Origin of the sequence: Citrobacter sp. Colony219, assembly GCF_019382635.1 — a bacterium.
GTDB lineage: Bacteria > Pseudomonadota > Gammaproteobacteria > Enterobacterales > Enterobacteriaceae > Citrobacter > Citrobacter youngae.
This window is the reverse complement of record NZ_CP080033.1, coordinates 4,531,915-4,585,034: the sequence shown is the minus strand read 5'-3', so window position 1 is coordinate 4,585,034 and position 53,120 is coordinate 4,531,915. Positions and strand designations below refer to the sequence as shown.

75 protein-coding genes and 1 rRNA gene (2 of these 76 only partly in view) are annotated in these 53,120 nt (G+C 51.3%); 59 read left to right on the top strand and 17 right to left on the bottom strand.

Annotated elements, in window-relative coordinates; genetic code table 11:
* Nucleotides 1-4, bottom strand: the start of a protein-coding gene (gene nirD / locus JTI85_RS20425; protein WP_199954715.1) for a nitrite reductase small subunit NirD. The gene continues 323 nt to the left of window position 1, outside the view; only the first 4 of its 327 coding nucleotides appear in the window; the start codon lies at nt 2-4; the stop codon falls past the left edge of the window.
* A complete protein-coding gene (nirB, locus tag JTI85_RS20420; RefSeq protein ID WP_061068724.1) occupies nt 1-2,544 on the bottom strand; it encodes an NADPH-nitrite reductase large subunit in 2,544 nt (847 codons plus the stop codon). The genes nirD and nirB overlap by 4 nt, the downstream gene beginning before the upstream one ends.
* 271 nt (nt 2,545-2,815) lie before the next feature.
* On the bottom strand, nt 2,816-3,997 hold the full coding sequence (gene tsgA / locus JTI85_RS20415) for an MFS transporter TsgA (protein ID WP_048213538.1): 1,182 nt from the start codon (nt 3,995-3,997) through the stop codon (nt 2,816-2,818).
* Between the two features lie 264 nt (nt 3,998-4,261).
* On the opposite strand from tsgA, the gene ppiA reads away from it, so the two are divergent.
* The 5 genes from ppiA to JTI85_RS20390 all read left to right on the top strand — a co-directional run bounded on the left by ppiA (nt 4,262) and on the right by JTI85_RS20390 (nt 7,598).
* Entirely contained in the window at nt 4,262-4,834 is a 573-nt protein-coding gene (ppiA, locus tag JTI85_RS20410) for a peptidylprolyl isomerase A (protein ID WP_003023595.1), read from the top strand.
* Between the two features lie 106 nt (nt 4,835-4,940).
* Nucleotides 4,941-5,108 (top strand): YhfG family protein, encoded by a 168-nt coding sequence (locus tag JTI85_RS20405; RefSeq protein WP_071887396.1) that lies wholly within the window; start codon nt 4,941-4,943, stop codon nt 5,106-5,108.
* On the top strand, nt 5,098-5,700 hold the full coding sequence (locus JTI85_RS20400; protein ID WP_061068723.1) for a putative adenosine monophosphate-protein transferase Fic: 603 nt from the start codon (nt 5,098-5,100) through the stop codon (nt 5,698-5,700). Before JTI85_RS20405 ends, JTI85_RS20400 begins: the two co-directional genes overlap by 11 nt.
* A gap of 31 nt (nt 5,701-5,731) precedes the next feature.
* A complete protein-coding gene (gene pabA / locus JTI85_RS20395; protein ID WP_116360431.1) occupies nt 5,732-6,295 on the top strand; it encodes an aminodeoxychorismate synthase component 2 in 564 nt (187 codons plus the stop codon).
* An 85-nt stretch (nt 6,296-6,380) separates the two neighbouring features.
* Nucleotides 6,381-7,598, top strand: a complete 1,218-nt coding sequence (locus JTI85_RS20390; RefSeq protein ID WP_219351946.1) for an aspartate aminotransferase family protein — start codon at nt 6,381-6,383, stop codon at nt 7,596-7,598.
* A 94-nt stretch (nt 7,599-7,692) separates the two neighbouring features.
* Here JTI85_RS20390 and JTI85_RS20385 read toward each other — a convergent pair whose 3' ends face one another.
* Nucleotides 7,693-9,780: a YccS/YhfK family putative transporter gene (locus JTI85_RS20385; RefSeq protein ID WP_101743238.1), complete on the bottom strand. Its 2,088-nt coding sequence runs from the start codon at nt 9,778-9,780 to the stop codon at nt 7,693-7,695.
* A gap of 51 nt (nt 9,781-9,831) precedes the next feature.
* Complete coding sequence (crp, locus tag JTI85_RS20380) at nt 9,832-10,464, bottom strand: cAMP-activated global transcriptional regulator CRP (protein WP_000242758.1); 633 nt, start codon at nt 10,462-10,464, stop codon at nt 9,832-9,834.
* A 306-nt stretch (nt 10,465-10,770) separates the two neighbouring features.
* On the opposite strand from crp, the gene JTI85_RS20375 reads away from it, so the two are divergent.
* Nucleotides 10,771-11,175, top strand: coding sequence for an OsmC family protein (locus tag JTI85_RS20375; RefSeq protein WP_043018552.1), 405 nt, complete (start codon nt 10,771-10,773; stop codon nt 11,173-11,175).
* A 98-nt stretch (nt 11,176-11,273) separates the two neighbouring features.
* Here the strand turns inward: JTI85_RS20375 and JTI85_RS20370 are convergent, their stop codons facing one another.
* The 4 genes from JTI85_RS20370 to JTI85_RS20355 all read right to left on the bottom strand — a co-directional run bounded on the left by JTI85_RS20370 (nt 11,274) and on the right by JTI85_RS20355 (nt 15,417).
* A complete protein-coding gene (locus JTI85_RS20370) occupies nt 11,274-12,143 on the bottom strand; it encodes a phosphoribulokinase (protein WP_048213534.1) in 870 nt (289 codons plus the stop codon).
* A gap of 53 nt (nt 12,144-12,196) precedes the next feature.
* Nucleotides 12,197-12,415: a YheU family protein gene (locus tag JTI85_RS20365; RefSeq protein WP_003023615.1), complete on the bottom strand. Its 219-nt coding sequence runs from the start codon at nt 12,413-12,415 to the stop codon at nt 12,197-12,199.
* Nucleotides 12,412-13,434 carry a hydrolase gene (locus JTI85_RS20360; RefSeq protein WP_219351945.1) on the bottom strand — a complete coding sequence of 341 codons (1,023 nt, stop codon included), beginning with the start codon at nt 13,432-13,434 and terminating at the stop codon, nt 12,412-12,414. Before JTI85_RS20360 ends, JTI85_RS20365 begins: the two co-directional genes overlap by 4 nt.
* Before the next feature lie 81 nt (nt 13,435-13,515).
* Entirely contained in the window at nt 13,516-15,417 is a 1,902-nt protein-coding gene (locus JTI85_RS20355; protein ID WP_048213531.1) for an ABC transporter ATP-binding protein, read from the bottom strand.
* A gap of 132 nt (nt 15,418-15,549) precedes the next feature.
* Between JTI85_RS20355 and kefG the strand changes: the two genes are divergently transcribed.
* The 4 genes from kefG to slyD all read left to right on the top strand — a co-directional run bounded on the left by kefG (nt 15,550) and on the right by slyD (nt 18,816).
* Nucleotides 15,550-16,101, top strand: coding sequence for a glutathione-regulated potassium-efflux system ancillary protein KefG (gene kefG / locus JTI85_RS20350; RefSeq protein ID WP_048213530.1), 552 nt, complete (start codon nt 15,550-15,552; stop codon nt 16,099-16,101).
* On the top strand, nt 16,101-17,906 hold the full coding sequence (gene kefB / locus JTI85_RS20345) for a glutathione-regulated potassium-efflux system protein KefB (RefSeq protein WP_048213529.1): 1,806 nt from the start codon (nt 16,101-16,103) through the stop codon (nt 17,904-17,906). The genes kefG and kefB overlap by 1 nt, the downstream gene beginning before the upstream one ends.
* Before the next feature lie 9 nt (nt 17,907-17,915).
* Entirely contained in the window at nt 17,916-18,116 is a 201-nt protein-coding gene (locus JTI85_RS20340; RefSeq protein WP_048213528.1) for a YheV family putative zinc ribbon protein, read from the top strand.
* A 94-nt stretch (nt 18,117-18,210) separates the two neighbouring features.
* Nucleotides 18,211-18,816 (top strand): peptidylprolyl isomerase, encoded by a 606-nt coding sequence (gene slyD / locus JTI85_RS20335; protein WP_003023634.1) that lies wholly within the window; start codon nt 18,211-18,213, stop codon nt 18,814-18,816.
* Between the two features lie 198 nt (nt 18,817-19,014).
* On the opposite strand, the gene JTI85_RS20330 is transcribed toward slyD, so the two are convergent.
* Nucleotides 19,015-19,233 carry a protein SlyX gene (locus JTI85_RS20330; protein WP_003023639.1) on the bottom strand — a complete coding sequence of 73 codons (219 nt, stop codon included), beginning with the start codon at nt 19,231-19,233 and terminating at the stop codon, nt 19,015-19,017.
* A 232-nt stretch (nt 19,234-19,465) separates the two neighbouring features.
* Here JTI85_RS20330 and fkpA point away from each other — a divergent pair, with 232 nt between their 5' ends.
* The 11 genes from fkpA (at nt 19,466) to bfr (ending at nt 27,673) form a co-directional block, all read left to right on the top strand.
* Complete coding sequence (gene fkpA, locus JTI85_RS20325; protein ID WP_048213527.1) at nt 19,466-20,284, top strand: FKBP-type peptidyl-prolyl cis-trans isomerase; 819 nt, start codon at nt 19,466-19,468, stop codon at nt 20,282-20,284.
* A gap of 167 nt (nt 20,285-20,451) precedes the next feature.
* On the top strand, nt 20,452-21,174 hold the full coding sequence (locus tag JTI85_RS20320) for a transcriptional regulator (protein ID WP_003023643.1): 723 nt from the start codon (nt 20,452-20,454) through the stop codon (nt 21,172-21,174).
* Nucleotides 21,174-21,560 (top strand): sulfurtransferase complex subunit TusD, encoded by a 387-nt coding sequence (gene tusD, locus JTI85_RS20315; protein ID WP_005121677.1) that lies wholly within the window; start codon nt 21,174-21,176, stop codon nt 21,558-21,560. Before JTI85_RS20320 ends, tusD begins: the two co-directional genes overlap by 1 nt.
* Entirely contained in the window at nt 21,560-21,919 is a 360-nt protein-coding gene (tusC, locus tag JTI85_RS20310) for a sulfurtransferase complex subunit TusC (protein ID WP_048213526.1), read from the top strand. The genes tusD and tusC overlap by 1 nt, the downstream gene beginning before the upstream one ends.
* A 7-nt stretch (nt 21,920-21,926) precedes the next feature.
* The gene (tusB, locus tag JTI85_RS20305; RefSeq protein WP_008786292.1) at nt 21,927-22,214 is read left to right on the top strand and encodes a sulfurtransferase complex subunit TusB; all 288 of its coding nucleotides are present in this window, start codon (nt 21,927-21,929) and stop codon (nt 22,212-22,214) included.
* Nucleotides 22,215-22,339: 125 nt separating this feature from the next.
* The gene (gene rpsL / locus JTI85_RS20300; protein ID WP_003023654.1) at nt 22,340-22,714 is read left to right on the top strand and encodes a 30S ribosomal protein S12; all 375 of its coding nucleotides are present in this window, start codon (nt 22,340-22,342) and stop codon (nt 22,712-22,714) included.
* A 95-nt stretch (nt 22,715-22,809) separates the two neighbouring features.
* Entirely contained in the window at nt 22,810-23,280 is a 471-nt protein-coding gene (gene rpsG, locus JTI85_RS20295; RefSeq protein WP_003023657.1) for a 30S ribosomal protein S7, read from the top strand.
* Nucleotides 23,281-23,376: 96 nt separating this feature from the next.
* Nucleotides 23,377-25,491 (top strand): elongation factor G, encoded by a 2,115-nt coding sequence (gene fusA, locus JTI85_RS20290; RefSeq protein WP_003023659.1) that lies wholly within the window; start codon nt 23,377-23,379, stop codon nt 25,489-25,491.
* 69 nt (nt 25,492-25,560) lie between these two features.
* Entirely contained in the window at nt 25,561-26,745 is a 1,185-nt protein-coding gene (gene tuf / locus JTI85_RS20285; RefSeq protein WP_003031109.1) for an elongation factor Tu, read from the top strand.
* Nucleotides 26,746-26,930: 185 nt separating this feature from the next.
* Entirely contained in the window at nt 26,931-27,125 is a 195-nt protein-coding gene (gene bfd / locus JTI85_RS20280; protein WP_003031111.1) for a bacterioferritin-associated ferredoxin, read from the top strand.
* Nucleotides 27,126-27,196: 71 nt separating this feature from the next.
* Nucleotides 27,197-27,673 (top strand): bacterioferritin, encoded by a 477-nt coding sequence (bfr, locus tag JTI85_RS20275; RefSeq protein WP_040232010.1) that lies wholly within the window; start codon nt 27,197-27,199, stop codon nt 27,671-27,673.
* Here bfr and JTI85_RS20270 read toward each other — a convergent pair.
* Complete coding sequence (locus tag JTI85_RS20270) at nt 27,670-28,137, bottom strand: A24 family peptidase (protein WP_048213524.1); 468 nt, start codon at nt 28,135-28,137, stop codon at nt 27,670-27,672. The two genes, bfr and JTI85_RS20270, sit on opposite strands and share 4 nt — an antisense overlap.
* A 380-nt stretch (nt 28,138-28,517) precedes the next feature.
* Here JTI85_RS20270 and rpsJ point away from each other — a divergent pair, with 380 nt between their 5' ends.
* The 31 genes from rpsJ to arfA all read left to right on the top strand — a co-directional run bounded on the left by rpsJ (nt 28,518) and on the right by arfA (nt 43,355).
* Nucleotides 28,518-28,829, top strand: a complete 312-nt coding sequence (rpsJ, locus tag JTI85_RS20265; protein ID WP_001181005.1) for a 30S ribosomal protein S10 — start codon at nt 28,518-28,520, stop codon at nt 28,827-28,829.
* A 32-nt stretch (nt 28,830-28,861) separates the two neighbouring features.
* Nucleotides 28,862-29,491 (top strand): 50S ribosomal protein L3, encoded by a 630-nt coding sequence (gene rplC, locus JTI85_RS20260; RefSeq protein ID WP_003031117.1) that lies wholly within the window; start codon nt 28,862-28,864, stop codon nt 29,489-29,491.
* A gap of 10 nt (nt 29,492-29,501) precedes the next feature.
* Entirely contained in the window at nt 29,502-30,107 is a 606-nt protein-coding gene (gene rplD / locus JTI85_RS20255; protein WP_003031119.1) for a 50S ribosomal protein L4, read from the top strand.
* Entirely contained in the window at nt 30,104-30,406 is a 303-nt protein-coding gene (rplW, locus tag JTI85_RS20250) for a 50S ribosomal protein L23 (protein ID WP_000617546.1), read from the top strand. The genes rplD and rplW overlap by 4 nt, the downstream gene beginning before the upstream one ends.
* Before the next feature lie 17 nt (nt 30,407-30,423).
* Nucleotides 30,424-31,245, top strand: coding sequence for a 50S ribosomal protein L2 (gene rplB / locus JTI85_RS20245; protein WP_000301869.1), 822 nt, complete (start codon nt 30,424-30,426; stop codon nt 31,243-31,245).
* Between the two features lie 16 nt (nt 31,246-31,261).
* Nucleotides 31,262-31,540 carry a 30S ribosomal protein S19 gene (rpsS, locus tag JTI85_RS20240; RefSeq protein WP_001138115.1) on the top strand — a complete coding sequence of 93 codons (279 nt, stop codon included), beginning with the start codon at nt 31,262-31,264 and terminating at the stop codon, nt 31,538-31,540.
* A 14-nt stretch (nt 31,541-31,554) separates the two neighbouring features.
* Complete coding sequence (gene rplV, locus JTI85_RS20235) at nt 31,555-31,887, top strand: 50S ribosomal protein L22 (RefSeq protein WP_000448832.1); 333 nt, start codon at nt 31,555-31,557, stop codon at nt 31,885-31,887.
* A gap of 17 nt (nt 31,888-31,904) precedes the next feature.
* Nucleotides 31,905-32,606 carry a 30S ribosomal protein S3 gene (rpsC, locus tag JTI85_RS20230; protein WP_000529945.1) on the top strand — a complete coding sequence of 234 codons (702 nt, stop codon included), beginning with the start codon at nt 31,905-31,907 and terminating at the stop codon, nt 32,604-32,606.
* Nucleotides 32,607-32,618: 12 nt separating this feature from the next.
* Nucleotides 32,619-33,029 (top strand): 50S ribosomal protein L16, encoded by a 411-nt coding sequence (gene rplP, locus JTI85_RS20225; protein WP_000941208.1) that lies wholly within the window; start codon nt 32,619-32,621, stop codon nt 33,027-33,029.
* Nucleotides 33,029-33,220 carry a 50S ribosomal protein L29 gene (gene rpmC / locus JTI85_RS20220; protein WP_000644742.1) on the top strand — a complete coding sequence of 64 codons (192 nt, stop codon included), beginning with the start codon at nt 33,029-33,031 and terminating at the stop codon, nt 33,218-33,220. Before rplP ends, rpmC begins: the two co-directional genes overlap by 1 nt.
* Nucleotides 33,220-33,474, top strand: coding sequence for a 30S ribosomal protein S17 (gene rpsQ / locus JTI85_RS20215; protein ID WP_003031120.1), 255 nt, complete (start codon nt 33,220-33,222; stop codon nt 33,472-33,474). Before rpmC ends, rpsQ begins: the two co-directional genes overlap by 1 nt.
* 163 nt (nt 33,475-33,637) lie before the next feature.
* Nucleotides 33,638-34,009: a 50S ribosomal protein L14 gene (rplN, locus tag JTI85_RS20210; RefSeq protein WP_000613954.1), complete on the top strand. Its 372-nt coding sequence runs from the start codon at nt 33,638-33,640 to the stop codon at nt 34,007-34,009.
* A 10-nt stretch (nt 34,010-34,019) separates the two neighbouring features.
* A complete protein-coding gene (rplX, locus tag JTI85_RS20205) occupies nt 34,020-34,334 on the top strand; it encodes a 50S ribosomal protein L24 (RefSeq protein WP_003031122.1) in 315 nt (104 codons plus the stop codon).
* Nucleotides 34,335-34,348: 14 nt separating this feature from the next.
* A complete protein-coding gene (rplE, locus tag JTI85_RS20200; RefSeq protein WP_003031123.1) occupies nt 34,349-34,888 on the top strand; it encodes a 50S ribosomal protein L5 in 540 nt (179 codons plus the stop codon).
* Between the two features lie 14 nt (nt 34,889-34,902).
* Nucleotides 34,903-35,208 (top strand): 30S ribosomal protein S14, encoded by a 306-nt coding sequence (gene rpsN, locus JTI85_RS20195; RefSeq protein ID WP_003031125.1) that lies wholly within the window; start codon nt 34,903-34,905, stop codon nt 35,206-35,208.
* A gap of 30 nt (nt 35,209-35,238) precedes the next feature.
* Nucleotides 35,239-35,631: a 30S ribosomal protein S8 gene (gene rpsH / locus JTI85_RS20190; protein ID WP_003031127.1), complete on the top strand. Its 393-nt coding sequence runs from the start codon at nt 35,239-35,241 to the stop codon at nt 35,629-35,631.
* Between the two features lie 12 nt (nt 35,632-35,643).
* Nucleotides 35,644-36,177, top strand: coding sequence for a 50S ribosomal protein L6 (rplF, locus tag JTI85_RS20185; protein WP_048213523.1), 534 nt, complete (start codon nt 35,644-35,646; stop codon nt 36,175-36,177).
* Nucleotides 36,178-36,186: 9 nt separating this feature from the next.
* Entirely contained in the window at nt 36,187-36,540 is a 354-nt protein-coding gene (rplR, locus tag JTI85_RS20180; protein WP_000358960.1) for a 50S ribosomal protein L18, read from the top strand.
* Between the two features lie 14 nt (nt 36,541-36,554).
* Nucleotides 36,555-37,058 (top strand): 30S ribosomal protein S5, encoded by a 504-nt coding sequence (gene rpsE / locus JTI85_RS20175; protein ID WP_003031131.1) that lies wholly within the window; start codon nt 36,555-36,557, stop codon nt 37,056-37,058.
* Nucleotides 37,059-37,061: 3 nt separating this feature from the next.
* Entirely contained in the window at nt 37,062-37,241 is a 180-nt protein-coding gene (gene rpmD / locus JTI85_RS20170) for a 50S ribosomal protein L30 (RefSeq protein WP_001140434.1), read from the top strand.
* Between the two features lie 3 nt (nt 37,242-37,244).
* On the top strand, nt 37,245-37,679 hold the full coding sequence (gene rplO / locus JTI85_RS20165) for a 50S ribosomal protein L15 (RefSeq protein ID WP_003031132.1): 435 nt from the start codon (nt 37,245-37,247) through the stop codon (nt 37,677-37,679).
* A gap of 7 nt (nt 37,680-37,686) precedes the next feature.
* Nucleotides 37,687-39,018, top strand: a complete 1,332-nt coding sequence (gene secY / locus JTI85_RS20160; RefSeq protein WP_001118864.1) for a preprotein translocase subunit SecY — start codon at nt 37,687-37,689, stop codon at nt 39,016-39,018.
* Nucleotides 39,019-39,048: 30 nt separating this feature from the next.
* Nucleotides 39,049-39,165, top strand: a complete 117-nt coding sequence (rpmJ, locus tag JTI85_RS20155) for a 50S ribosomal protein L36 (protein WP_000868187.1) — start codon at nt 39,049-39,051, stop codon at nt 39,163-39,165.
* Between the two features lie 146 nt (nt 39,166-39,311).
* On the top strand, nt 39,312-39,668 hold the full coding sequence (gene rpsM, locus JTI85_RS20150) for a 30S ribosomal protein S13 (RefSeq protein WP_003031135.1): 357 nt from the start codon (nt 39,312-39,314) through the stop codon (nt 39,666-39,668).
* Nucleotides 39,669-39,684: 16 nt separating this feature from the next.
* Nucleotides 39,685-40,074, top strand: a complete 390-nt coding sequence (rpsK, locus tag JTI85_RS20145; RefSeq protein ID WP_003031137.1) for a 30S ribosomal protein S11 — start codon at nt 39,685-39,687, stop codon at nt 40,072-40,074.
* A gap of 33 nt (nt 40,075-40,107) precedes the next feature.
* A complete protein-coding gene (rpsD, locus tag JTI85_RS20140; protein WP_003031138.1) occupies nt 40,108-40,728 on the top strand; it encodes a 30S ribosomal protein S4 in 621 nt (206 codons plus the stop codon).
* Nucleotides 40,729-40,753: 25 nt separating this feature from the next.
* Complete coding sequence (rpoA, locus tag JTI85_RS20135) at nt 40,754-41,743, top strand: DNA-directed RNA polymerase subunit alpha (protein ID WP_003031139.1); 990 nt, start codon at nt 40,754-40,756, stop codon at nt 41,741-41,743.
* A gap of 40 nt (nt 41,744-41,783) precedes the next feature.
* Nucleotides 41,784-42,167 (top strand): 50S ribosomal protein L17, encoded by a 384-nt coding sequence (gene rplQ / locus JTI85_RS20130; RefSeq protein ID WP_001216370.1) that lies wholly within the window; start codon nt 41,784-41,786, stop codon nt 42,165-42,167.
* 107 nt (nt 42,168-42,274) lie between these two features.
* On the top strand, nt 42,275-42,643 hold the full coding sequence (locus JTI85_RS20125; protein WP_003845236.1) for a DUF1992 domain-containing protein: 369 nt from the start codon (nt 42,275-42,277) through the stop codon (nt 42,641-42,643).
* 10 nt (nt 42,644-42,653) lie between these two features.
* Entirely contained in the window at nt 42,654-43,079 is a 426-nt protein-coding gene (gene zntR, locus JTI85_RS20120; RefSeq protein WP_048213521.1) for a Zn(2+)-responsive transcriptional regulator, read from the top strand.
* A 57-nt stretch (nt 43,080-43,136) separates the two neighbouring features.
* Nucleotides 43,137-43,355: an alternative ribosome-rescue factor ArfA gene (gene arfA / locus JTI85_RS20115; protein WP_048213520.1), complete on the top strand. Its 219-nt coding sequence runs from the start codon at nt 43,137-43,139 to the stop codon at nt 43,353-43,355.
* On the opposite strand, the gene mscL is transcribed toward arfA, so the two are convergent.
* The 5 genes from mscL to def all read right to left on the bottom strand — a co-directional run bounded on the left by mscL (nt 43,352) and on the right by def (nt 48,119).
* Nucleotides 43,352-43,765 carry a large-conductance mechanosensitive channel protein MscL gene (gene mscL / locus JTI85_RS20110; RefSeq protein ID WP_003031152.1) on the bottom strand — a complete coding sequence of 138 codons (414 nt, stop codon included), beginning with the start codon at nt 43,763-43,765 and terminating at the stop codon, nt 43,352-43,354. The two genes, arfA and mscL, sit on opposite strands and share 4 nt — an antisense overlap.
* 141 nt (nt 43,766-43,906) lie before the next feature.
* Nucleotides 43,907-45,283, bottom strand: coding sequence for a Trk system potassium transporter TrkA (gene trkA / locus JTI85_RS20105; RefSeq protein ID WP_003031153.1), 1,377 nt, complete (start codon nt 45,281-45,283; stop codon nt 43,907-43,909).
* A gap of 21 nt (nt 45,284-45,304) precedes the next feature.
* Entirely contained in the window at nt 45,305-46,594 is a 1,290-nt protein-coding gene (gene rsmB / locus JTI85_RS20100; protein WP_219351944.1) for a 16S rRNA (cytosine(967)-C(5))-methyltransferase RsmB, read from the bottom strand.
* Between the two features lie 53 nt (nt 46,595-46,647).
* A complete protein-coding gene (gene fmt, locus JTI85_RS20095) occupies nt 46,648-47,595 on the bottom strand; it encodes a methionyl-tRNA formyltransferase (protein WP_219351943.1) in 948 nt (315 codons plus the stop codon).
* A 14-nt stretch (nt 47,596-47,609) separates the two neighbouring features.
* Nucleotides 47,610-48,119, bottom strand: coding sequence for a peptide deformylase (gene def / locus JTI85_RS20090; protein WP_040232019.1), 510 nt, complete (start codon nt 48,117-48,119; stop codon nt 47,610-47,612).
* A gap of 129 nt (nt 48,120-48,248) precedes the next feature.
* Here def and dprA point away from each other — a divergent pair, with 129 nt between their 5' ends.
* From dprA to JTI85_RS20060, 6 genes are read left to right on the top strand one after another with little or no spacing between them, the layout of a single operon-like run.
* Nucleotides 48,249-49,373: a DNA-protecting protein DprA gene (gene dprA / locus JTI85_RS20085; RefSeq protein WP_048213517.1), complete on the top strand. Its 1,125-nt coding sequence runs from the start codon at nt 48,249-48,251 to the stop codon at nt 49,371-49,373.
* The gene (gene smg / locus JTI85_RS20080; protein WP_005134083.1) at nt 49,345-49,818 is read left to right on the top strand and encodes a DUF494 family protein Smg; all 474 of its coding nucleotides are present in this window, start codon (nt 49,345-49,347) and stop codon (nt 49,816-49,818) included. The genes dprA and smg overlap by 29 nt, the downstream gene beginning before the upstream one ends.
* Nucleotides 49,819-49,844: 26 nt before the next feature.
* Nucleotides 49,845-50,387, top strand: coding sequence for a type I DNA topoisomerase (locus JTI85_RS20075; protein ID WP_048213516.1), 543 nt, complete (start codon nt 49,845-49,847; stop codon nt 50,385-50,387).
* A gap of 3 nt (nt 50,388-50,390) precedes the next feature.
* The gene (gene tsaC / locus JTI85_RS20070) at nt 50,391-50,963 is read left to right on the top strand and encodes an L-threonylcarbamoyladenylate synthase type 1 TsaC (RefSeq protein WP_048213515.1); all 573 of its coding nucleotides are present in this window, start codon (nt 50,391-50,393) and stop codon (nt 50,961-50,963) included.
* A gap of 1 nt (nt 50,964) precedes the next feature.
* Nucleotides 50,965-51,786: a shikimate dehydrogenase gene (aroE, locus tag JTI85_RS20065; RefSeq protein WP_201443180.1), complete on the top strand. Its 822-nt coding sequence runs from the start codon at nt 50,965-50,967 to the stop codon at nt 51,784-51,786.
* Complete coding sequence (locus tag JTI85_RS20060) at nt 51,783-52,040, top strand: DUF1488 domain-containing protein (RefSeq protein ID WP_172743569.1); 258 nt, start codon at nt 51,783-51,785, stop codon at nt 52,038-52,040. The genes aroE and JTI85_RS20060 overlap by 4 nt, the downstream gene beginning before the upstream one ends.
* Here the strand turns inward: JTI85_RS20060 and JTI85_RS20055 are convergent.
* Nucleotides 52,016-52,570, bottom strand: coding sequence for a gamma carbonic anhydrase family protein (locus JTI85_RS20055; RefSeq protein WP_172743571.1), 555 nt, complete (start codon nt 52,568-52,570; stop codon nt 52,016-52,018). The genes JTI85_RS20060 and JTI85_RS20055 overlap by 25 nt on opposite strands.
* 471 nt (nt 52,571-53,041) lie before the next feature.
* On the opposite strand from JTI85_RS20055, the gene JTI85_RS20050 reads away from it, so the two are divergent.
* A 16S ribosomal RNA gene (locus JTI85_RS20050) occupies nt 53,042-53,120 on the top strand (it continues 1,461 nt past the right edge of the window).

The window sequence follows — 53,120 nt, the reverse complement described above, 5'->3', positions numbered from 1 at the left end:
TCATGCGTTTTCCTCCACCAGAGTCACCGGAATACGCTCATAAGGCGTAGCCGGACGATGTTGTTCGCGCTCAGGTACAACCTGAACATTCGGATCGCGTTGATCGCTGTTGATAAAGTGTTTAAAGCGAACCTGTGCGGATGGGGTGTTAACCGTTTCTGTCCACTCACACACTACCGCTTCACGCAGACGAGCCATCTCTTCTTCCAGGTGCTGGTTCAACCCCAGTTTGTCGTCGATGATGACTGATTTCAGATACTCGATGCCGCCTTCCAGGTTATCTAACCACGGTGCAGTACGGGTCAGTTTGTCCGCAGTACGGATGTAGAACATCATAAAGCGGTCAAGGTACTTGAGCAGCGTTTCACGATCGACATCGGCCGCCAGCAGGTCTGCATGACGCGGTTTCATCCCGCCGTTACCACAAACGTACAGGTTCCAGCCTTTCTCAGTGGCGATGATACCCACGTCTTTGCCCTGAGCTTCCGCACATTCGCGGGTACAACCGGAGACGCCGAATTTCATTTTGTGCGGGGTACGAATGCCTTTGTAGCGATTTTCCAGCTCCACGCCGAAACCGACGCTATCGCCGACGCCGTAACGGCACCAGGTGCTACCTACGCAGGTTTTCGCCATACGCAGCGCTTTGGCATACGCGTGACCGGTTTCAAAACCGGCTTCAATCAGCTGACGCCAGATTTCCGGCAGGTCATCTTTCTGCGCGCCGAACAGGCCGATACGCTGAGAACCGGTAATTTTGGTGTACAGGTTAAATTCGCGCGCGATACGACCGACAGCTACCAGGCCTTCCGGGGTAATTTCACCGCCCGCAGAGCGCGGGATCACGGAGTAAGTACCGTCTTTCTGGATGTTCGCCAGGAAGTTGTCGTTGGTGTCCTGCAGCGGCGTGTGCTGTGGTTTGAGGATGTACTCATTCCAGCAGGACGCCAGCAGGGAACCGACGGTAGGTTTGCACACTTCACAGCCGTAACCTTTACCGTGTTTAGCCAGCAACTCTTCGAAAGTTTTAATGCCTTCTACGCGGATCAGGTGGAACAGTTCCTGACGTGAATACGGGAAGTGTTCACACAGGTTGTTATTCACTTCGATACCCTGTTTCGCCAGTTCGGCGTTCAGGACCTGCGTTACCAGCGGGATACAACCGCCGCAGCCGGTACCGGCTTTGGTTTCGGCTTTCAGCGCCGCAACGGTGTGACAACCTTTGTTGATAGCGGCAATCAGCATGCCTTTGGTGACGTCAAAACAGGAACAAATCTGCGCGCTGTCCGGCAGTTTATCCACGCCGATAGACGGCTTACCGCTGCCCGCGTGTGCTGGCAGAATCAGTGAGTCCGGGTTTTCTGGCAGTTCGATGGCGTTCAGCACCAGCTGTAGCAGGTTGCCGTAATCGCTGGTATCACCGACCAGAACCGCACCCAGCAGGGTTTTGTTATCTTCACTAACGATGAGGCGTTTGTAGACTTCTTTGCTTTCGTCGAGGTAAACATAGCTACGCGCTCCCGGCGTGCGAGCATGCGCGTCGCCAATACCGCCAACGTCAACGCCGAGCAGCTTCAGCTTGGCGCTCAGGTCCGCGCCTTCAAAGGCGTTTTCAGTTTCGAGAATATGGTCAACGGCAACCTGCGCCATTTTGTAGCCAGGAGCGACCAGACCATACACGCGGTTGTTCCAGCTTGCGCATTCGCCGATGGCATAGATGTCCGGGTCAGAAGTCTGGCAGGTGTCGTTAATGACGATACCGCCGCGTGGCGCGACGTCAAGGCCGCACTGGGTGGCCAGTTTGTCGCGTGGACGAATACCGGTAGAGAAGACGATGAAATCGACTTCCAGTTCGCTACCGTCGGCAAAACGCATGGTTTTGCGCGCTTCGGTGCCTTCCTGGACGATCTCTTTGGTGTTTTTGCTGGTGTGCACACGCACGCCCATGCTTTCAATTTTGCGACGTAACTGCTCGCCACCCATATGATCCAGCTGTTCAGCCATCAGCATCGGGGCGAATTCAATGACGTGAGTTTCAACGCCGAGGTTTTTCAGGGCACCGGCGGCTTCCAGACCCAGCAGGCCGCCACCGACAACGGCGCCGCGTTTGCTACGGCGCGCGCAAGATTCAATGGCGTTGAGGTCTTCAATGGTACGGTAAACGAAGCAGTCCTGGGTTTCCGAACCTTTAATCGGTGGGATCCACGGGTAAGAGCCCGTCGCCATGATCAGCTTATCGTAATAGACCGTACGACCTGCGCTGGAGTGGATTACCTTCTCCTGGCGGTTGATGGTAATTGCGCGTTCGCCCACTAACACCTTAACGCCGTGCTTCTCATAGAATCCTTCACGCACCAGAGAAAGCTCTTCGGCGGTGTGGTGGGAGAAGTAGGAAGACAGGTGTACACGGTCGTACGCTTTGCGGGGTTCTTCACAGAAGACGGTAATATCAAAATTGGCAGCGTCGGATTTATCAAGAAGATCCTCAATAAAGCGATGGCCGACCATACCATTACCGATAATAGCGAGTCTGACTTTGCTCATTTTTGCCTCGATTTCTTTTCTATTACTGCCTACCTTAACGATTCAGCAACCGCACTTATTGATACAAATCAAATTCGGCCTTATATACTCCTTAAGGGGTATGTGACTGATTTAACTGCATTTTTATAAGTTACGGAATTAACTGGCTTTTCGTGTTTGTATAAAAAGCGCACAATTTAAGGGGTTTTTGTAAGAATTGGCCTACATGACCAGTGAAAGGAAGAGGGCGCGAGAGTGTGCCGGATAGCACAGATACCATCCGGCAGTGAGATTAATGCGTGGCTGGCGCGTTATGCTGGCGATGACGCGTGACGAACCCAAGAATAAAGCACATCACGAATACGACGGCATACAAACCGTTCGCCGTCTGCAATGCCGCCAGCGGGCCGCTGTGCGCCACAATAGGACCGGTGACCACGAAGGTGAGCATAGTACCGATGGTGCCGCAGGTCAGAACGAAGTTAACCAGTTTTGGTGAGGCGACCTTCGTCTGCTGTGAGCCGAGGGTAATAATGGTGGTATAAATCGCGCTGGAGAAGAAGCCCAGCGTCAGAATGAACCACGGCATATGTTCCGGCGTGCCGGTGATGAACAGATACATCAGAACGGTGGCCAGACCTGCCAGTACGGTCAGGATGCGCTGCAGATCGAAGAATCGCAGGATAAAGCTAAACGCCCACATGCCAACCATATAAGACATCCAGAAGTCGCTGACCAGTTTACCCGCATCGTTCAGGCTCATGCCCAGGCTTTTGGCGTATTCCGGTACCCAGGAGATAAAGCCCAACTGACCGAGGATGTAGCACAGCGCGGCGATCGCCAGGAACAGCACGCCAATACCCCATTTTTCTTTCACTACCGGCGCGTCCGGTTGCTGCGCGTGTTTACCCAGCGCCGGGAATTCGCAGCCAAAGGTCAGCAGGAAAATGGCGACGTAGACTAGGCCGATGCAGGCATAGACCCAATACCATTCGATGCTGCGTGCTAACAGATACGCTGCCACCATCGGGAAAATCATCCCCGCCATGCTGAAGAAGGAGTCAGTAAACAGCAGGCGGGAACCGCGCTGGCGACCTTCGTACATCTGGGTCACCAGGAATGTACCAATCGACATGGTGATACCACTCACTACACCCAGCACAAACATGGCCGCAGAGAACAAGGCCAGGCTGTGGCTGAGCATCAGTCCGGCGACCGCCAGGACCATCAGGATGAAGCCAAAACGCAATTGCGTTTTCAGCGGCACGATTTCCATCAGCCAGGCATTCAGAAAAATAGAGATCAGGATACCTGCATTCAGGAAGGTGAAAGTGTTACTCATACTGGAAACGGGCAAATGGAAATAGTCTGCGATGTTTCCCATCACCATCCCGGTGACAATGACCAACGCACCTGTCAGGGCGTAGGAGAGAAAGCTAATCCATGTGAGCTTAATGCGATTGCTGTTAGTCATGACTGGCCTGTATAGAAGTGTAAGGCGCATTAACGGCGCCGTGAGCGGGCAGATTTTAGGCGTTTTAGTGATGTATTTAAATGTTTTTTGGTAATTACTGAGCCTGTTACATTTTTGTATGTGATCGTGATCACATAGATATTTACGGCTATGAGGTTACATTTGTTTCAAGTACGTAAAATTAGGTAAAGGGATGGCCTTGTTCATGAAGGCTCTTTAGAATCAATCCACTTGCTTCATTTCTGCTCTTGTTAAGGAATTCTCATGCTCAAATCGACTCTGGCGGCTGTTGCAGCTGTTCTCGCTCTTTCTGCTCTCTCTCCCGCAGCGCTGGCAGCGAAAGGGGATCCGCATGTCCTGCTGACAACTTCTGCCGGTAACATTGAGCTGGAGCTGAACAGTCAGAAAGCCCCGGTTTCAGTGCAAAACTTTGTCGATTATGTCAACAGCGGTTTCTATAACAACACCACGTTCCATCGTGTGATCCCAGGATTTATGGTGCAGGGTGGTGGTTTTACCGAGCAGATGCAGCAGAAGAAACCTAACCCGCCAATCAAGAATGAAGCCGATAACGGACTGCGTAACACCCGTGGCACGATTGCCATGGCGCGCACTGCGGATAAAGACAGCGCGACCAGCCAGTTCTTTATCAACATTGCGGACAATGCATTCCTCGATCACGGCCAGCGTGATTTTGGCTACGCTGTCTTTGGTAAAGTTGTGAAAGGTATGGATGTCGCGGATAAGATCTCTCAGGTTCAGACCCACGATGTCGGTCCTTACCAGAATGTTCCGTCAAAACCGATTGTTATCCTTTCAGCCAAAGTCCTGCCGTAATCGTATTTTGCGCGGGCAGCGCTTGCCCGCGTTCTCTCCCTTCTCTGCGTAACCCGAAATTGCTGCTTATACTTGTGGCAAGTGTCGGCTCATTCAGGGAGGTCACGTGAAAAAACTCACCGATAAACAAAAGTCCAGGATCTGGGAACAACGGCGAAATGCCAATTTCCAGGCAAGCCGGCGACTGGAAGGCGTGGATATTCCACGGGTTACTCTGAGCGCTGAAGACGCCCTGGCGCGTCTTGAAGAATTGCGGAGGCACTATGAGCGATAAATTCGGTGATGGACGTGACCCCTATTTATATCCGGGCCTGAATGTCATGCGTAACCGGCTGGGGGTTCATCAGGCGCAGCGTCTGGCGCAGGCAGCTTATGAGTTGACGGCGCTGCGCGCGGCAACTATCGAATTGGGCCCGCTTAAACGGGGTTTGCCGCATCTGTGTGCTATTCATCGCCAACTCTATCAGGATATTTTTGACTGGGCGGGACATCTGCGAGAAGTCGATATCTACCAGGGCGATACCCGCTTTTGCCATTTCGCTTATATCGAGAAAGAGGGCAATGCGCTGATGCAGGACCTGGAAGATGAGTCCTGGCTGGTGGGGTTGTCGCAAGAAAAGTTTGTCGACCGCCTCGCACACTACTACTGTGAAATTAATGTGCTGCACCCGTTTCGCATCGGCAGTGGTCTGGCGCAGCGTATTTTCTTCGAACAGTTGGCGATTCATGCCGGGTATATACTCAACTGGGAGGGCATCCAGGTTGAGGAGTGGAACCAGGCAAATCAAAGCGGTGCCATGGGGGACCTGTCCGCACTGCAGGCGATATTTCGTAAAGTGGTAAGCGAAGCCCTGGAAACTGAGTAGAATAGCGCGGTTCTTCTGTACCGGAGCCGCCATGATCCTGCTTATCGATAACTACGATTCTTTTACCTGGAACCTGTATCAATACTTCTGCGAACTGGGCGCAGATGTCCTTGTCAGACGCAACGACGCGCTGACGCTGGCGCAAATTGATGCGCTGAATCCGCAGAAAATAGTGATTTCCCCGGGACCCTGTACGCCGGATGACGCCGGTATTTCGCTGGAGGTTATTCGCTATTTCGCAGGGAAGATCCCTCTGCTGGGTGTTTGTCTGGGCCATCAGGCGATGGCGCAGGCCTTTGGCGCGACCGTGGTGCGGGCAGCGAAAGTGATGCATGGTAAAACGTCGCCGATTACGCATAACGGGCAGGGCGTTTTTCAGGGGCTCGCCAATCCATTAACGGTAACGCGTTACCATTCTCTGGTGGTCGCTCCCGAAACCCTTCCTGACTGCTTTGAGGTGACCGCCTGGAGTGAAACGCAGGAGATCATGGGTATTCGCCACCGGGAGTGGGATATGGAAGGGGTGCAGTTTCACCCGGAGAGTATTCTCAGCGAACAGGGGCATCAGCTGCTGGCTAATTTCCTCAACCAGTGATTTGTGGTTGCTATTTAGTGATTTTTTATTCATATTTTGTGATTATAATTTCACTAGCATTTCTGCTTAACAGGGTGGTAATGACATGGCAACTGAACAAACTGCAATTACACGTGCGACATTCGATGAAGTGATTCTGCCGATTTATGCACCGGCTGAGTTTATCCCGGTAAAAGGGAAAGGGAGTCGAGTATGGGATCAACAGGGTAAAGAGTACGTTGATTTCGCGGGTGGTATTGCAGTTACCGCGTTAGGGCATTGCCATCCGGCGCTGGTTGAGGCGTTAAAAACTCAGGGCGAAACCCTGTGGCATACCAGCAATGTTTTTACCAACGAACCGGCGTTGCGCTTAGGCCGTAAAATCATTGATGCAACCTTCGCCGAACGCGTACTGTTCATGAACTCCGGTACCGAAGCTAACGAAACCGCCTTTAAGCTGGCGCGCCACTATGCCTGCGTGCGCCATAGCCCGTTCAAAACCAAGATTATTGCCTTCCATAACGCGTTTCACGGTCGTTCGCTGTTTACCGTATCCGTCGGCGGGCAGCCGAAATACTCCGACGGCTTTGGACCCAAACCGGCGGATATCATCCATGTACCGTTTAACGATCTGCATGCGGTCAAAGCGGTGATGGACGATCATACCTGTGCGGTGGTGATCGAACCTATTCAGGGCGAGGGTGGCGTTACTGCGGCAACGCCGGCATTCCTGCAAGGTTTGCGTGAACTTTGTGATCAGCACCAGGCATTGTTGGTATTTGATGAAGTACAGAGCGGAATGGGGCGTACCGGCTCACTGTTTGCCTATATGCACTACGGCGTGACGCCGGATATCCTGACCAGCGCCAAGGCGCTCGGCGGCGGTTTCCCGGTGAGCGCGGTGCTGACCACCCAGGAGATTGCCTCCGCGTTCCACGTGGGTTCACACGGCTCCACATACGGCGGTAACCCGCTGGCCTGCGCGGTTGCGGGAGCTGCGTTTGATATCATCAACACGCCGGAAGTGCTGGAAGGTATTCAGGCCAAACGCCAGGCGTTTGTTCAGCATTTGCAGAAAATTGACCAGCAGTTTGACATTTTCAGCGACATTCGCGGTATGGGACTGCTGATCGGCGCCGAACTGAAGCCGCAGTTTAAAGGCCAGACGCGTGATTTCTTGTACGCCGCGGCGAATGAAGGCGTGATGGTACTGAATGCCGGGCCGGACGTGATGCGTTTCGCGCCGTCGCTGGTGGTGGAGCAGGCTGATATTGATGAAGGGATGCAGCGCTTCGCGCAGGCCGTGGCGAAAGTGGTGGGTTGATGGATTGCCGGATGGCGCTACGCTGATCCGGCCTACGAATCACACCTTACCCCGTAGGCCGGATAAGGCGTTACGCCGCCATCCGGCAACTCTCTTAACCCTTCATATCCCGCAGTCGGCGGCTCAGCCAGATCCCATGGTGCGGTCGCTGACGCCATGCTACCGACGAAATGGTGTGCATGGTATTCAGATGCCCCAATATCCGCTGTAGGTGCTGCTCAAGGGTGCTTAAAGGCCCATGGGACAGCATCTCTGGCGCCTCGAGAATATTCACATCGCCGGAGCTTCCGGGGCCGTCATATTCCAGCCGCTGCTGGCAGCGCTGGATCGCAATTTCGCAGGATTCCAGATACCGCTGCGCCAAATCCGGCGTCAGCATCGTATGTTCCCTTGCCAGCGTAGTCATTGCGTTGATGTGTTCGACGATGAACTGGCTATGCGTAACCCACAGTTTCATGTCCGCCAGATAGTGCGAGTTGAACCCAGGCTCCTGCATCGCCTGGTTAAGTGAGTTGAACAGCGTGTTATGCGCCTGGTTGACCCGCATGCGTTGATACGCCAGCGGTGTGGCCTGGGGATCGTTGCTCAGGATCAGGCGAATAGCCTCCTGATCGGCTTCTAACGCATCGTGGGCGTTTTTACGCAGCAAACCGCTCTGCCACTGCGGCCACAGCCAGAGCATTCCGCCAAAGGCGATCAGGCAGCCAGTGACCGTATCGATAAACCGCGGCACGATAAACTGTTCCCCGTTCAGCGTCAGCAGTTGCAGGGTATATACCGCGGTGACCGTAAAGCCGACGGTAGCCCAGCCGTAGTTTTTGCGGATGGTCAGATAACTCACCAGGGTTATCAGCAGCATGCCTGCCAGCGTGTAACCTTCCTGAATATGAAAGTGCAGTGTGACGCCGGCGATCACCAGGCCGACGAGCGTCCCTACTGAACGGTGTAAAATACGTACCCGGGTCGCCCCATAGCCATTTTGCGTGACGAACAGGATTGTCATCAAAATCCAGTAGGGTTTTGGCAGGTGTAAGGCGCTGCCCATCAGGCTGGCAATGCTCAACATGACGCTGATGCGTCCGGCATTGCGCAGCGCCGGGGATTTCAACGACAGATAGCTTTTCAGGGCAGGGATCAGCGGCAGTCGACGCTGCTTGTCAGCCATTAAATCCCGGGCATACAGTGGTCGCTGGGTGCGTAGCACACGGGCAATACGGCTGAAGTGCCAGTAGCAAAATTGACCCACCGGATTGTCCGGATGCTGGTTGGCGATTTTCTCCAGCGTGCCAATTTGTTTATCCATTGAAAAACGCGTCGGCAAACGGTGATACAAAATATCATCGGCCAGTACGCGAAGGCGTTCGGCGACGGTGCGCGCATTCCAGCGAATCACTTGTTCGGCGTGGCTACGTTCGACCAGCTTTTGCACCTCTTCCGGCTGGTGGAGGCTAACGGAAATATGTTCCTGTAAATCGAGCGCCTCCTGAAAGGCACGTAGCAGGCGCTTATAATCGTTGTTGCGATGCGCCGACAGCATATGCATTTGCTGATAGCACTGGGTAATTAAATCCACCGCTTTTTGCTGGCGCACCAGCAGGGGAGGAAGCGCTTTTTCGGGATCGGCATGCTGGGTCAGCATGCTGTACTTAGCCTCACAGTAATCGGCTAATTCGCGGTACAACAAACTGAGCGATTCACGCAGCGGCTGCTCGCGCCACATCCAGAACCAGAACCAGTTGAACAGGCCGTACCACAATGTGCCCAGCGCGTAGATTAGCAGCGGCTCCCAGACGGGCATGTTACCTGCCAGACTGAGTGTGAAAATTGCCGCGATAAGCGAGGCAGGTAGTAGTCGCGCATGCAGGGGGCCTAATTCTGCGGTTACACCAAGAATCAGCGTCAGGCCGGTGAGGATCAGCGGCAGCGGTATATCTTTTGCCAGCAGTAACTGCATGATCAGACTGCATCCGGCAAACAAAGACGCGCCAATCACTAAGCGTTTGAAAAAGCGCTTATGCGGGGTATCAAGACCGGCAATATTGCAGCAGGCAGGGACGAGGGAGAATAAGAGCCCCAGATGAAGCTGACCAATGATAAGGCCGACAGCCACAGGTAAACATAGCACCAGCGTCTGTCGTAGTGCGTAGTTGATCTCGGGGTGATAAATCAGTCTTCGCCACATCGGAGCAAACAAAAATGGCGCATTACTACGTAACACGCCATGTCGATGGGATTAACGCGTGCCGTAGACGACGATGGTCTTACCATGCGCGGAGATCAGATTCTGATCTTCCAGCATTTTCAGGATACGACCAACGGTTTCACGGGAACAGCCAACGATCTGGCCAATTTCCTGGCGGGTAATTTTAATCTGCATGCCGTCCGGGTGAGTCATTGCGTCAGGCTGTTTCGCCAGATTCAGCAGAGTCTGGGCGATACGACCAGTTACGTCGAGGAAGGCAAGGTTGCCTACTTTTTCAGACGTTACCTGCAGACGACGAGCCATCTGAGAAGACAGACGCATCAGAATATCTGGGTTGACCTGGATTAATTGGCGAAATTTTTTGTAGGAAATTTCAGCGACTTCACATGCGGTTTTGGCACGTACCCAGGCGCTACGTTCCTGGCCTTCTTCGAAGAGGCCTAATTCACCAATAAAATCGCCCTGATTCAGATAAGAGAGGATCATTTCTTTCCCTTCTTCATCTTTGATCAGCACTGCCACTGAGCCTTTAACGATGTAATACAACGTTTCCGCTTTTTCACCCTGGTGAATCAGCGTGCTCTTCGATGGGTACTTATGAATATGGCAATGAGACAAGAACCATTCGAGAGTCGGGTCTGTTTGCGGTTTGCCAAGCACCATGCGCGGTTATCCTCTGTTATAAGCTGTCTCCAGAGCCAAAAAACAACCTGTCTCTGGGTTTGCAAAAATGTGCTTCCCGCTACCTGGGAAGGGGGCTGTCAATACGTGCGACGGCCTGTAATGTGATGTCCTCTGCATACATGCAGTACGTCAATGTATTACTGTAGCATCCTGACTGTTTTAGCATAGCTTTCGCCGTGTGTCTCCTGGTGTCTCGCTTCAGCATGACGCAGGTCGCCTTCCATTGCGAGAATTGTTATGTACGCGTAATCTGTCAGGAAAATTGAAACATTGGAGTTACGAAATATGCAAGCGCGTGTAAAGTGGGTTGAGGGGTTAACCTTCCTCGGTGAGTCCGCCTCAGGCCACCAAATTTTGATGGACGGTAACTCTGGTGATAAAGCGCCGAGCCCGATGGAAATGGTCTTAATGGCTGCGGGCGGTTGCAGCGCAATTGATGTGGTGTCGATCCTGCAAAAGGGGCGTCAGGATGTGACCAACTGCGAAGTGAAGCTGACCTCCGAGCGTCGTGATGAAGCGCCGCGCCTGTTCACCCATATCAACCTGCATTTCATTGTAACGGGTAACGACCTGAAAGATGCGTCTGTGTCTCGCGCAGTTGACCTCTCGGCGGAGAAGTATTGTTCCGTAGCGCTGATGCTGGAAAAGGCGGTGAACATTACCCATTCTTATGAAGTCGTTGCCGCGTAATTGCTGATGCCGGATGGCGGCGTTGCCTTATCCGGCCTACAGGATGATGTTGAGTCGTAGGCCGGATAAGCGAAGCGCCATCCGGCGCTTTCCACATATCACTCTATCTTTTTACCTTCCATCAGTCGCTGGACCAGCGGTAGCATAATCAATTCCATCGCCAGACCCATCTTACCGCCCGGCACGACCAACGTATTGATATGCGAAATGAATGAGCCCTGCAGCATGGCCAGTAGCCAGGGATAATCGATGCCTTCCAGATTACGAAAATGAATCACGACAAAGCTTTCATCCAGTGACGGAATGCTCCTGGCGGCAAAGGGATTAGAGGTATCGACGGTCGGTACGCGTTGGAAGTTAATATGCGTGCGGGAAAACTGTGGGGTGATGTAATTGATGTAATCGTCCATTGAGCGCACCACCGAGTCCATTACCGCTTCACGTGAATGCCCGCGTTCGCTGGTATCGCGGGTCAGCTTCTGGATCCACTCCAGGTTTACGATCGGCACCACGCCAACCAGCAGATCGACATGCCGGGCCACGTTTTGCTGTGGGGTGACAACGCCACCGTGCAGTCCCTCATAGAACAGGACATCCGTCGGTTCAGGCAGCGGCTGCCAGGGCGTAAATGTCCCCGGAACCTGATTCCACGGTACGGCCTCATCGTAGGTGTGCAGATATTTACGCGACTGACCTTTGCCTGTCTGGCCGTATTCAATGAAGGTTTGCTCCAGCAGACCGAAGTCGTTAGCTTCGGGGCCGAAATAGCTGATATGCCGCCCGGCATCGCGTGCTTTGCGAATCGCCATGTCCATTTCCGGACGGGTATAGCGATGAAAACTGTCACCTTCCACCTCGGCGGCGCGCAGATTTAACTGCGCGAAAATTTTACGAAACGCAAGGCTGGTGGTGGTGGTCCCCGCGCCGCTGGATCCTGTTACCGCAATCACCGGATGTTTGGCAGACATAACAACTCCATGAAATGGTTGTAATTATAGTAAAGTCGGCCGGCGGCTACGGGTTACTCGTGAATCTGCTTCCTCGGCATAATGTTGACCGTTTCATGCAGTTCGGACCACACCAGCACGGCCTCACCTGATTGTAGTTGGCGTTTGACGTCGGCGACTTTTTGTTCGAGCGAGCGTTCATGTTCACCATAATCGGTGCCTTCGCGCAAGACAAAGCTTTCAATCAGATTGTCCAGCGCGTCCGGGGAGATGTCTTGCCAGGGGATGATCATGATGACGCCTCCAGATACGTTGTCAGCCAGTCCGGGATTCTGGATTCCAGCCACATCTCCGGATGGCGTATCGTACCGCCAATGAATCCGACATGGCCGCCGTGTTCGGTGAGCTGATATTCCACCTGTGAGGGCAGATTTTCCGGTTCAGGGATCACATGACTATCCATAAACGGATCGTCCTTGGCATGAATAATCAGCGTGGGTTTGGCTATCTGATTAAGCAGCGGCATGGCGCTACACTGACGGTAATAGTCTATCGCATCGGCGAAACCGTGAATTTTGGCGGTGATCAGATCGTCAAAATCGCGAATGCGACGCAGAGATTTCAACTGGGCCAGACTCACAGGCAGCGAGCCAGGATAAGCCTCAAGCTTACGCGAGGCATTGGCTTTCAACAGGTTAAGCAGGTAGCGCTGATAGACCTTGGAGAATCCTTTGTCCATATGGTAACTACAGGCTTCCAGCACGAAAGGCGCGGAGACGATAACCGCGGCATCAATGGGGATCGTGTTCCCTTCTTTTGCCAGCAGGCAGGCCAGCATGTTTCCACCGAGCGAATAGCCAACCGCAGCGGTGGGTACACGACCTAACTCACGCTCCAGCCAGTGTAAAAACCAGGTGCCGTCTTCTGTTTCACCGGAGTGATAAATTCGGTTCAGACGATTGGGTTCACCGCTGCAGCCGCGAAAATGCATCACCACGCCCAGCCAGCCGCGCTTTTGTGCTGCTTCAATCAGGCCGTGGGCGTACGGGCTGTTCAGGCTGCCTTCCAGACCGTGAAAAACCACCAGGCGCGGCTTGTGTTTCGCCTGTTGCGGATCTTCGCTCCATGCCAGATCGACAAAGTCACCATCAGGCAATTCCAGACGCTGCCAGTGGGCATCGAACTTCACCTTGCGGCGAATTAAACGCGGCAGCATCGTCTGTAAATGACGGTTACTGATACCGCGCATCGGGCGGAATTCTCGCGAATCGTCGGTAGGTGGGGTCATTTCTGTGGACGTGATTTCAACCATAACACCAGAGCAATTAATAATCGGAAAGAATAACTATACCGTGCGCAGCGCGTGCGGGTTAGCCAATATGTGATTTTGTGCTTACTCGGCCAGCATCTGCTCAAGCTGTTCCTGCGCATCCAGCCAGGCCATCTCACACTCTTCCAGCCCGGACTTCGCGCTTGCCTGTTGTTGCAGACATGCCGTGAGCTCAGCTTTACGGCTTTGGTCGTACAGTTCGCTGTCGCCGAGTTTCTCTTCTGCCTGTGCCAGCTGTGCGTGCAGTTTCTCCATCTCTTTTTCCAGACGAGTAATCTCTTTACGCAGCGGTTGCGTCAGGGTGCGCAGCTCCGCTTCGCGACGCTTCTGGTCTTTGCGCGCCTGGGCGCTGTTAACGCTCTCTTTCGCCGGTTCGTCGCCCTGGCTTTCCTGTTTTTGCACATCGCTCAGCCACTGCTGATAATCCTCCAGATCGCCGTCAAACGGCTCGACTTTCTTGTCGTGTACCAGATAGAGGTCGTCGGTGGTGGAGCGAATCAGGTGACGGTCGTGCGAAACCACGACCAGCGCGCCTTCAAAATCGATCAGCGCTTCGGTCAGCGCCTGACGCATATCTAAATCCAGGTGGTTGGTCGGTTCATCGAGCAGCAGTAGGTTCGGGCGCTGCCAGACGATCAACGCCAGCACCAGACGCGCTTTTTCGCCACCGGAGAAGCGACGGGTTTCTTCGCTGACTTTATCGCCCTGGAAGCCGAATCCGCCGAGGTAGTCTCGCAGTTTCTGCTCAAGCTCCTGCGGCGCCATGCGCGCCAGGTGCTGGATAGGCGATTCATCGGCGCGTAAAAACTCCAGCTGGTGCTGAGCGAAGTAGCCCAGCTTGATGCCTTTCGCCAGGCCAATCTCGCCGCTGATGGGGGCCAGTTCGCCGGCCAGCAGCTTAATCAGCGTTGATTTACCCGCACCGTTGCGGCCTAACAGGCCGATGCGAGAACCCGGCACCAGATTCAGTTTGATAGAGTCGAGGATTGTGCGATCACCGTAGCCAGCACTCACTTTTTCCATTTTCAGCAGCGGATTAGGCAGGCTTTCAGGTTCACGGAAGCTGAAATGGAAAGGGTTATCGACATGGGCTGGAGCGATAAGCTCCATACGCTCCAGCATTTTGATACGGCTCTGCGCCTGCTTTGCTTTGGTGGCTTTAGCACGGAAACGATCGATATAGCTTTGCAGATGCGCCACACGCTCCTGCTGGCTTTCGTACATGGCCTGTTGCTGCGCGAGGCGGGTCGCACGCTGGATTTCAAACGCGCTGTAGTTGCCGGTGTACTCGAACATGGTTTGTTGTTCGATATGGATAATTTTATCCACCACCGGATCGAGGAAGTCGCGGTCGTGGGAGATCAAAATCAGCGTGCCCTGATAGCTTTTCAGCCATCTTTCCAGCCAGATCACCGCGTCGAGATCGAGGTGGTTGGTCGGTTCATCGAGCAGCAGCAGGTCTGAACGGCAAATCAGCGCCTGTGCCAGGTTGAGACGCATACGCCAGCCACCGGAGAAGTCGCTGACCGGGCGCTCGAGCTGCTCGTTAGAGAAACCGAGGCCATGCAGCAGACTGGCTGCGCGTGAACGTACGGTCCAGGCGTCAATGGCATCCAGTTTTCCATGGACGGTGGCAATGGCGTGTCCATCGTTACGTTCATTGGCATCGTTTAACTGGGCTTCCAGTTGGCGATATTCGCGGTCGCCATCAATCACGTATTCCAGCGCAGGCTGTGGTAACGCAGGCGTTTCCTGATTCACCCATGCGAGCTGCCAGTTTCCCGGGAACGTAAATCCGCCGGCGTCAGCGCTGATTTCATTTTTCAGCAATGCCAGCAGGGTAGATTTACCGCAGCCATTTTTACCCACCAGGCCAACCTTCTGCCCGGGATTAATGGTGGCCGTGGCATTGTCCAGCAAGACGCGCACGCCGCGACGAATTTGTAACGATGAGAAAACAATCATAAGGCGCCGTATGTTCAGACTATGTTAATTTATCATTATGATAATGTAATGTGTGGGCCGTTTGCCGCACCGAGGCGCAATGGTAGCCCAAAACGCCGAAAATAGACAAAAGACAAAACCGGGAGGGGGATGATGTCCCAGCCAGCGAAAGTGTTGCTGCTGTATGCCCATCCGGAATCTCAGGACTCGGTCGCGAACCGGGTTCTGCTTAAACCGGCCATACAGCTCAGTAATGTTACCGTGCACGACCTATACGCGCACTATCCCGATTTTTTTATCGATATTTCTCACGAGCAGGAACTGCTGCGTGAGCATGATGTGATTGTTTTTCAACATCCGCTCTATACCTATAGCTGCCCGGCCCTGCTAAAGGAGTGGCTTGACCGCGTACTGAGCCGCGGGTTTGCCAGTGGCCCCGGAGGGAATCAACTGGCGGGAAAGTACTGGCGGAGTGTGATCACTACCGGCGAACCGGAAAGCGCCTACCGCTATGACGCGCTAAACCGCTATCCGATGAGTGATGTGCTGCGCCCTTTCGAGCTGACGGCAGGAATGTGCCGGATGCACTGGATGAGCCCCATCATCGTTTACTGGGCCAGACGGCAAACGAAGCAGGAGCTGGACAGCCATGCGAAAGCGTATGGTGACTGGCTGGCGAATCCGATCCCTGTGGGAGGCCGCTGATGGAAGGTTCTGATTTATTGACTGCGGGAGTGCTGTTCCTTTTCGCGGCGGTGGCTGCGGTGCCGTTGGCATCGCGGCTGGGTATTGGACCGGTGTTGGGTTATTTGCTGGCGGGGATCGCTATTGGCCCATGGGGACTTGGATTCATCAGCGATGTGGATGAAATTCTGCACTTCTCCGAGCTGGGCGTGGTCTTCCTGATGTTCATCATCGGGCTGGAACTTAACCCGGCCAAACTATGGCAATTGCGGCGTTCAATTTTTGGTGTCGGTGCCGCGCAGGTGTTACTTAGCGCGCTTGTCCTGGCAGGGTTATTGATGCTCACTGACTTTTCCTGGCAGGCGGCAGTGGTTGGCGGCATTGGTCTGGCGATGTCATCGACCGCAATGGCGTTACAGCTGATGCGGGAAAAAGGGATGAACCGCAGCGAATCCGGACAACTGGGCTTTTCGGTGCTGTTGTTCCAGGATCTGGCGGTGATCCCGGCGTTGGCGCTGGTTCCGCTGTTAGCAGGATCAGCCGATGAACATTTTGACTGGATCAAAGTGGGCATGAAAGTGTTGGCTTTTGCTGGCATGTTGATTGGCGGACGCTATCTGCTGCGTCCTGTATTTCGCTTTATTGCGGGGTCCGGCGTGCGGGAAGTGTTCACCGCTGCGACGCTGCTGTTGGTGCTGGGTTCTGCTTTATTTATGGATGCGCTGGGGCTGTCGATGGCGCTGGGAACGTTTATCGCTGGCGTGCTGCTGGCGGAAAGCGAATACCGACATGAACTGGAAACGGCGATTGATCCCTTTAAAGGGCTTTTGCTCGGGTTATTTTTCATCTCTGTGGGGATGTCACTTAACCTTGGCGTGCTTTATACCCATATTTTGTGGGTAGTGGCGAGCGTGATAGTACTGGTCATCGTGAAGACGCTGGTGCTCTATGTGTTGGCGCGGCTGAACGGCATGAGAAGCTCGGAGCGGATGCAATTTGCGGGGGTGCTAAGCCAGGGTGGAGAATTTGCCTTCGTGCTTTTTTCAACAGCATCTTCCCAGCGGCTGTTTCAGGGCGATCAAATGGCACTTTTGCTGGTAACCGTCACGCTGTCGATGATGACCACGCCACTGCTGATGAAGCTGATTGATAAATGGCTCTCCCGCCAGTTTAACGGCCCGGATGAAGAAGATGAAAAACCCTGGGTGGAAGACGATAAGCCGCAGGTGATTGTGGTGGGGTTTGGGCGCTTTGGCCAGGTCATCGGTCGCCTGTTAATGGCCAATAAGATGCGTATTACCGTTCTGGAACGGGATATTAGTGCGGTGAATCTGATGCGTAAATATGGCTATAAAGTCTATTACGGCGATGCCACACAGGTGGAGCTTTTACGTTCCGCTGGCGCAGAGGCGGCGCAGTCTATTGTGATCACCTGCAATGAACCTGAAGACACGATGAAGCTGGTGGAATTGTGCCAACAACATTTTCCGCATTTGCATATTCTTGCGCGAGCGCGCGGACGTGTAGAGGCGCATGAGTTATTACAGGCAGGTGTCACGCAGTTTTCCCGTGAAACTTTCTCGAGCGCACTGGAACTGGGGCGCAAAGCGCTGGTGTCGTTGGGGATGCATCCGCATCAGGCGCAGCGTGCCCAGTTGCATTTTCGTCGACTCGATATGCACATGCTACGGGAATTGATCCCAATGCACACCGATACGGTGCAAATCTCTCGTGCCAGAGAGGCCCGACGCGAGCTGGAGGAGATTTTCCAGCGGGAGATGCAGAAAGAACGGCGCCAGCTGGATGGCTGGGATGAATTTGAGTAGAGGATAACCATGGCAATTCGTAAACGTTTTATTGCAGGCGCAAAATGTCCGTCCTGCCAGGCGCAGGATTCGCTGGCGATGTGGCGTGAAAATAATATCGATATTGTTGAGTGTGTTAAGTGCGGTCATCAGATGCGCGAGGCCGATAAACAGGCCCGCGAGCACGTTCGCAAAGAAGAGCAAGTGATCGGGATTTTTCATCCGGACTAGCGATATGCCGCAGCTTTTTTTAAGCTAGAGGGTACACGGGTGCAGAATTCCGCTACAATCTGCGCCACTATTCTTTCCATGCTCAGGAGATATCATGAAAGTAGCAAAGGACCTGGTGGTCAGCCTGGCCTATCAGGTACGTACAGAAGACGGTGTGTTGGTTGATGAGTCTCCGGTGAGTGCACCGCTGGACTACCTGCATGGTCACGGTTCCCTGATTTCTGGCCTGGAAACAGCGCTGGACGGTCATGAAGTTGGCGACAAATTCGATGTTGCTGTTGGCGCAAACGACGCATACGGTCAGTACGACGAAAACCTGGTGCAGCGTGTTCCTAAAGACGTCTTCATGGGCGTTGACGAACTGCAGGTTGGCATGCGTTTCCTGGCTGAAACTGACCAGGGGCCGGTACCGGTAGAAATTACCGAAGTGGAAGACGACCACGTTGTGGTTGACGGTAACCACATGCTGGCTGGCCAGAATCTGAAATTCAACGTCGAAGTTGTCGCGATCCGCGAAGCGACCGAAGAAGAACTGGCTCATGGCCACGTTCACGGCGCGCACGGCCACGACCACGATCATGACCACGGTCATGACGGTTGCTGCGGTGGTCACGGTCACGACCATGGTCACGAGCACGGCGGCGAAGGCTGCTGCGGCGGTGGTGGTAAAGGTAACGGCGGCGGCTGCGGTTGCCACTAATACCCTTCGTCTTTCAACCCACAGCGGTGTTGGCTGCGCTTTCGAATCCTGGTCACATAGTTATCTATGCTCCCAGGACTTCCTCAAGCTTGCCGCCTTGCTGTGATTTGAAATCCTTTGGGTATATGTGAGTAGATCCGATAAGTGTTAGCGCTTTCGGACACAAAAAAAGCGGGAATATCCCGCTTTTTTTGTGTCTCAATAATGTGGCGGAGGGGTCTCTTCAGACTGTGACGCGATATGAGACGGCTGAGTGGCTTTGAGCTTTTCTGTCAGCAGACGCAGATGGTCGCGCAGTTTGGCCATTTCCAGTTCATGCGCGGTCACGGTTACGTTCAGCTCCTCAATGGTTATCTCCTGAAACGCCAGGCGACTCTCCAGTTCAGCCAGGCGAGTTTCCATCGTTGTATCCTGCATGATTCACCTCTTCTGTTTTTCTCCGGCAGATCGCGGACTGCGGCGAATTCTACTTAACTTTGCCTGTTTGCACAGCACACAATCTTCGGTCACGAAACTAATTTAAACAAAAAGAGTCTGAAAAGTGGTGATAATAGGGCGTGCCTGTATGTTGATTTGTTCTGCAACGCTTTATAGTACATTTTTATGTTAGTTAACCTTGGGGTGAGATGCCCCGGCCCTGGAGAGATGGATGAAATCACTGTTTAAAGTAACGCTGCTGGCGACCACAATGGCCGTTGCACTGCATGCCCCGATCACCTTCGCTGCTGATGCCGCGAAACCAGCCGCTACTGCTGACAGCAAAGCAGCATTCAAAAATGACGACCAAAAAGCCGCTTACGCGCTGGGCGCGTCCCTGGGTCGTTATATGGAAAACTCCCTGAAAGAACAGGAAAAACTGGGCATCAAACTGGATAAAGATCAGTTGATCGCGGGTGTTCAGGATGCGTTTGCAGATAAGAGCAAACTGTCTGACCAGGAAATCGAACAAACTCTGCAGGCATTTGAAGCGCGCGTGAAGAGCTCCGCTCAGGCAAAAATGGAAAAAGACGCGGCTGACAACGAAGCCAAAGGTAAAGTATACCGCGAGAAATTTGCTAAAGAGAAAGGCGTTAAAACCTCTGCCACTGGCCTGGTCTACAAAGTAGAGAAAGAAGGTACCGGTGCCGCTCCGAAAGACAGCGATACTGTAGTCGTAAACTACAAAGGTACGCTGATCGATGGTAAAGAGTTTGATAACTCTTACACCCGTGGTGAGCCGCTCTCTTTCCGTCTTGACGGTGTTATTCCAGGCTGGACTGAAGGCCTGAAAAACATCAAGAAAGGCGGCAAAATCCAGTTGGTTATCCCACCGGATCTGGCATACGGTAAAACTGGCGTTCCGGGCATCCCGGCAAACTCCACGCTGGTCTTTGATGTTGAGCTGTTAGATATCAAACCGGCACCAAAAGCCGATGCGCAGCCAGAAGCTGCACCGGCTGATAAAGCTGCAGACAGCAGCAAAAAGTAAGAGAACAAAAACCGCCGCCCACAGGGCGGCGGTTTTTTATTATCGACAGGATATAATTAATACTGGAAAGCGCCTTGTGCGCTGTATTACTTTAGATGCCCCTATAATAGTGATGAGCCTGCCCTGACAACATAACGACAGGCTCCTGAAAAGGAGTGCTTTTTTTCATGTCCAGGTCGCTTTTAACCAACGAAACCAGTGAGCTAGATTTACTGGATCAACGTCCTTTCGATCAAACCGACTTCGATATCCTTAAATCCTATGAAGCGGTAGTGGACGGGTTGGCGATGCTCATTGGTTCCCATTGTGAAATCGTATTGCACTCTTTGCAGGATTTGAAATGCTCGGCCATTCGCATCGCTAACGGTGAACACACGGGCCGTAAAATTGGCTCGCCGATTACCGACCTTGCGTTGCGTATGCTGCATGATATGACGGGTGCGGATAGCAGCGTGTCGAAGTGTTATTTCACACGCGCGAAAAGCGGTGTCTTGATGAAGTCGGTGACGATTGCCATTCGCAACCGTGAGCATCGCGTGATTGGTCTGCTGTGCATCAACATGAACCTTGATGTTCCTTTCTCGCAGATAATGAATACCTTTATCCCACCGGAGACCCCGGAAGTGGGATCAGCCGTGAACTTCGCGTCCTCAGTCGAAGATCTGGTGACGCAGACGCTGGAGTTCACCATTGAAGAAGTGAACGCCGATCGTAATGTCTCCAACAATGCCAAGAATCGTCAGATTGTCCTGAACCTGTATGAGAAAGGGATCTTCGATATTAAAGATGCGATCAATCAGGTCGCCGATCGTTTGAACATCTCTAAGCACACGGTCTACCTCTATATTCGCCAGTTCAAAAGCGGTGATTTCCAGGGGCAAGATAAGTAATGCGTTTTGCCATCATGGTAACCGGGCCCGCCTACGGCACACAGCAAGCGAGTAGCGCATTGCAATTTGCGCATGCGCTACTCGAAGAAGGACACGAGTTGTGTAGCGTTTTCTTTTATCGTGAGGGCGTGTATAACGCGAACGTTCTGACATCGCCCGCCAGTGATGAATTTGATTTAGTTCGAGCCTGGCAAAAGCTTCACCAACAGCATGGTGTGGCGCTGAATATCTGTGTTGCGGCAGCCTTGCGGCGTGGTGTTGTTGATGAGACTGAAGCAACACGGCTAGGGTTGTCTGGTGCTAATTTACAATCAGGATTTACTCTCAGCGGTCTTGGATCGCTGGCTGAAGCATCCCTGACGTGCGATCGCGTGGTGCAGTTTTAATGAAACGTGTTGCCTTTGTTTTTTCTACTGTGCCGCACGGCAGCGCATCCGGCCGCGAAGGACTGGATGCTTTACTGGCGACATCTGCATTAACGGAAGATCTCGGTGTGTTCTTTATCGGTGATGGTGTCTTCCAGATCCTCCAGGGGCAACAACCGGATGTCGTTCTGGCGAGAGACTATATTGCTACTTTCAAACTGTTAGGATTGTACGATATAGAACAATGCTGGCTTTGTGCGGCCTCATTGCGTGAGCGAGGCCTGGCAGAGGGAGCGAATTTTGTGGTTGATGCGACGGCGCTTGAACCGGAAGATTTACGCCGTGAGTTAGGCAACTTTGACGTCATTTTAAGGTTTTGAGACTCTCATGCTGCACACACTACATCGCTCCGCGTGGCTTACCGATTTCTCCTCTCTTCTTCGCCTGGTAGATAAAGACGATGAGCTTTTATTGCTCCAGGATGGCGTGACGGCAGCAATCGAAGGAAGCCGTTTCCTTGAAAGTCTGCAAAATGCCTCCATTAAGGTCTATGTACTGGAAGAAGACATTAAGGCTCGTGGGTTGAGCGGTCAAATTTCAGACAGTGTCGTCAGGGTTAGCTATACTGACTTCGTCAGACTTACGGTGAAGCATCCCAGCCAGATGTCCTGGTAATTGTGGGATCGTTGTATATTTCTTGACACCTTTTCGACACCGACCTAAAATTCTGCGTCCTCATATTGTATGAGGTCGTTTTATTACGTGTTTACGAAGCAAAAGCTAAAACCAGGAGCTATTTAATGGCAACAGTTAACCAGCTGGTACGCAAACCACGTGCACGCAAAGTTGCAAAAAGCAACGTGCCTGCGCTGGAAGCATGCCCGCAGAAACGTGGCGTATGTACTCGTGTATATACTACCACTCCTAAAAAACCGAACTCCGCACTGCGTAAAGTTTGCCGTGTTCGTCTGACTAACGGTTTTGAAGTGACTTCCTACATCGGTGGTGAAGGTCACAACCTGCAGGAGCACTCCGTGATCCTGATCCGTGGCGGTCGTGTAAAAGACCTCCCGGGTGTTCGTTACCACACCGTTCGTGGTGCGCTTGACTGCTCCGGCGTTAAAGACCGTAAGCAATCACGCTCCAAGTATGGCGTGAAACGTCCTAAGGCTTAATGGTTCTCCGTTAAGTAAGGCCAAACGTTTTATATTAATGTCAAACTAAACTCTTAGAGTTTTGGACAATCCTGAATTAACAACGGAGTATTTCCATGCCACGTCGTCGCGTCATTGGTCAGCGTAAAATTCTGCCGGATCCGAAGTTCGGATCAGAACTGCTGGCTAAATTTGTAAATATCCTGATGGTAGATGGTAAAAAATCTACTGCCGAAACTATCGTATACAGCGCGCTGGAGACCCTGGCTCAGCGTTCTGGTAAAAACGAACTGGAAGCTTTCGAAGTAGCTCTCGAAAACGTGCGCCCGACTGTCGAAGTTAAGTCTCGCCGCGTTGGTGGTTCTACTTATCAGGTACCAGTTGAAGTCCGTCCGGTCCGTCGTAATGCTCTGGCAATGCGTTGGATCGTTGAAGCTGCTCGTAAACGCGGTGATAAATCCATGGCTCTGCGCCTGGCGAACGAACTTTCTGATGCTGCAGAAAACAAAGGTACTGCAGTTAAGAAACGTGAAGACGTTCACCGTATGGCAGAAGCCAACAAGGCGTTCGCACACTACCGTTGGTAATCCCTTCGGAGTTTTAGTCACCAGGCGGGCGCTTCTAGTAAGCAGCCCGCTTTGGGCTACTTAAATTGAACGCCTAAAAGATAAACGAGGAATCAAATGGCTCGTACAACACCCATCGCGCGCTACCGTAACATCGGTATCAGTGCGCACATCGACGCCGGTAAAACCACTACTACCGAACGTATTCTGTTCTACACCGGTGTAAACCATAAAATCGGTGAAGTTCATGACGGCGCAGCCACCATGGACTGGATGGAGCAGGAGCAGGAGCGTGGTATTACTATCACCTCCGCAGCGACTACTGCATTCTGGTCTGGTATGGCTAAGCAGTACGAACCGCATCGCGTAAACATCATCGACACCCCGGGGCACGTTGACTTCACAATCGAAGTAGAACGTTCCATGCGTGTGCTTGATGGTGCAGTAATGGTTTACTGCGCAGTTGGTGGTGTTCAGCCTCAGTCTGAAACCGTATGGCGTCAGGCAAACAAATATAAAGTTCCGCGCATTGCGTTCGTTAACAAAATGGACCGTATGGGTGCGAACTTCCTGAAAGTTGTTGGTCAGATCAAAACCCGTCTGGGCGCGAACCCTGTTCCGCTGCAGCTGGCAATTGGCGCTGAAGAAGCGTTCACCGGTGTTGTTGACCTGGTGAAAATGAAAGCCATCAACTGGAACGAAGAAGATGCAGGCGTAACCTTCACTTATGAAGATATCCCGGCTGACATGCAGGAACTGGCTGAAGAATGGCACCAGAACCTGATCGAGTCCGCTGCGGAAGCTTCAGAAGAGCTGATGGAGAAATACCTGGGTGGTGAAGAACTGACTGAAGAAGAGATCAAAAAAGCTCTGCGTCAGCGTGTTCTGAACAACGAAATCATCCTGGTAACCTGTGGTTCTGCGTTCAAGAACAAAGGTGTTCAGGCGATGCTGGATGCGGTAATTGATTACCTGCCATCCCCAGTCGACGTACCTGCGATCAACGGTATTCTGGACGACGGTAAAGATACTCCTGCTGAGCGTCATGCTAGCGATGACGAGCCGTTTGCTGCTCTGGCATTCAAAATCGCTACCGACCCGTTCGTGGGTAACCTGACCTTCTTCCGCGTGTACTCTGGTGTGGTTAACTCCGGTGACACCATCCTGAACTCCGTGAAAACTGCACGTGAACGTTTCGGCCGTATCGTACAGATGCACGCTAACAAACGTGAAGAGATCAAAGAAGTTCGCGCGGGCGATATCGCTGCTGCTATCGGTCTGAAAGACGTGACCACTGGTGACACTCTGTGTGACCCGGATCACCCGATCATTCTGGAACGTATGGAATTCCCTGAGCCGGTAATTTCCATCGCGGTAGAACCGAAAACCAAAGCTGACCAGGAAAAAATGGGTCTGGCTCTGGGCCGTCTGGCTAAAGAAGACCCGTCATTCCGCGTATGGACTGACGAAGAATCTAACCAGACCATTATCGCTGGTATGGGTGAGCTGCACCTCGACATCATCGTTGACCGTATGAAGCGTGAATTCAACGTTGAAGCGAACGTCGGTAAACCTCAGGTTGCTTACCGTGAAGCGATTCGCGCGAAAGTTACCGATATTGAAGGTAAACACGCTAAGCAGTCTGGTGGTCGCGGTCAGTACGGTCATGTTGTTATCGACATGTACCCGCTGGAGCCGGGTTCAAACCCGAAAGGCTACGAGTTCATCAACGACATCAAAGGTGGTGTAATTCCTGGCGAATACATCCCGGCCGTTGATAAAGGCATCCAGGAACAGCTGAAATCTGGCCCGCTGGCTGGTTACCCGGTTGTTGATCTGGGCGTGCGTCTGCACTTCGGTTCTTACCATGACGTTGACTCCTCTGAGCTGGCGTTTAAACTGGCCGCTTCTATCGCCTTCAAAGATGGCTTTAAGAAAGCGAAACCAGTTCTGCTTGAGCCTATCATGAAGGTTGAAGTAGAGACTCCGGAAGAGAACACCGGTGACGTAATCGGTGACTTGAGCCGCCGTCGTGGTATGCTTCGTGGTCAGGAATCCAACGTCACTGGCGTTGTTATCCATGCTGAAGTTCCGCTGTCTGAAATGTTCGGATATGCAACCCAGCTGCGTTCTCTGACCAAAGGCCGTGCTTCTTACTCCATGGAGTTCCTGAAGTACGACGATGCGCCGAACAACGTTGCTCAGGCCGTTATTGAAGCCCGTGGTAAATAATCCACAGGATTAAAACCTAAGTCCCGTGCTCTCTCCATAGGGGAGAGCACTATAGTAAGGAATATAGCCGTGTCTAAAGAAAAATTTGAACGTACAAAACCGCACGTTAACGTCGGCACCATCGGCCACGTTGACCACGGTAAAACTACCCTGACCGCTGCAATCACTACCGTACTGGCTAAAACCTACGGCGGTGCTGCTCGTGCATTCGACCAGATCGATAACGCGCCGGAAGAAAAAGCTCGTGGTATCACCATCAACACTTCTCACGTTGAATATGACACCCCGACTCGCCACTACGCACACGTAGACTGCCCGGGCCACGCCGACTATGTTAAAAACATGATCACCGGTGCTGCGCAGATGGACGGCGCGATCCTGGTTGTTGCTGCGACTGACGGCCCGATGCCGCAGACTCGTGAGCACATCCTGCTGGGTCGTCAGGTAGGCGTTCCGTACATCATCGTGTTCCTGAACAAATGCGACATGGTTGATGACGAAGAGCTGCTGGAACTGGTAGAAATGGAAGTTCGTGAACTTCTGTCTCAGTACGATTTCCCGGGCGACGACACTCCGATCGTTCGTGGTTCTGCTCTGAAAGCGCTGGAAGGCGAAGCAGAGTGGGAAGCGAAAATCATCGAACTGGCTGGCTTCCTGGATTCTTACATCCCGGAACCAGAACGTGCTATCGATAAGCCGTTCCTGCTGCCAATCGAAGACGTATTCTCCATCTCCGGTCGTGGTACCGTTGTTACCGGTCGTGTAGAACGCGGTATCATCAAAGTTGGTGAAGAAGTTGAAATCGTTGGTATCAAAGAGACTGCCAAGTCTACCTGTACCGGCGTTGAAATGTTCCGCAAACTGCTGGACGAAGGCCGTGCTGGTGAGAACGTTGGTGTTCTGCTGCGTGGTATCAAACGTGAAGAAATCGAACGTGGTCAGGTACTGGCTAAGCCGGGCTCTATCAAGCCGCACACCAAGTTCGAATCTGAAGTGTACATTCTGTCCAAAGACGAAGGCGGCCGTCATACTCCGTTCTTCAAAGGCTACCGTCCGCAGTTCTACTTCCGTACTACTGACGTGACGGGTACCATCGAACTGCCGGAAGGCGTAGAGATGGTAATGCCGGGCGACAACATCAAAATGGTTGTTACCCTGATCCACCCGATCGCGATGGATGACGGTCTGCGTTTCGCAATCCGTGAAGGCGGCCGTACTGTAGGTGCGGGCGTTGTTGCTAAAGTAATGAGCTAATTATTGATTAATTAGCTTTGAGCTTAAAAAGGGCGCTTAGGCGCCCTTTTTGCTGCCTGCAATTTAGTAGCTGTCATATTTATTCGCATTTTTTATTCATTCTCCCGCCGCGTAAATAGCGTTGTGCTATTGTAATCATAACTATTCTCATTTACACTTTGCGCAGAAATTGAACGGGAGCGATCATGTACGTTTGTTTGTGTAATGCGATAAGTGATAAAAAAATTCGTCAGGCTGTTCGCCAGTTTCATCCTCAGTCCTTTCAGCAATTACGTAAGTTTATTCCTGTTGGAAATCAGTGCGGTAAGTGCATTCGTGCTGCGCGTGAAGTCATGCAGGATGAATTAACTCAAATGCCAGAATTTAAAGAGATCGCCTAAGTCACACTCTTTTTTTTGACATCCCTGTAGCCCCATCTACGCTCTAAGAGTGGAAGCGGAGGGACTATAAAATGAAAGGTGATGTTAAAATCATAAATTATCTCAATAAACTATTGGGAAATGAGCTTGTCGCAATCAACCAGTATTTTCTCCATGCCCGTATGTTTAAAAACTGGGGACTGACTCGCCTCAATGATGTTGAGTACCATGAATCAATAGATGAGATGAAACACGCTGATAAATATATTGAGCGTATTTTATTCTTAGAAGGTCTCCCAAACTTACAAGATCTAGGTAAGTTGGGGATTGGTGAAGATGTTGAAGAGATGCTGCAATCCGATCTTCGACTCGAGCTTGATGGTGCGAAAGATTTACGCGAAGCCATTGCTTACGCCGATAGCGTTCATGACTATGTTAGTCGGGACATGATGATTGAGATCCTGACCGAAGAAGAAGGGCATATCGATTGGCTCGAAACGGAGTTGGATCTGATTGGAAAACTTGGATTGCAAAACTATCTGCAATCGCAAATTAAGGTCAGCGACTAACCGCCCTGTATCAGATTTAGCCAGCCAACAACAAAACCCGCAGCCGCCAGATATGGCCCAAAAGGCAGCGGGTTTTTTAGTTTCTTTTTTCCATGCGTTATAAATGCTACACCTGTCATGCAGCAAGCCAGCCCGGCGGCAAGTAAGATCAACAGAGGTAATGAGTCCCATCGATGCCACGCGCCAAGTGCGGCGAGAAATTTTACGTCTCCATAGCCTAATCCTTCTTGATGCCATGCCAGGCGGTATCCCCAATAGAACAGAGAAAATACACCATACCCTGCAATGGCTCCCCAAAGTGCATCGGACAACTGTGTGGGGTTGCAACATTGATGAAAAAGAAGACCACTCCAGAGAAGAGGGCAGGTAAATTTGTCGGGCAATAGGCCAGTACGCAAATCCTGAACCCCAAGCAGTCCGGATAGAGAGATATAAATCAGCAAAAAGGGAAGTTCAGTATTCATGTCTCAATCCGGTGCGAGAAAGAGCTAACTATCAGGCAAGTAGCGCTAACTGCACAACGCCCGAATATCCATTTTGCTGGCGTCTTTCCAGGGAATTTGCGTCGCGTAAAAGCGTATACAATCAGAGTGGAATAGCACTCGCATCTGCGTAAGAGTGATTAATTTCTACGCGGCACTTGCTTAAGACTGAGATTTACGTATAATGCGCGGGCTTGTCTAATATTGACAGCGGTTCGATATGAGCCACCGGTACTGCGAAAGCAATACCAGACAATGTTCCCAATCGGGGAACTCTGTAAGAACGGTTACACTCTCCCATCAATCGTAATGGGTTTGAGGAGTAACTATTTCGTCTATAAAATAATTGGAGCTCTGGTCTCATGCAGAACCAAAGAATCCGTATCCGTTTGAAAGCGTTTGATCATCGTCTGATCGATCAATCAACCGCGGAAATCGTCGAGACTGCCAAGCGCACTGGTGCGCAGGTTCGTGGTCCGATCCCGCTGCCGACCCGCAAAGAGCGTTTCACCGTTCTGATCTCCCCGCACGTCAACAAAGACGCGCGTGATCAGTACGAGATCCGTACTCACAAGCGTCTGGTTGACATCGTTGAGCCAACTGAAAAAACCGTTGATGCTCTGATGCGTCTGGACCTGGCTGCCGGTGTAGACGTGCAGATCAGCCTGGGTTAATCAGGTCATCGAGCGATTGAGAGGTTGATACAATGATTGGTTTAGTCGGTAAAAAAGTGGGTATGACCCGCATCTTCACTGAAGATGGCGTATCTATCCCAGTAACCGTTATCGAAGTTGAAGCAAACCGCGTTACTCAGGTTAAAGATCTGGCTAACGATGGCTATCGCGCTGTTCAGGTTACCACCGGTGCTAAAAAAGCTAACCGCGTAACTAAGCCGGAAGCTGGCCACTTTGCTAAAGCTGGCGTAGAAGCTGGCCGCGGCCTGTGGGAGTTCCGTCTGGCAGATGGTGAAGAATACACCGTTGGTCAGAACATTAGCGTTGAACTGTTTGCTGACGTTAAAAAAGTTGACGTAACCGGTACCTCTAAAGGTAAAGGTTTCGCTGGTACCGTTAAGCGCTGGAACTTCCGTACCCAGGACGCTACTCACGGTAACTCCTTGTCTCACCGCGTTCCGGGTTCTATCGGTCAGAACCAGACTCCGGGCAAAGTGTTCAAAGGCAAGAAAATGGCAGGTCAGCTGGGCAACGAACGTGTAACCGTTCAGAGCCTGGACGTAGTACGTGTTGACGCTGAGCGCAACCTGCTGCTGGTTAAAGGTGGTGTTCCGGGTGCGACCGGTTGCGACCTGATCGTTAAACCAGCTGTGAAGGCGTAAGGGGATAGCAATGGAATTAGTATTGAAAGACGCGCAGAGCGCGCTGACTGTTTCCGAAACTACCTTCGGTCGTGATTTCAACGAAGCGCTGGTTCACCAGGTTGTTGTTGCTTATGCAGCTGGTGCTCGTCAGGGTACTCGTGCTCAGAAGACTCGTGCTGAAGTAACTGGTTCAGGCAAAAAGCCGTGGCGCCAGAAAGGTACCGGCCGTGCGCGTTCAGGTTCTATCAAGAGCCCGATCTGGCGTTCAGGTGGCGTGACCTTCGCTGCTCGTCCACAGGACCACAGTCAAAAAGTTAACAAAAAGATGTACCGCGGCGCGCTGAAAAGCATTCTGTCCGAACTGGTACGTCAGGATCGTCTGATCGTTGTCGAATCATTCTCTGTAGAAGCGCCTAAAACTAAGCTGCTGGCACAGAAACTGAAAGACATGGCTCTGGAAGATGTGCTGATCATCACCGGTGAGCTGGACGAAAACCTGTTCCTGGCTGCGCGCAACCTGCACAAGGTTGACGTACGCGATGCAACTGGTATCGACCCGGTTAGCCTGATCGCCTTCGACAAAGTCGTAATGACTGCTGATGCTGTTAAGCAAGTTGAGGAGATGCTGGCATGATTCGTGAAGAACGTCTGCTGAAAGTGCTGCGCGCACCGCACGTTTCTGAAAAAGCGTCTACTGCGATGGAAAAAACTAACACCATCGTTCTCAAAGTTGCTAAAGACGCGACCAAAGCAGAAATCAAAGCTGCTGTGCAGAAACTGTTTGAAGTCGAAGTCGAAGTCGTTAACACCCTGGTAGTTAAAGGGAAAGTTAAACGTCACGGACAGCGTATCGGTCGTCGTAGCGACTGGAAAAAAGCTTACGTCACCCTGAAGGAAGGCCAGAATCTGGACTTCGTCGGCGGCGCTGAGTAAGTCGGAGGAGTAATACAATGGCAGTTGTTAAATGTAAACCGACATCTCCGGGTCGTCGCCACGTTGTTAAAGTGGTCAACCCAGAGCTGCACAAGGGCAAACCTTTTGCTCCGCTGGTTGAAAAAAACAGCAAATCCGGTGGTCGTAACAACAATGGCCGCATCACCACTCGTCACATCGGTGGTGGTCACAAGCAGGCTTATCGTATTGTTGACTTCAAACGCAACAAAGACGGTATCCCGGCAGTTGTTGAACGTCTTGAGTACGATCCGAACCGCTCCGCGAACATCGCGCTGGTTCTGTACAAAGACGGTGAACGCCGTTACATCCTGGCCCCTAAAGGCCTGAAAGCTGGCGACCAGATTCAGTCTGGCGTTGATGCTGCAATCAAAGCAGGTAACACCCTGCCGATGCGCAATATCCCGGTTGGTTCTACCGTTCATAACGTAGAAATGAAACCAGGTAAAGGCGGTCAGCTGGCACGTTCCGCTGGTACTTACGTTCAGATCGTTGCTCGTGATGGTGCTTATGTCACCCTGCGTCTGCGTTCTGGTGAAATGCGTAAAGTCGAAGCAGACTGCCGTGCAACTCTGGGCGAAGTTGGCAATGCTGAGCATATGCTGCGCGTTCTGGGTAAAGCAGGTGCTGCACGCTGGCGTGGTGTTCGTCCTACCGTTCGCGGTACTGCGATGAACCCAGTCGACCACCCACATGGTGGTGGTGAAGGTCGTAACTTTGGTAAGCACCCGGTAACTCCGTGGGGCGTTCAGACCAAAGGTAAGAAGACCCGCAGCAACAAGCGTACTGATAAATTCATCGTACGTCGCCGTAGCAAATAATTTTAGAGGATAAGCCATGCCACGTTCTCTCAAGAAAGGTCCTTTTATTGACCTGCACTTGCTGAAGAAGGTAGAGAAAGCGGTGGAAAGCGGAGACAAGAAGCCCCTGCGCACTTGGTCCCGTCGTTCAACGATCTTTCCTAACATGATCGGTTTGACCATCGCTGTCCATAATGGTCGTCAGCACGTTCCGGTATTTGTTTCCGACGAAATGGTCGGTCACAAACTGGGTGAATTCGCACCGACTCGTACTTATCGCGGCCACGCTGCTGATAAAAAAGCGAAGAAGAAATAAGGTAGGAGGAAGAGATGGAAACTTTAGCTCAACATCGCCATGCTCGTTCTTCTGCTCAGAAGGTTCGCCTTGTTGCAGACCTGATTCGCGGTAAGAAAGTGTCGCAGGCCCTTGATATTCTGACCTACACCAATAAGAAAGCGGCTGTACTGGTTAAGAAAGTCCTGGAATCTGCCATTGCTAACGCTGAACACAACGATGGCGCTGACATTGACGATCTGAAAGTTACGAAAATTTTCGTAGACGAAGGCCCGAGCATGAAGCGCATTATGCCGCGTGCAAAAGGTCGTGCAGATCGCATCCTGAAGCGCACCAGCCACATTACTGTGGTTGTGTCCGATCGCTGAGACTCTGGAGACTAGCAATGGGTCAGAAAGTACATCCTAATGGTATTCGCCTGGGTATTGTAAAACCATGGAACTCAACCTGGTTTGCGAACACCAAAGAATTCGCTGACAACCTGGACAGCGATTTTAAAGTACGTCAGTACCTGACTAAGGAACTGGCGAAGGCGTCTGTATCTCGTATCGTTATCGAGCGTCCGGCTAAGAGCATCCGTGTGACCATTCACACTGCTCGCCCGGGTATCGTTATCGGTAAGAAAGGCGAAGACGTAGAAAAACTGCGCAAAGTCGTAGCGGATATTGCTGGCGTTCCTGCTCAGATCAATATCGCCGAAGTGCGTAAGCCTGAACTGGACGCAAAATTGGTTGCTGACAGCATCACTTCTCAGCTGGAACGTCGCGTTATGTTCCGTCGTGCTATGAAGCGTGCTGTACAGAACGCAATGCGTCTGGGCGCTAAAGGTATCAAAGTTGAAGTTAGCGGCCGTCTGGGCGGCGCGGAAATCGCACGTACCGAATGGTACCGCGAAGGTCGCGTACCTCTGCACACTCTGCGTGCTGACATCGACTACAACACCTCTGAAGCGCACACCACTTACGGTGTAATCGGCGTTAAAGTGTGGATCTTCAAAGGCGAGATCCTGGGTGGTATGGCTGCTGTTGAACAACCGGAAAAACCGGCTGCGCAACCTAAAAAGCAGCAGCGTAAAGGCCGTAAATAAGGAGCGTCGCTGATGTTACAACCAAAGCGTACAAAATTCCGTAAAATGCACAAAGGCCGTAACCGCGGTCTGGCTGCTGGCGCGGATGTTAGCTTCGGCAGCTTCGGTCTGAAAGCTGTTGGCCGTGGTCGTCTGACTGCCCGTCAGATCGAAGCAGCACGTCGTGCTATGACCCGTGCAGTTAAGCGTCAAGGTAAGATCTGGATCCGTGTATTCCCGGACAAACCGATCACTGAAAAGCCGCTGGCAGTGCGTATGGGTAAAGGTAAAGGTAACGTAGAGTATTGGGTTGCCTTGATTCAGCCGGGTAAAGTCCTGTATGAAATGGACGGCGTACCGGAAGAGCTGGCCCGTGAAGCATTCAAGCTGGCAGCAGCGAAACTGCCGATTAAAACCACCTTTGTAACTAAGACGGTGATGTAATGAAAGCAAAAGAGCTGCGTGAGAAGAGTGTTGAAGAGCTGAACACCGAGCTGCTGAATCTGCTGCGTGAGCAGTTCAACCTGCGTATGCAGGCTGCAAGTGGCCAGCTGCAACAGTCTCACCTGTTGAAGCAAGTGCGTCGTGATGTCGCACGCGTTAAGACTTTACTGACTGAGAAGGCGGGTGCGTAATGACCGATAAAATCCGTACTCTGCAAGGTCGCGTTGTTAGCGATAAAATGGAGAAATCCATCGTTGTTGCTATCGAACGTTTTGTGAAACACCCGATCTACGGTAAATTCATTAAGCGTACGACCAAACTGCACGTACATGACGAGAACAACGAATGCGGTACTGGTGACGTGGTTGAAATCCGCGAATGCCGTCCGCTGTCCAAGACCAAATCCTGGACGCTGGTTCGCGTTGTAGAGAAAGCCGTTCTGTAATACAGTAGGCATTCTCAACGAATAAACGGCTCAGCGATGAGCCGTTTATTTTTTCTACCCATATCGTTGAAGCGGTGTTATAATGCCGCGCCCCCGATATGGGGCTTTTTTAACGACCTGATTTTCGGGTCTCAGTAGTAGTTGACATTAGCGGAGCACTAAAATGATCCAAGAACAGACTATGCTGAACGTCGCCGACAACTCCGGTGCACGTCGCGTAATGTGTATCAAGGTTCTGGGTGGCTCGCACCGTCGCTACGCAGGCGTCGGCGATATCATCAAGATCACCATCAAGGAAGCAATTCCGCGTGGTAAGGTCAAAAAAGGTGATGTGCTGAAGGCGGTAGTGGTGCGCACCAAGAAGGGTGTTCGTCGCCCGGACGGTTCTGTCATTCGCTTCGATGGAAATGCATGCGTTATTTTAAACAATAACAGCGAGCAACCTATCGGTACGCGTATTTTTGGGCCGGTAACTCGTGAACTTCGTAACGAGAAGTTCATGAAAATTATCTCTCTGGCACCAGAAGTACTCTAAGGAGCGAATCATGGCAGCGAAGATCCGTCGTGATGACGAAGTTATCGTGTTAACCGGTAAAGATAAAGGTAAACGCGGTAAAGTTAAGAATGTCCTGTCTTCCGGCAAGGTCATTGTTGAAGGTATCAACCTGGTTAAGAAACATCAGAAGCCGGTTCCGGCCCTGAACCAACCAGGCGGCATCGTAGAGAAAGAAGCAGCTATTCAGATCTCTAACCTTGCTATCTTCAACGCGGCAACCGGCAAGGCTGACCGTGTAGGCTTTAGATTCGAAGACGGCAAAAAAGTCCGTTTCTTTAAATCTAACAGCGAAACTATCAAGTAATTTGGAGTAGTACGATGGCGAAACTGCATGATTACTACAAAGACGAAGTAGTCGCTAAACTCATGACTGAGTTTAACTACAATTCTGTCATGCAAGTCCCTCGGGTCGAGAAGATCACCCTGAACATGGGTGTTGGTGAAGCGATCGCTGACAAGAAACTGCTGGATAACGCAGCAGCTGACCTGACAGCAATCTCCGGTCAAAAACCGCTGATCACCAAAGCACGCAAATCTGTTGCAGGCTTCAAAATCCGTCAGGGCTATCCGATCGGCTGTAAAGTAACTCTGCGTGGCGAACGCATGTGGGAGTTCTTTGAGCGCCTGATCACTATTGCTGTTCCACGTATCCGTGACTTCCGTGGCTTGTCCGCTAAGTCTTTCGACGGTCGTGGTAACTACAGCATGGGTGTCCGTGAGCAGATCATCTTCCCAGAAATCGACTACGATAAAGTCGACCGCGTGCGTGGTTTGGATATTACCATTACCACTACTGCGAAATCTGACGAAGAAGGCCGTGCTCTGCTGGCTGCCTTTGACTTCCCGTTCCGCAAGTAAGGTAGGGTTACTGAATGGCTAAGCAATCAATGAAAGCACGCGAAGTAAAGCGCGTAGCTTTAGCTGATAAGTACTTCGCAAAACGCGCTGAACTGAAAGCTATTATCTCTGATGTGAACGCGACCGACGAAGATCGTTGGAACGCAGTTCTCAAGCTGCAGTCTCTGCCGCGTGATTCCAGCCCGTCCCGTCAGCGTAACCGCTGCCGTCAAACAGGTCGTCCGCATGGCTATGTGGGCAAGTTCGGGTTGAGCCGTATCAAACTGCGTGAAGCCGCCATGCGCGGTGAAGTACCAGGCTTGAAAAAGGCTAGCTGGTAATTACCAATTGAATCACGGGAGTAAAGACAGATGAGCATGCAAGATCCGATCGCGGATATGCTGACCCGTATCCGTAACGGTCAGGCCGCGAATAAAGCTGCGGTCACCATGCCTTCCTCCAAGCTGAAAGTGGCAATTGCCAACGTGCTGAAGGAAGAAGGTTTTATTGAAGATTTTAAAGTTGAAGGCGACACCAAGCCGGAACTGGAACTTACTCTCAAGTATTTCCAGGGTAAAGCTGTTGTAGAAAGCATTCAGCGTGTCAGTCGCCCAGGTCTGCGCATTTATAAGCGTAAAGACGAGCTGCCGAAAGTTATGGCTGGCATGGGTATCGCAGTTGTTTCTACCTCTAAAGGTGTTATGACTGATCGTGCAGCGCGCCAGGCTGGTCTTGGTGGCGAAATTATCTGCTACGTAGCCTAATCGGAGGAAAAAATGTCTCGTGTTGCTAAAGCACCGGTCGTTATTCCTGCCGGCGTTGATGTAAAAATCAACGGTCAGGTTATTACGATCAAAGGTAAAAACGGCGAGCTGACTCGTACTCTCAACGATGCTGTTGCAGTAAATCATGCAGATAATGCACTGACCTTCGGTCCGCGTGATGGTTACGCAGATGGATGGGCTCAGGCTGGTACCGCGCGTGCCCTGCTGAACTCAATGGTTGTCGGTGTTACCGAAGGCTTCACTAAGAAGCTTCAGCTGGTTGGTGTAGGTTATCGCGCAGCGGTTAAAGGGAATGTAGTAAACCTGGCTTTAGGTTTCTCTCACCCAGTTGACCATCAGCTGCCTGCGGGAATCACTGCAGAATGTCCGACTCAGACTGAGATCGTGCTGAAAGGCGCTGATAAACAGCTGATCGGTCAGGTTGCAGCAGATCTGCGCGCCTACCGTCGTCCTGAGCCTTATAAAGGCAAGGGTGTTCGTTACGCCGACGAAGTCGTGCGTACCAAAGAGGCTAAGAAGAAGTAAGGTAACACTATGGATAAGAAATCTGCTCGTATCCGTCGTGCGACCCGCGCACGCCGCAAGCTCCAGGAGCTGGGTGCAACTCGCCTGGTGGTACATCGTACCCCGCGTCATATTTACGCACAGGTAATTGCACCGAACGGTTCTGAAGTTCTGGTAGCTGCTTCTACTGTAGAAAAAGCTATCGCTGAACAATTGAAGTACACCGGTAACAAAGACGCTGCTGCAGCTGTAGGTAAAGCTGTTGCTGAACGCGCTCTGGAAAAAGGCATCAAAGATGTATCCTTTGACCGTTCCGGGTTCCAATATCATGGTCGTGTCCAGGCACTGGCAGATGCTGCCCGTGAAGCTGGCCTTCAGTTCTAAGGTAGAGGTGTAAGATGGCTCACATCGAAAAACAAGCTGGCGAACTGCAGGAAAAGCTGATCGCGGTTAACCGCGTATCTAAAACCGTTAAAGGTGGTCGTATTTTCTCCTTCACAGCTCTGACTGTAGTTGGTGATGGTAACGGTCGCGTTGGTTTTGGTTACGGTAAAGCGCGTGAAGTTCCAGCAGCGATCCAGAAAGCGATGGAAAAAGCCCGTCGCAATATGATTAACGTCGCGCTGAACCACGGCACCCTGCAGCACCCGGTTAAGGGTACTCACACGGGTTCTCGTGTCTTCATGCAGCCGGCTTCCGAAGGTACCGGTATCATCGCCGGTGGTGCAATGCGCGCCGTTCTGGAAGTCGCTGGAGTTCGTAACGTTCTGGCTAAAGCGTATGGTTCCACTAACCCGATTAACGTGGTTCGTGCAACTATCGATGGTCTGGAAAATATGAAATCTCCGGAAATGGTCGCTGCCAAGCGTGGTAAATCCGTTGAAGAAATTCTGGGGAAATAAACCATGGCAAAGACTATTAAAATTACTCAAACCCGCAGTGCAATCGGTCGTCTGCCGAAACACAAGGCAACGCTGCTTGGCCTGGGTCTGCGTCGTATTGGTCACACCGTAGAGCGCGAGGATACTCCTGCTGTTCGTGGTATGGTCAACGCGGTTTCCTTCATGGTTAAAGTTGAGGAGTAAGAGATGCGTTTAAATACTCTGTCTCCGGCCGAAGGCTCTAAAAAAGCGGCTCGCCGCCTGGGTCGTGGTATCGGTTCTGGCCTCGGTAAAACCGGTGGTCGTGGTCACAAAGGTCAGAAGTCTCGTTCTGGCGGTGGCGTACGTCGCGGTTTCGAGGGTGGTCAGATGCCTCTGTACCGTCGTCTGCCGAAATTCGGCTTCACTTCACGTAAAGCAGCGATTACAGCCGAAGTTCGTCTGTCTGACCTTGCTAAAGTTGAAGGCGGTGTTGTAGACCTGAACACGCTGAAAGCAGCCAACATTATCGGTATCCAGATCGAGTTCGCGAAAGTGATCCTGGCTGGTGAAGTCACTACTCCGGTAACTGTTCGTGGCCTGCGTGTTACTAAAGGCGCTCGTGCTGCTATCGAAGCTGCTGGCGGTAAAATCGAGGAATAAGTAGCAGATGGCTAAACAACCGGGATTAGATTTTCAAAGTGCCAAAGGTGGCTTAGGCGAGCTGAAACGCAGACTGCTGTTTGTAATCGGCGCGCTGATTGTGTTCCGTATTGGCTCTTTCATTCCGATCCCTGGTATTGATGCCGCTGTACTTGCCAAACTGCTTGAGCAACAGCGAGGCACCATCATTGAAATGTTTAACATGTTCTCTGGTGGTGCACTCAGCCGTGCTTCTATCTTTGCTCTGGGGATCATGCCGTATATTTCGGCGTCGATCATTATCCAGCTGCTGACGGTGGTTCATCCAACGCTGGCAGAAATTAAGAAAGAAGGGGAGTCTGGTCGTCGTAAGATCAGCCAGTACACCCGTTACGGTACTCTGGTGCTGGCTATATTCCAGTCGATCGGTATTGCTACCGGTCTGCCGAATATGCCTGGTATGCAGGGCCTGGTGATGAACCCAGGCTTTGCATTCTATTTCACCGCTGTTGTAAGTCTGGTTACAGGGACGATGTTCCTGATGTGGTTGGGTGAACAGATTACTGAACGTGGTATCGGCAACGGTATCTCAATCATTATCTTCGCCGGTATTGTCGCGGGACTCCCGCCAGCCATTGCCCATACTATCGAGCAAGCGCGTCAAGGCGACCTGCACTTCCTCGTGTTGCTGTTGGTTGCAGTATTAGTATTCGCAGTGACGTTCTTTGTTGTATTTGTTGAGCGTGGTCAACGCCGCATTGTGGTAAACTACGCGAAACGTCAGCAAGGTCGTCGTGTCTATGCTGCACAGAGCACACATTTACCGCTGAAAGTGAATATGGCGGGGGTAATCCCGGCAATCTTCGCTTCCAGTATTATTCTGTTCCCGGCGACCATCGCGTCATGGTTCGGGGGCGGTACTGGTTGGAACTGGCTGACAACAATTTCGCTGTATTTGCAGCCTGGGCAACCGCTTTATGTGTTACTCTATGCGTCTGCAATCATCTTCTTCTGTTTCTTCTATACGGCGTTGGTTTTCAACCCGCGTGAAACAGCAGATAACCTGAAGAAGTCCGGTGCATTTGTACCAGGAATTCGTCCGGGAGAGCAAACGGCGAAGTATATCGATAAAGTAATGACCCGCCTGACTCTGGTTGGTGCGCTCTACATTACCTTTATCTGCCTGATCCCGGAGTTCATGCGTGATGCAATGAAAGTACCGTTCTACTTCGGTGGGACCTCACTGCTTATCGTTGTTGTCGTGATTATGGACTTTATGGCTCAAGTGCAAACTCTGATGATGTCAAGTCAGTACGAGTCTGCATTGAAGAAGGCGAATCTGAAAGGCTACGGCCGTTAACAGTCGCCCGAGAAGTTACGGAGAGTAAAAATGAAAGTTCGTGCTTCCGTCAAGAAATTATGCCGTAACTGCAAAATCGTTAAGCGTGATGGTGTCATCCGTGTGATTTGCAGTGCCGAGCCGAAGCATAAACAGCGCCAAGGCTGATTTATTCGCATATTTTTCTTGCAAAGTTGGGTTGAGCTGGCTAGATTAGCCAGCCAATCTTTTGTATGTCTGTGCGTTTCCATTTGAGTATCCTGAAAACGGGCTTTTCAGCATGGTGCGTACATATTAAATAGTAGGAGTGCATAGTGGCCCGTATAGCAGGCATTAACATTCCTGATCAGAAACATGCTGTGATCGCATTAACTTCGATCTACGGCGTCGGCAAGACCCGTTCTAAAGCCATTCTGGCTGCCGCGGGTATCGCTGAAGATGTTAAGATCAGTGAGCTGTCTGAAGAACAAATCGACACGCTGCGTGACGAAGTTGCCAAATTTGTCGTTGAAGGTGATCTGCGCCGTGAAGTTAGCATGAGCATCAAGCGCCTTATGGATCTTGGTTGCTATCGCGGTTTGCGTCATCGTCGTGGTCTCCCGGTTCGCGGTCAGCGTACCAAGACCAACGCACGTACCCGTAAGGGTCCGCGCAAACCGATCAAGAAATAATCGGGGTGATTGAATAATGGCAAAGGCACCAATTCGTGCACGTAAACGTGTAAGAAAACAAGTCTCTGACGGCGTGGCTCATATCCATGCTTCTTTTAACAACACCATCGTTACCATTACTGATCGTCAGGGTAACGCACTGGGTTGGGCAACAGCCGGTGGTTCCGGTTTCCGTGGTTCTCGCAAATCCACTCCGTTTGCAGCTCAGGTTGCAGCAGAGCGTTGCGCTGAAGCCGTAAAAGAATACGGTATCAAGAATCTGGAAGTTATGGTCAAAGGACCGGGTCCAGGTCGCGAATCTACTGTTCGTGCTCTGAACGCCGCTGGTTTCCGCATCACTAATATTACTGATGTGACTCCGATCCCTCATAACGGTTGTCGTCCGCCGAAAAAACGTCGCGTATAACGCTGTCGTTTCTAGGATTGTTGGAGAAAGAAAATGGCAAGATATTTGGGTCCTAAGCTCAAGCTGAGCCGTCGTGAGGGCACTGACTTATTCCTTAAGTCTGGCGTTCGCGCGATCGATACCAAGTGTAAAATTGAACAAGCTCCTGGCCAGCACGGTGCGCGTAAACCGCGTCTGTCTGACTATGGTGTGCAGTTGCGTGAAAAGCAAAAAGTTCGCCGTATCTACGGTGTGCTGGAGCGTCAGTTCCGTAACTACTACAAAGAAGCAGCGCGTCTGAAAGGCAACACCGGTGAAAACCTGTTGGGTCTGCTGGAAGGTCGTCTGGACAACGTTGTATACCGTATGGGCTTCGGTGCCACTCGTGCAGAAGCACGTCAGCTGGTCAGCCATAAAGCAATTATGGTAAACGGTCGTGTTGTTAACATCGCTTCTTATCAGGTTAGTCCGAATGACGTTGTTAGCATTCGTGAGAAAGCGAAGAAGCAGTCTCGCGTGAAAGCCGCTCTGGAGCTGGCTGAGCAGCGTGAAAAGCCAACCTGGCTGGAAGTTGATGCTGGCAAGATGGAAGGTACGTTCAAGCGTAAGCCGGAGCGTTCTGATCTGTCTGCGGACATTAACGAACACCTGATCGTCGAGCTTTACTCCAAGTAAAGCTTAGTACCAAAGAGAGGACACAATGCAGGGTTCTGTGACAGAGTTTCTAAAACCGCGCCTGGTAGATATCGAGCAAGTGAGTTCGACGCACGCCAAGGTGACCCTTGAGCCTTTAGAGCGTGGCTTTGGCCATACTTTGGGTAACGCACTGCGCCGTATTCTGCTCTCATCGATGCCGGGTTGCGCGGTGACCGAGGTTGAGATTGATGGTGTACTACATGAGTACAGCACCAAAGAAGGCGTTCAGGAAGATATCCTGGAAATCCTGCTCAACCTGAAAGGGCTGGCGGTGAGAGTTCAGGGTAAAGATGACGTTATTCTTACCTTGAATAAATCTGGCATTGGCCCTGTGACTGCAGCCGACATTACCCATGATGGGGATGTCGAAATCGTCAAGCCACAGCACGTGATCTGCCACCTGACCGATGAGAATGCATCTATTAGCATGCGTATCAAAGTTCAGCGCGGTCGTGGTTATGTGCCGGCTTCTACCCGAATTCATTCGGAAGAAGATGAGCGCCCAATCGGCCGTCTGCTGGTCGACGCATGCTACAGCCCTGTAGAGCGTATTGCCTACAATGTTGAAGCAGCGCGTGTAGAACAGCGTACCGACCTGGACAAGCTGGTCATCGAAATGGAAACCAACGGCACAATCGATCCTGAAGAGGCGATTCGTCGTGCGGCGACCATTCTGGCTGAACAACTGGAAGCTTTCGTTGATTTACGTGATGTACGTCAGCCGGAAGTTAAAGAAGAGAAACCAGAATTCGATCCGATCCTGCTGCGCCCTGTTGACGATCTGGAATTGACTGTCCGCTCTGCTAACTGCCTCAAAGCAGAAGCTATCCACTATATCGGTGATCTGGTACAGCGTACTGAGGTTGAGCTTCTTAAGACGCCTAACCTTGGTAAAAAATCTCTTACCGAGATTAAAGACGTGCTGGCTTCCCGTGGACTGTCTCTGGGCATGCGCCTGGAAAACTGGCCACCGGCAAGCATCGCTGACGAGTAACCGGATCACAGGTTAAGGTTTTACTGAGAAGGATAAGGTCATGCGCCATCGTAAGAGTGGTCGTCAACTGAACCGCAACAGCAGCCATCGCCAGGCTATGTTCCGCAATATGGCAGGTTCACTGGTTCGTCATGAAATCATCAAGACGACTCTGCCGAAAGCGAAAGAGCTGCGTCGCGTAGTTGAGCCGCTGATTACTCTTGCCAAGACTGATAGCGTAGCTAATCGTCGTCTGGCATTCGCCCGCACTCGTGATAACGAGATCGTGGCAAAACTGTTTAACGAACTGGGCCCGCGTTTCGCGAGCCGCGCCGGTGGTTACACTCGCATTCTGAAGTGTGGTTTCCGTGCAGGCGACAACGCGCCGATGGCATACATCGAGCTGGTTGATCGTTCAGAGAAAACAGAAGCTGCTGCAGAGTAATCTGTAGTAACGTAAAAAAACCCGCCTCGGCGGGTTTTTTTATATCCGTCATATCCCCACTTATCTACAATATCTGTACTCTTTTTGTTCATCCCCTGGAGTGTTGTATGTGGTTACTGGACCAGTGGGCAGAGCGCCATATTATTGATGCACAATCTAAAGGTGAGTTTGATGATTTACCGGGAACGGGCGAACCGCTGACTCTTGACGATGACTCCCATGTCCCGCCGGAACTGCGAGCCGGATACCGTTTATTAAAAAATGCAGGTTGCCTCCCTCCTGAGCTCGAGCAACGCAGAGAAGCAATACAGCTGCTTGAAATACTCGCGGGGATCCGCAAAGATGATCCAAGTTATCCGGAGGTGAGCCGAAGACTGTCGCTGCTGGAACTTAAACTTCGGCAGGCTGGACTCAGCACCGAGTTTTTGCGCGGTGACTACGCAGATAAGCTGCTAAAAAAGATCAACGATGAATAGCGGAGAGAGCATGTACCGAATTGGTGAAATAGCGAAACTGGCTGACGTGACGCCAGATACTATCCGCTACTATGAAAAGCAGCAGATGATGGAGCATGAAGTGCGTACTGAAGGCGGATTTCGCCTCTATACAGAAAGCGATCTTCAGCGCCTGAAGTTTATTCGTTATGCCCGCCAGCTTGGTTTCACTCTGGAGTCGATCCGCGAGTTGCTTTCGATCCGTGTTGATCCCGAACACCATACCTGTCAGGAATCAAAAGGGATCGTCCAGGAAAGACTGCAAGAAGTCGAAGCACGTATTGCCGAACTTCAGACGATGCAGCGGTCTCTGCAGCGATTGAATGATGCATGCTGCGGCAAGGCACACAGCAGCGTGTACTGCTCTATTCTTGAAGCTCTTGAGCAAGGCGCCAGTGGAACAATATCAGGCTGTTGATTTCTTGAACTGCCGGGTCTACACTCGCGGCGTAAATTACTACAAACTGGAGATATTATGAGTCGTTATCAGCACACCAAAGGGCAGATAAAAGACAACGCCATTGAGGCGCTTCTGCATGACCCACTGTTCAGACAGCGCGTTGAGAAGAATAAAAAAGGTAAAGGTAGTTATCTGCGTAAAGGTAAACATGGCAATCGGGGTAACTGGGAGGCCAGTGGCAAGAAAGTGAATCACTTTTTTACCACTGGCCTTCTGGTTTCAGTGAGTGCTTAAGAACGGTTATTTTGTTCTTTCAGCAGGTCACGAATTTCACTCAGCAATACTTCTTCTTTCGAGGGAGCTGGCGGTGCAGCCGGCTCTTCCGCTTTTTTACGATTCAGTTTGTTGATCAGTTTGATTGCCATAAAGATAGCAAACGCCACAATAATGAAATCAAATACGTTCTGAATAAATACACCGTAATGCATAACGACAGCCGGGATGTCTCCCTGCGCATCGCGTAATGTCAAAGCAAACTGTTTAAAATCGATCCCACCAATTAACAACCCCAGTGGCGGCATGATGATATCGGCAACCAGCGATGAAACAATCTTACCGAATGCCGCACCAATAATGACACCCACTGCCAAATCGACAACATTCCCGCGCATCGCGAATTCGCGAAACTCTTTAATAATGCTCATTTTATTCTCCCTATGCAGCTGACGTTTATAAGTTTAACAAATGTTTAGGCAATTTCCATTTATGTATTGCTGAAAGGAAAATTTATTAGACCATGAAATATAAAGGGAAATAAAAAGGGCGCTGTATTCGCGCCCAAATTATTACAGGAAGAAAGGACTTGGCTGGAATAGTCGCTCGACGTCAGTAATAAACTTTTTGTCTGTCAGGAACATGATAACGTGATCACCCTGCTCAATACGCAGGTTGTCATTGGCTATCATCACGTCGTTACCTCGCACTACCGCACCAATAATGGTACCGGGTGGAAGTTTAATTTCATCAATTGAGCGTCCCACAACCCGAGATGTTGTTTCATCCCCGTGTGCGACGGCTTCAATGGCTTCCGCGACGCCACGGCGTAGTGAAGAAACGCCGACAATGTCAGCTTTACGTACGTGACTGAGCAGCGCGGAGATGGTCGCCTGCTGCGGTGAAATAGCAATATCGATCACGCTACCTTGCACCAGATCGACGTATGCTCTGCGTTGGATTAACACCATCACTTTCTTGGCACCCATCCGTTTGGCAAGCATCGCCGACATGATATTCGCTTCATCATCGTTGGTCACTGCGATAAACAGATCAACTTGATCAATATGTTCTTCAGCCAGCAGCTCTTGATCCGAGGCATCACCGAAAAAGACGATCGTATTTTGCAATTTCTCCGCAAGTTCGGATGCCCGTTGCTGATTGCGCTCGATCAGTTTGACACTGTAATCTTTTTCCAGACGTCGGGCCAGACCAGCACCGATATTACCGCCACCCACTAACATAATACGCTTGTAGGGTTTTTCCAGACGCTGCAGTTCACTCATTACGGCGCGAATATGCTGTGATGCCGCAATAAAGAACACTTCATCACCCGCTTCAACGATCGTAGAACCTTGTGGACGGATTGGTCGATCATGACGGAAAATCGCCGCAACGCGGGTATCGATGTGTGGCATATGTTCGCGCATTGTCGACAGTGCATTGCCGATCAATGGTCCGCCGTAATAGGCTTTTACTACTGCCAGACTGACTTTACCTTCGGCAAAATTGACTACCTGTAATGCACCCGGATATTCAATCAGTCGATAAATGCTATCGATAACCAGTTGCTCCGGCGCAATCAGGTGATCGATAGGTACCGCATCGGATTGGAATAGCTTGTCCGCATCACGAACATAATCCGGTGAACGAATACGGGCGATGCGATTAGGCGTATTAAACAGTGAATAAGCTACCTGGCAGGCAACCATATTTGTTTCATCTGAGCTGGTTACGGCAACCAGCATATCGGCATCGTCGGCCCCAGCTTCACGCAGTACGCGAGGATGTGAACCGTGCCCTTGCACGACGCGGAGATCAAACTTGTCCTGCAGGCTGCGCAGGCGTTCACCATTGGTATCGACTACCGTGATATCGTTGTTTTCTCCGACCAGGTTTTCAGCCAGCGTACCGCCAACTTGCCCTGCGCCCAGAATGATAATTTTCATCAGTCGCGACCCGTTATCTCATCACTTTTTGATTAGCTTAGCGTAAAAGAAGCCATCGCCATCTTCCGCACCTGGTAAATTCTGACGTCCGGGTTTTTCCGGCGTACCGGTTTCGCTTAATACCGCATCCGGCGTGCGTGCCAGGAAGGCGGTAATTTGCTGCTGGTTTTCTTCTGGCAGGATAGAGCACGTTGCATAAACCAGCGTGCCGCCAGGTTTAAGATGTAACCAGGTTGCATTCAGGATCTCGGCCTGCAATTGGGCAAGTTCGGCAATATCCCGGTCGCGGCGCAGCCATTTGATATCCGGATGGCGACGAATCACCCCGGTGGCAGAACACGGAGCATCCAGCAAAATACGGTCAAACTGTTGTTCGCCACACCATTGTTGTGGATATCGACCATCACCCTGTTTTACGGTTGCCTTCATGCCGAGGCGTTTCAGATTGTCGTAAACGCGCGATAAGCGTTTCTCATCGACATCGACGGCCATTACGTTAGCGTGCGGAGCAACTTCCAGAATGTGCGTCGTTTTACCGCCCGGCGCGCAGCACAGGTCGAGGATCTGTTCACCGTTCTCCGGCAACAGATAAGTTACACATCCTTGAGCTGAAGCATCCTGGACGGTTACCCAGCCTTCATCAAAGCCTGGGAGGGCGTGTACAGGAGCCGGCGTTTCCAGACGCACTGCATCCGGATAATCCGGATGTGGGAAGCCGGTTAATCCTGCTTCGCTAAGCAGGTCCAGCCAGGCGTCGCGCGTATGGTGGTTACGATTGACACGCAGCCACATCGGTGGTCGCTGATTATTGGCTTCAAGAATAGCTTCCCACTGCTGCGGATAAGCGGCCTTAATACGTTTCACCAGCCAGGAAGGGTGTAAGAAACGTAAATCGCTTTGCGCGAACTCGGCCAGCAGTTCATCCTGACGACGCTGAAACTGGCGCAACACGCCGTTGATCAACCCTTTAAGCTGCGGACGCTTTATGACAACCGCACCTTCGACAGTCTCAGCCAGCGCAGCGTGCGGTGGAATACGGGTATGCAGTAGTTGGTAGAAGCCCACCATGATCAGATAGTGAACGGTGCGCTGTTTGCCCGTCATTGGACGTTCCATCAGCTGCTGGATCATCCACTCCAGTTGGGAGAGCGTGCGTAATACGCCGAAGCAAAGTTCCTGCAACAGCGCCTTATCTTTGTCGGCTACTTTTTGCTGCATGGCGGGCAGTACGTTACTCAACGATTGGCCCTTTTCGACAACCTGTTCGACAGCCTGGGCCACCATACTGCGTAAATTAAGATGTTTTTTCATAAGCGCAAAAATAAAAATGCCCGGAGGCTCCGGGCTTTAAAAGAGATGAACCGTCAGATCAGACGATTCCCGGGCACAAACCACTCCCGACGCGAATTGAGCAGATCCTGTGCGCTCATCGCTTTCTTACCGGCAGGCTGTAAAGCGATGAGATTCAGGATGCCGTCGCCTGTTGCGACCTGGATGCCCTGCTTTGTCGCCTCGAGGATGGTGCCTGGTGCAGACTGTGTGTTCACAGCAATAACAGAAGCTTTCCAGACTTTCACTGGCTGACCGTCAATTTCAAGCCAGCTCATTGGCCACGGGTTAAAGGCGCGGATACAGCGTTCCAACTGAGTGGCCGAAAGCGACCAGTCGATACGTGCCTCTTCTTTGCTGAGTTTTTCTGCATGCGTAACCAGAGATTCATCCTGAACAACTGGTTTTATTGTGCCAGCAGCAAGCTGTTTTAGCGTTTCAATCAGCCCCTGAGGCCCTAAATCTGCCAGCTTGTCGTATAACGAACCGCTGGTATCTTCTGCCGTAATTGGGCACGACAGCTTATGCAGCATATCTCCGGTGTCCAGACCGACATCCATCTGCATGATGGTTACACCTGTTTCGGTGTCGCCTGCCCACAATGAACGCTGGATCGGTGCGGCCCCACGCCAGCGTGGAAGCAGAGAACCATGAACGTTGATGCAACCCAGACGCGGCATGTCCAGTACGGCTTTTGGCAGAATCAGGCCATATGCCACCACCACCATTACATCAGCGTGCAGATCAGAAACCAGTTGTTGGTTTTCCTGGGGACGAAGAGATACAGGTTGGAAAACGGGTATCCCTTTTTCTTCCGCCAGCACTTTTACCGGGCTGGGCATCAGCTTTTTACCACGTCCCGCAGGGCGGTCCGGTTGGGTAAACACCCCAACGACGTTATGTCCAGAAGACAACAGCGCGTCGAGATGACGCGCTGCAAAGTCAGGTGTACCCGCAAAAATAATACGTAGTGAGTCTGACACGTTGATTCTTGTCCTTAAGCTCGGGCGTTCAGGCGGTCGAGTTTTTCAACTTTCTGACGAATACGTTGTTGCTTCAACGGAGACAGATAATCGATAAACAGTTTACCGACCAGGTGATCCATTTCATGTTGGATGCAGATAGCCAACAGGCCATCGGCCTCCAGTTCAAAAGGCTTACCGTCGCGATCGAGCGCACGAATTTTTACTTTTTCAGCGCGCGGTACTAATGCACGTTGTTCAGGAATAGACAGGCAGCCTTCTTCAATGCCCGTTTCACCGTCTTTTTCCAGCAGCTCTGGGTTAATGAGTACCAGACGCTCGTCACGGTTTTCAGAGACATCAATAACAATGATGCGCTGATGAATATCGACCTGTGTTGCGGCCAGACCGATACCTTCTTCGGCGTACATCGTTTCGAACATATCATCAACGATACGCTGAATTTCTGCATTCACTTCTTCAACCGGCTTTGCGACTTTGCGAAGACGCTCGTCCGGAATATGTAACACTTGCAAAACTGACATAGTTATCCAGAGTTGTGTTCAGGAATTGGAAAGATTATTACCTCTATTCTAGACAAAACCCGCTCTGATTGACAGCATCAGTGACCAATCGCAAAGATTGCCAGGACTGCTTGTGGCAGGGGAACAGGGATGACCCATATTGAGATTTGGTTACGTTTAGCACAAGTGAATGAACTGTATGGTGATGAGATGGTGCGCACTGCTCGCTGGCTTATCGCTCAACCGAGTATTAACAATACGGTACTTCGGCATGCAGGGTTCACTCCTCGCCAGGTCGAACGTTTTCTGGCCTTTTCTGAACAGTCACTGGAAAAAACGCTGCGTTGGCTTGAGTTACCCCATCATCATCTGGTTTTTGCCGACAGCAAGTATTTTCCGCCGCAGCTGCGTGCTATTGAGGATTACCCTGGCGTACTTTTCATTGCTGGCCGCCCTGAGTGTCTTCACTCATTTCAAGTTGCTGTTGTCGGCAGTCGGCAGTACTCCTGGTATGGCGAACGATGGGCGCGGTTGTTCTGTGAAAAGCTTTCAGCATGTGGTGTGACGATCACTAGCGGACTGGCTAAAGGGATTGACGGTGTGGCGCATACTGCAGCGATAAACACACACGGGGCCAGTATTGCGGTACTGGGAAATGGTTTGGAAACTATATATCCACGGCGACATGTTCGTCTTGCCGAAAGTTTGATAGAGGCCGGAGGTGCTCTGGTGTCCGAGTTTCCTTTGGATATGCTCCCTTTACCGCGTAATTTTCCCCGACGAAATCGCATTATTAGTGGTCTAAGTAAGGGAGTACTGGTTGTTGAAGCGGCACAGCGTAGTGGCTCATTAGTCACTGCACGCTGTGCGCTGGAACAAGGACGGGAGGTTTTTGCTTTGCCTGGACCGATAGGGAGTCCGGGAAGTGAAGGTCCCCATTGGCTCATTCAGCAGGGAGCCATGCTTGTGACGGCACCAGAGGAAATACTGGAAAGTTTGCAATATGGGCTGCAATGGCTGCCAGATGAGCCTGAAAAATCAATTTATTCGCCGGATCACGAAGAGGTGGCATTGCCATTTTCAGAGCTCCTGGCTAACGTAGGAGATGAGGTAACACCTGTTGACGTCGTCGCTGAACGTGCCGGCCAACCTGTGCCAGAGGTAGTGGCTCAACTGCTCGAACTGGAGTTAGCAGGATGGATCGCAGCTGTACCCGGCGGCTATGTCCGATTGAGGAGGGCAAGCCATGTTCGACGTACTAATGTATTTGTTTGAGACATATATCCATAACGAAGCTGAGCTGCGTGTGGATCAGGACAAACTGGAACGGGATCTTACCGACGCTGGTTTTGATCGTGAAGACATCTACAACGCGTTACTGTGGCTGGAAAAGCTTGCTGATTATCAGGACGGCCTTGCAGAACCTATGCAGCTTGCATCAGATCCCCTTTCTGTACGTATTTATACTGCAGAAGAGTGCGATCGGCTGGATGCGAGCTGTCGGGGGTTCCTGCTATTCCTGGAGCAGATTCAGGTGCTAAACCTCGAAACGCGAGAAATGGTGATAGAGCGCGTACTTGCGCTGGATACGGCTGAGTTTGATCTGGAAGACCTGAAGTGGGTGATCCTGATGGTTCTGTTCAACATTCCAGGCTGCGAAAATGCCTATCAGCAAATGGAAGAATTACTCTTTGAAGTGAATGAAGGTATGCTGCATTAATCAATCTTCATTCAGTATGAGTTGTTATGGCTAAATCAGCACTGTTTACGGTGCGTAAAAACGAGCCCTGCCCACAATGTGGGGCTGAACTGGTTATTCGTTCCGGGAAACACGGCCCGTTTCTTGGTTGCTCACACTATCCAGAATGCGATTATGTCCGTCCGCTGAAATCATCTGCGGACGGACATATAGTCAAAGTTCTGGAGGGTAAATTCTGCCCTGCATGTGGCGCTGAACTGGTGCTGAGGCAGGGACGATTCGGTATGTTTATTGGGTGCAGTGATTACCCTGCCTGCGATCACACTGAGCTTATCGATAAGCCTGATGAAACCGCAGTAGTGTGCCCCCAATGCCAGACGGGCCACTTGGTTCAGCGGCGTTCACGTTATGGCAAAACCTTCTACTCCTGCGATCGCTATCCGGAGTGTCAGTTTGTCATTAACTTCAAACCGTTAGCGGGAGAGTGTCCAGAGTGCCACTATCCGCTACTCATCGAAAAGAAAACCGCGCAGGGTGCGAAGCATTTCTGTGCCAGTAAACAATGTGGAAAGCCGATCCCGGCGGAATAAAAAGTGAATAAAAACCTGCCTACGGACCCCATCGCTGCCGCGATAGAGGTTCTGCAACAAGAAAATGTCATCGCTTATCCAACAGAAGCCGTTTTTGGTGTCGGTTGCAATCCTGACAGCGAAACGGCGGTAATGCGTCTGTTGGAACTCAAACAACGTCCAATTGATAAAGGTTTGATTTTGATTGCAGCAAGCTTTGATCAACTCAAACCGTATATTGATGACAGTATGCTCACCGATGCTCAACGTGAAGCAGTTTTCGCTCGCTGGCCTGGCCCTGTCACTTTCGTTTTCCCGGCTCCTGCGACAACGCCGCGTTGGCTAACCGGTCGTTTTGATTCGCTCGCCGTGCGCGTCACGGATCACCCGCTGGTGGTTGCATTGTGCCAGGCTTATGGCAAGCCATTAGTTTCTACCAGTGCCAATCTGAGTGGACTGGCACCCTGCAGAACGGTAGAGGAAGTACGAGCGCAGTTCGGGGAAGATTTTCCAGTGGTTGAAGGTAATACCGGCGGACGTTTGAATCCCTCGGAAATCAGAGATGCTTTGACGGGTGAACAGTTTCGACAGGGGTAATATGAAAGAAGCCTATGCTGTTTTTGGTAATCCGGTAGCACACAGCAAATCGCCTTTTATTCATCAGCAATTTGCAGAGCAGCTGAAGATTGATCACTCTTATGGTCGGGTGTTGGCGCCGATCAATAACTTTGTGAATACGCTCAATGCCTTTTTTGCTGATGGGGGGAAAGGGGCTAATGTTACCGTTCCTTTTAAAGAAGAGGCTTTTGCGCGTGCTGATGAACTAACAGAGCGGGCATCGCTGGCTGGGGCGGTCAATACTCTAAAACGGCTGGAGGATGGGCGTTTACTGGGTGATAACACCGATGGTATCGGCCTGCTTAGCGATCTTGAGCGTTTGTCTTTCATTCATCCCGGGTCTCGTATCCTGTTGATTGGGGCTGGTGGAGCGTCCCGTGGAGTGTTGCTGCCTCTCCTGTCTATGGATTGCGCGGTGACTATTGTTAATCGCACCGCCTCACGTGCTGAAGAATTGGCGCAGATCTTCTCCCATACCGGCAGCGTTCAGGCGGTAGGAATGGATGAGCTGGATAATTACACCTTCGATCTGATCATCAACGCAACGTCCAGTGGTATTAGCGGTGATGTTCCAGCCATTCCTGCATCGCTTATTCATTCTTCGGTTTATTGCTACGACATGTTCTATCAAAAGGGGAATACTCCGTTCCTTTCCTGGTGCGTATCGCATGGTGCAAAATATTGTGCTGATGGTTTGGGAATGCTGGTGGGGCAAGCGGCACATGCTGTTTTGCTCTGGCATGGTGTACTACCGGAGATTGAGCCTGTGATTAAAACACTGCAACAGGAACTTTCTGCATGAATCAGGCGATTCAATTCCCTGATAGGGAAGAGTGGGTGGCGGATATTAATTCCGTCGTCTTCCCGGCGATGGTTCATGGTATGCAGCTAAAATGTGCCATAAAAGGAGAGACGCTGGCGCATCGCTTTGGCGGCGACACGTCTGAACAGTGGCTTGAAACTTTTCGCGAATATCGCTGGGATCTGGAAGAAGAGGCTGAAGCATTGATCCAGGCCCAGCAGGAAGATGCTCAAGGTTGGGTGTGGTTACTCTGACTTAAATACTCGTCTTTCCACTTAACATAGTTGTTAGCTGAATATTGTAAGCCTGCTTTCTCTTCATTGCTTAATGGACGGATTTGCTTAACCGGGCTTCCCAGGTACAGATATCCGCTTTCCAGGCGTTTGTTTTGTGGAACCAGGCTCCCAGCCCCAATCATAACGTCGTCTTCTACGACTACGCCATCCAGCAGAATCGATCCCATACCGACTAAAACGCGGTTGCCAATGATGCAACCATGTAGCATGACTTTATGACCAACCGTAACGTCCTCACCCACGATCAGTGGATTACCCTGCGGATTAGACGTGGATTTATGCGTGACATGGAGAACGCTGCCGTCCTGGATGTTTGTACGGGCGCCAATCTGTACGTAGTTCACATCGCCACGAATCGCAACCAGTGGCCAAATCCCGACATCATCAGCCAGACGAGCATCGCCAATGACAACACTACTACTATCGATCATGACGCGTTTGCCGATCTGTGGGAAAAGATCCTTATAAGGACGTAGTACATCAGACATGTTTACCTCAATGAAAATAGGGCGGTAATGAAGACTTTGGTTGGATTATTGAGACTGTGCAAGTGGTTTAGCTATCAAAAATCAGCCAAATTGCACAGGAATGTAGCGAAAGGAGTGAAAAACAAGCATTCGGCAAAAAAGATCCAAAAAACACTTGTGCTAAAAAATGGGATCCCTATAATGCGCCTCCATCGACACGGCGGATGTGAATCACTTCACGCAAACAGCCGGGCCGGTTGAAGAGAAAAACCTGAAAATGAGGGTTGACTCTGAAAGAGGAAAGCGTAATATACGCCACCTCGCGACAGAGCGCTAAAGCGCGTCGCAACTGCTCTTTAACAATTTATCAGACAATCTGTGTGGGCACTCGAAGATACGGATTCTTAACGTCGCAAGACGAAAAATGAATACCAAGTCTCTGAGTGAACATACGTAATTCATTACGAAGTTTAATTCACGAGCATCAAACTTAAATTGAAGAGTTTGATCATGGCTCAGATTGAACGCTGGCGGCAGGCCTAACACATGCAAGTCGAACGGTAGCACAGAG

Coding starts and splice junctions, on each gene's coding strand:
- nirB (WP_061068724.1), bottom strand. CDS start 2,544: ATGAGCAAAGTCAGACTCGCTATTATCGGTAATGGTATGGTCGGCCAT.
- tsgA (WP_048213538.1), bottom strand. CDS start 3,997: ATGACTAACAGCAATCGCATTAAGCTCACATGGATTAGCTTTCTCTCC.
- ppiA (WP_003023595.1), top strand. CDS start 4,262: ATGCTCAAATCGACTCTGGCGGCTGTTGCAGCTGTTCTCGCTCTTTCT.
- JTI85_RS20400 (WP_061068723.1), top strand. CDS start 5,098: ATGAGCGATAAATTCGGTGATGGACGTGACCCCTATTTATATCCGGGC.
- pabA (WP_116360431.1), top strand. CDS start 5,732: ATGATCCTGCTTATCGATAACTACGATTCTTTTACCTGGAACCTGTAT.
- JTI85_RS20390 (WP_219351946.1), top strand. CDS start 6,381: ATGGCAACTGAACAAACTGCAATTACACGTGCGACATTCGATGAAGTG.
- JTI85_RS20385 (WP_101743238.1), bottom strand. CDS start 9,780: ATGTGGCGAAGACTGATTTATCACCCCGAGATCAACTACGCACTACGA.
- crp (WP_000242758.1), bottom strand. CDS start 10,464: ATGGTGCTTGGCAAACCGCAAACAGACCCGACTCTCGAATGGTTCTTG.
- JTI85_RS20375 (WP_043018552.1), top strand. CDS start 10,771: ATGCAAGCGCGTGTAAAGTGGGTTGAGGGGTTAACCTTCCTCGGTGAG.
- JTI85_RS20370 (WP_048213534.1), bottom strand. CDS start 12,143: ATGTCTGCCAAACATCCGGTGATTGCGGTAACAGGATCCAGCGGCGCG.
- JTI85_RS20365 (WP_003023615.1), bottom strand. CDS start 12,415: ATGATCATCCCCTGGCAAGACATCTCCCCGGACGCGCTGGACAATCTG.
- JTI85_RS20360 (WP_219351945.1), bottom strand. CDS start 13,434: ATGGTTGAAATCACGTCCACAGAAATGACCCCACCTACCGACGATTCG.
- JTI85_RS20355 (WP_048213531.1), bottom strand. CDS start 15,417: ATGATTGTTTTCTCATCGTTACAAATTCGTCGCGGCGTGCGCGTCTTG.
- kefG (WP_048213530.1), top strand. CDS start 15,550: ATGTCCCAGCCAGCGAAAGTGTTGCTGCTGTATGCCCATCCGGAATCT.
- kefB (WP_048213529.1), top strand. CDS start 16,101: ATGGAAGGTTCTGATTTATTGACTGCGGGAGTGCTGTTCCTTTTCGCG.
- JTI85_RS20340 (WP_048213528.1), top strand. CDS start 17,916: ATGGCAATTCGTAAACGTTTTATTGCAGGCGCAAAATGTCCGTCCTGC.
- slyD (WP_003023634.1), top strand. CDS start 18,211: ATGAAAGTAGCAAAGGACCTGGTGGTCAGCCTGGCCTATCAGGTACGT.
- JTI85_RS20330 (WP_003023639.1), bottom strand. CDS start 19,233: ATGCAGGATACAACGATGGAAACTCGCCTGGCTGAACTGGAGAGTCGC.
- fkpA (WP_048213527.1), top strand. CDS start 19,466: ATGAAATCACTGTTTAAAGTAACGCTGCTGGCGACCACAATGGCCGTT.
- JTI85_RS20320 (WP_003023643.1), top strand. CDS start 20,452: ATGTCCAGGTCGCTTTTAACCAACGAAACCAGTGAGCTAGATTTACTG.
- tusD (WP_005121677.1), top strand. CDS start 21,174: ATGCGTTTTGCCATCATGGTAACCGGGCCCGCCTACGGCACACAGCAA.
- tusC (WP_048213526.1), top strand. CDS start 21,560: ATGAAACGTGTTGCCTTTGTTTTTTCTACTGTGCCGCACGGCAGCGCA.
- tusB (WP_008786292.1), top strand. CDS start 21,927: ATGCTGCACACACTACATCGCTCCGCGTGGCTTACCGATTTCTCCTCT.
- rpsL (WP_003023654.1), top strand. CDS start 22,340: ATGGCAACAGTTAACCAGCTGGTACGCAAACCACGTGCACGCAAAGTT.
- rpsG (WP_003023657.1), top strand. CDS start 22,810: ATGCCACGTCGTCGCGTCATTGGTCAGCGTAAAATTCTGCCGGATCCG.
- fusA (WP_003023659.1), top strand. CDS start 23,377: ATGGCTCGTACAACACCCATCGCGCGCTACCGTAACATCGGTATCAGT.
- bfd (WP_003031111.1), top strand. CDS start 26,931: ATGTACGTTTGTTTGTGTAATGCGATAAGTGATAAAAAAATTCGTCAG.
- bfr (WP_040232010.1), top strand. CDS start 27,197: ATGAAAGGTGATGTTAAAATCATAAATTATCTCAATAAACTATTGGGA.
- JTI85_RS20270 (WP_048213524.1), bottom strand. CDS start 28,137: ATGAATACTGAACTTCCCTTTTTGCTGATTTATATCTCTCTATCCGGA.
- rpsJ (WP_001181005.1), top strand. CDS start 28,518: ATGCAGAACCAAAGAATCCGTATCCGTTTGAAAGCGTTTGATCATCGT.
- rplC (WP_003031117.1), top strand. CDS start 28,862: ATGATTGGTTTAGTCGGTAAAAAAGTGGGTATGACCCGCATCTTCACT.
- rplD (WP_003031119.1), top strand. CDS start 29,502: ATGGAATTAGTATTGAAAGACGCGCAGAGCGCGCTGACTGTTTCCGAA.
- rplW (WP_000617546.1), top strand. CDS start 30,104: ATGATTCGTGAAGAACGTCTGCTGAAAGTGCTGCGCGCACCGCACGTT.
- rplB (WP_000301869.1), top strand. CDS start 30,424: ATGGCAGTTGTTAAATGTAAACCGACATCTCCGGGTCGTCGCCACGTT.
- rpsS (WP_001138115.1), top strand. CDS start 31,262: ATGCCACGTTCTCTCAAGAAAGGTCCTTTTATTGACCTGCACTTGCTG.
- rplV (WP_000448832.1), top strand. CDS start 31,555: ATGGAAACTTTAGCTCAACATCGCCATGCTCGTTCTTCTGCTCAGAAG.
- rpsC (WP_000529945.1), top strand. CDS start 31,905: ATGGGTCAGAAAGTACATCCTAATGGTATTCGCCTGGGTATTGTAAAA.
- rplP (WP_000941208.1), top strand. CDS start 32,619: ATGTTACAACCAAAGCGTACAAAATTCCGTAAAATGCACAAAGGCCGT.
- rpmC (WP_000644742.1), top strand. CDS start 33,029: ATGAAAGCAAAAGAGCTGCGTGAGAAGAGTGTTGAAGAGCTGAACACC.
- rpsQ (WP_003031120.1), top strand. CDS start 33,220: ATGACCGATAAAATCCGTACTCTGCAAGGTCGCGTTGTTAGCGATAAA.
- rplN (WP_000613954.1), top strand. CDS start 33,638: ATGATCCAAGAACAGACTATGCTGAACGTCGCCGACAACTCCGGTGCA.
- rplX (WP_003031122.1), top strand. CDS start 34,020: ATGGCAGCGAAGATCCGTCGTGATGACGAAGTTATCGTGTTAACCGGT.
- rplE (WP_003031123.1), top strand. CDS start 34,349: ATGGCGAAACTGCATGATTACTACAAAGACGAAGTAGTCGCTAAACTC.
- rpsN (WP_003031125.1), top strand. CDS start 34,903: ATGGCTAAGCAATCAATGAAAGCACGCGAAGTAAAGCGCGTAGCTTTA.
- rpsH (WP_003031127.1), top strand. CDS start 35,239: ATGAGCATGCAAGATCCGATCGCGGATATGCTGACCCGTATCCGTAAC.
- rplF (WP_048213523.1), top strand. CDS start 35,644: ATGTCTCGTGTTGCTAAAGCACCGGTCGTTATTCCTGCCGGCGTTGAT.
- rplR (WP_000358960.1), top strand. CDS start 36,187: ATGGATAAGAAATCTGCTCGTATCCGTCGTGCGACCCGCGCACGCCGC.
- rpsE (WP_003031131.1), top strand. CDS start 36,555: ATGGCTCACATCGAAAAACAAGCTGGCGAACTGCAGGAAAAGCTGATC.
- rpmD (WP_001140434.1), top strand. CDS start 37,062: ATGGCAAAGACTATTAAAATTACTCAAACCCGCAGTGCAATCGGTCGT.
- rplO (WP_003031132.1), top strand. CDS start 37,245: ATGCGTTTAAATACTCTGTCTCCGGCCGAAGGCTCTAAAAAAGCGGCT.
- secY (WP_001118864.1), top strand. CDS start 37,687: ATGGCTAAACAACCGGGATTAGATTTTCAAAGTGCCAAAGGTGGCTTA.
- rpmJ (WP_000868187.1), top strand. CDS start 39,049: ATGAAAGTTCGTGCTTCCGTCAAGAAATTATGCCGTAACTGCAAAATC.
- rpsK (WP_003031137.1), top strand. CDS start 39,685: ATGGCAAAGGCACCAATTCGTGCACGTAAACGTGTAAGAAAACAAGTC.
- rpsD (WP_003031138.1), top strand. CDS start 40,108: ATGGCAAGATATTTGGGTCCTAAGCTCAAGCTGAGCCGTCGTGAGGGC.
- rpoA (WP_003031139.1), top strand. CDS start 40,754: ATGCAGGGTTCTGTGACAGAGTTTCTAAAACCGCGCCTGGTAGATATC.
- rplQ (WP_001216370.1), top strand. CDS start 41,784: ATGCGCCATCGTAAGAGTGGTCGTCAACTGAACCGCAACAGCAGCCAT.
- JTI85_RS20125 (WP_003845236.1), top strand. CDS start 42,275: ATGTGGTTACTGGACCAGTGGGCAGAGCGCCATATTATTGATGCACAA.
- zntR (WP_048213521.1), top strand. CDS start 42,654: ATGTACCGAATTGGTGAAATAGCGAAACTGGCTGACGTGACGCCAGAT.
- arfA (WP_048213520.1), top strand. CDS start 43,137: ATGAGTCGTTATCAGCACACCAAAGGGCAGATAAAAGACAACGCCATT.
- mscL (WP_003031152.1), bottom strand. CDS start 43,765: ATGAGCATTATTAAAGAGTTTCGCGAATTCGCGATGCGCGGGAATGTT.
- trkA (WP_003031153.1), bottom strand. CDS start 45,283: ATGAAAATTATCATTCTGGGCGCAGGGCAAGTTGGCGGTACGCTGGCT.
- rsmB (WP_219351944.1), bottom strand. CDS start 46,594: ATGAAAAAACATCTTAATTTACGCAGTATGGTGGCCCAGGCTGTCGAA.
- def (WP_040232019.1), bottom strand. CDS start 48,119: ATGTCAGTTTTGCAAGTGTTACATATTCCGGACGAGCGTCTTCGCAAA.
- dprA (WP_048213517.1), top strand. CDS start 48,249: ATGACCCATATTGAGATTTGGTTACGTTTAGCACAAGTGAATGAACTG.
- smg (WP_005134083.1), top strand. CDS start 49,345: ATGTTCGACGTACTAATGTATTTGTTTGAGACATATATCCATAACGAA.
- JTI85_RS20075 (WP_048213516.1), top strand. CDS start 49,845: ATGGCTAAATCAGCACTGTTTACGGTGCGTAAAAACGAGCCCTGCCCA.
- aroE (WP_201443180.1), top strand. CDS start 50,965: ATGAAAGAAGCCTATGCTGTTTTTGGTAATCCGGTAGCACACAGCAAA.
- JTI85_RS20060 (WP_172743569.1), top strand. CDS start 51,783: ATGAATCAGGCGATTCAATTCCCTGATAGGGAAGAGTGGGTGGCGGAT.
- JTI85_RS20055 (WP_172743571.1), bottom strand. CDS start 52,570: ATGTCTGATGTACTACGTCCTTATAAGGATCTTTTCCCACAGATCGGC.